The sequence below is a fragment of the Variovorax sp. TBS-050B genome (assembly GCF_029893635.1).
In the GTDB taxonomy this organism is placed as follows: domain Bacteria; phylum Pseudomonadota; class Gammaproteobacteria; order Burkholderiales; family Burkholderiaceae_C; genus Variovorax.
Genome location: NZ_JARXYR010000002.1, coordinates 1,291,576 through 1,347,429, shown reverse-complemented (window position 1 = coordinate 1,347,429; position 55,854 = coordinate 1,291,576). Strand labels below are relative to the sequence as shown.

Below are 55,854 nucleotides of genomic sequence, written 5' to 3'. Positions count from 1 at the left end.
GTGGGCCTCGATCCACGCCACGCCCATGTCGGGCGCGAAGGCGTAGAGCTTCTCGACGTGCGTGTCCTCGGCGCGGCGCAGCGTCGCCAGGTCGCGCACCGAGCGGAAGTCCGCCGGGTATGCGGTGCCGCTGTGCGGCGAGTCGAGCACCAGCGGCGTGGTCCCGGGCAGCGCGGTCACTTGCGCCGAGCCCTGGGTGCGGGTCTGGATCAGCTTGAGAACAGGATGCATAGGCAGGCTCAGTCCAATCGGATGCGGGCGAAGGCGGCGACCTTCTTCATCTTCTCGATCTCGCTGTCGATCTGCTTCGCGAACTCGGCCGGCGTCGTGCCCGAGGCATAGAGCCCCTGCAGCGCGAGCCGTTCGCGCACCGAGGCGTCCTTCAGCGCCGTGGCCACCGCCTGCTGCATGCGCAGCGCGATGTCGGCGGGCGTGCCGGCCGGCGCCACGAGGCCGAACCACGAGGGATCGTTGTTGGCGGCGTAGCCGAGTTCGCGGTAGGTCGGCACCTCGGGCAGCACGTCGAGCCGGCCGCTCCACGACACCGCCAGCGCCTTGAGCTTGCCCGCCTTCACGTGCGGCAGCGAGGAGGCGACCTGGTCGAAGTACACCGGCACCTCGCCCGCGAGCACGTCGTTGAGCGCCGGGCCCGCACCGCGGTAGGGGATGTGCACCATCGAGGTTCCGGTGCTGCTCTTGAACAGCTCGCCCCACATGTGGCCGATGGTGCCGTTGCCCGGCGAGGCGTACGACACCTTGCCCGGGTTGGCCTTCAGGTGCTTCACGAGTTCGGCGAAATTCTTCACCGGCAGCACCTGCGGGTTGATCACGACCACGCCCGGCGCCTTCACGAGTTCGGTCACCGCCACGAAGCCCTTGACCGGGTCGTAGGGCAGCTTCTGGTATACGGCCGGGTTCACGCCGTGCGTCGAGAGCGTGGCCACGCCGAAGGCGAGGCCGTCGGGTGCCGAGCGCGCCACTTCGGCCATGCCGATGGAGCCGCCGGCGCCGGCGCGGTTGTCGATGACCACGGGCTGCTGCAGGATCTTGGCCAGCGGCTCCGAAAGCACGCGCGCCGTGATGTCGGTGGCGCCGCCGGGCGGGAAGGGCACGATCATCCGGATCGGCTTGCCTTGGGCGAAAGACATTCCAGGAGCGACAGTGGCTGCCGCCAGCGCGGAAAGAAGAAGACGACGTTGCATGGGGGATTTTTCCAATGGAAGAGGAGGAACGAAGCAAAAAGTTGCCTGTTCATCCAAGCAAAGGATAGACCAGCTAACATTCTGATCTGGAATGTTTTGATGGACATCCCGCCATGTCGCTCCGCCGTCTCTCCCCGCCTCTGAACCTGCTGCGCGCCTTCTCGGCCGTGGTGCGCTTCGACAGCGTCTCGCGCGCCGCCGAGGCGCTGCACCTCACGCAGGGCGCCGTGAGCAAGCAGGTGCAGGAGCTCGAACGCTGGATCGGCGTGCCGCTGTTCGAGCGCAGCCGCAAGCGCCTCGCGCTCACGCCCGCGGGCGAACGCTACGAGAAGGCGGTGCGCGCGGTGCTCGCGCAGCTCGAGGCGGCCACGCTCGAGCTCATCACCAGCGGCGACGGCGGCGGCGCGCTGCACCTCTCGACGCTGCCGACCTTCGGTGCCAAGTGGCTGATTCCGCGGCTGCCCGACTTCCAGCGCCGCCATCCGCAGATCACGCTGCATTTCGTGCCCTTCGTGCACGGCTACGACTTCGAGCGGCCCGAGCTCGACTGCGCGATCCTGTTCGGCGACGGCCACTGGCCCGGCGCGCGCTCGCACTACCTCGCGGGGCAGGACGTGGCGCTGATCGCGCCGCGCGCGGAGCTGGCCGAGGTGCGCATCCGCGCCCCTCAGGACGTGGCGCGCTGCACGCTGCTGCGCCATGTGACGGTGCCGCAGTCGTGGCTGCAATGGAGCGAGGCGCACGGCGTGCGCGGCCTCGATCCGCTGGCCGGCCCGCAGTTCGACCAGTTCCAGACCATGATCCGCGCGGTCATGGTCGGCATGGGCGTGGCGCTGGTGCCGCGCTGCCTGGTGCAGGACGACATTGCCGCGGGGCTCGTCGACGAGCCGCTGCCCGAGGGCGGCTACCGCGGCAACGAGGGCTACTGGTTCTGCTACCCGGAAGGGCGCGGCCAGCTCGCCACGCTCGACCACTTCCGCCGCTGGCTGCTCGCGGACGTGGACCTGGGCGCGCAGGCGGCGACGCCTGCCTGAGCCGCGGCTGGCTACTCGGGCTTGGCGCCCGAGGCCTTGACCGCCTGGCCCCAGCGCTGGATCTCGCTCGCGACGAAGCGGTCGAACTCGGCGCCCGTGGTGGGCGCCGGCTCGGAGCCGCGGTCGCGGATGAAGCGCGCCATCTGCTCGGTCTTGAGGATCTCGGTCACTTCCCTGTTGAGCCGCTCCGTGACCTCGGCCGGCGTGCCGCGCGGCGCCATCAGGCCCAGCCAGCCCACGGCCTCGAAATCCTTGGTGCCGGCCACGCCGCTTTCGCGCACCGTCGGCACCTCGGGCAGCTGCGACGAGCGCTTCGCCGAGGTGACCGCCAGCGCCACCGCCTTGCCCGACTTGATGTGCGGCAGCGCCGCCGTGACCGAGTCGACCATCAGCGGCACCTGGTTGCCGAGGAAGTCCGCCTGCGCCGGACCGCTGCCGCGGTAGGGGATGTGGGTGATGAACACGCGCGCCGCCGACTTGAACATCTCGCCCGACAGGTGCTGCGTGCCGCCGATGCCGGCGCTCGCGTAGCTGAGCCGGCCCGGCTCGGCCTTGGCGCGCGCGACCAGCTCGGCCATGCTGCGGATGCCGCTTTCGGGCGTGGCAAGGAACACCAGCGGCACCGTCGCGATCAGCGAGATACCGACCAGGTCCTTGCGCGGGTCGAAGCCCGGCTTGGCGTAGAGCGTCTGATTCACCGCCATCGCGCTGCCGGCCACCACCAGCGTGTAGCCGTCGGCCGGCGCGCGCACCACGAACTCGGTGCCGATGTTGCTGCCCGCGCCGGCCTTGTTGTCGACGATCACGGGCTGCCCGAGCCGGCGGCCGAGCTGCTCGGCGAGCGCGCGCGCGAAGATGTCGGTGGCCTGCCCGGGCGGGAAGGGCACCACGAGCTTCACGGGCCTGTCAGGCCATGCGGCGGCCAGCGCCGGCACGGAAGCGCCCGCGAACGCGGCGGCGGCCACGGCCAGAACGAGCTGTCGGCGCTGCATGCTCATGGCGCCGACAGATGCTTGCCCACGATGCCCGCTAGCTCGAACATCGTCACCTGGTCCTTGCCGAACACCGGCTTGAGCTTGGCGTCGGCGTTGATGGCGCGCTTGTTCGTCGCGTCCTGCAGGCCGTTGGCCTTGATGTAGTCCCAGAGCTTCTTGATGACCTCGGTGCGCGCCACCGGCTCGGCGCCGATCACCGCGGCCAGCGAGTCGCTCGGCTTCAGGCCCGCGCCGGGCTTGCGCGGCGCGGCGGCCTTCTTCGCGGCCGGGGCCTTCTTGGCCGCGGGCGTCTTGGCTGCCGCCTTCTTCGCCGCCGCGGTCTTGCCCGCGGGCGCCGCCTTGCCGAAGGTCTTGCGCGGCGGGAACTTGCTGCCGCCTTCGCGCGGCGCGAACTCGAAGGTCACCTTGCCTTCCTCGGCGTTCCAGGTCAGGAAGGCCTTGAAGGCGCGGCGCGTGCGCATGCTCACGAACTTGTCGAGCAGGTCGGTCTTGCCGGTGGCGAGCAGCTTTTCCATCTGCGCGCGCTCCACCGGCTGCTGCAGGATGATCTTGCCGGTCTTGAAGGTGCAGCTCGGCGTGGGCTGCGCATTCGTGGGCACCGACTTCTCGCAGACGTAGTTGCTGCCGTGCTCGAACACCGGCGCGCCGCAGATGGGGCAGGGCCCGACCGTGTCCTGATCGCTGAAGTCGACGATCTCGCCGGTGTCGGCGTTCTTGTCGTCGCCGAAGTCGAACTCGAGCTTCCAGTTCTTCGCCTCCTCGTCGTACTTGAGCACGATCTCCGAGGTGAACGGCCAGCCCGCCTTCGAGCGGAAGCCCTCGAGCGGCCCGATGTGCTTGTCGGCCAGCAGCGCCTCGGCCTCGGCCACCTCGAAGGTACGCCCGGCCGGCGACTTGCCGAACGAGAAGCCGCAGGGCTCGCTGCCCGGCTTGCCGGTGCAGGCGTAGCGGCGGTAGTTCTCCTTCACCACGCCGCCGCAGTTGGGGCAGGGCGTGGAGAGGGTGGCGTAGTCGCCCGGCACGGTGTCGCGGTCGTACTCCTTCGCCTTCCGGACGATGTGCTCCGTCATCTGCGCGATCTCGCGCATGAAGGCGTCGCGGCTCAGCGCGCCTTTCTCCATCTGCGCGAGCTTGTATTCCCACTCGCCCGTGAGTTCGGCCTTGGAGAGCTCCTCCACGCCCAGGCCGCGCAGCAGCGTCATGAGCTGGAAGGCCTTCGCGGTCGGGATCAGCTCGCGGCCCTCGCGCACGATGTACTTCTCGGTGATCAGGCCTTCGATGGTGGCCGCGCGCGTGGCCGGGGTGCCGAGGCCCTTTTCCTGCATCGCCTCGCGCAGTTCGTCGTCGTCGATCGTCTTGCCGGCGCCTTCCATCGCGCCGAGCAGCGTGGCTTCGGAATAGCGCGCCGGCGGGCGGGTCTTCAGGCCCTTGGCGTCGGCCGCGAGCGTCTTCACCATCTCGCCGGGCTTCACCGGCACCAGGTTCTTGCCGTCCTTCTCGTCGTCGTCGTTCACGGCTTCCTTGCCGTAGATCGCGAGCCAGCCCGGCTTCACCAGCACCTTGCCGTCGGAGCGGAAGGCGTAGTTCCGGCCCTGGTGCGCCACCGTGCTGATGCGCGTGGTCACCTGGAACTCGGCGCTCGGGAAGAACACCGACAGGAAGCGCCGCACCACGAAGTCGTAGAGCTTCTGCTCGGCATCGCTGAGTCCGCTGGGCGCCTGCAGCGTGGGAATGATCGCGAAGTGGTCCGACACCTTGGCGTTGTCGAAGATGCGCTTGTTGGGCCTGACGTAGTTGCCGTCCACCGCCTGCTTCGCGAATGGTGCCAGGTGCTTCATGCCGCTCGTGGCGAGCATGCCCATGGTCTCCTTGACCACCGGCAGGTAGTCCTCGGGCAGCGCGCGCGAATCGGTCCGCGGATAGGTCAGCGCCTTGTGGCGCTCGTACAGGCTCTGGGCCAGCGCGAGCGTGGTCTTGGCGCTGAAGCCGAAGCGGCTGTTGGCCTCGCGCTGCAGCGAGGTCAGGTCGAACAGCATCGGCGAGGCCTGCGTGGTGGGCTTGCTCTCCTCGGTCACGCTCGCGGGCCTGCCGCGCGCGGCCTCGGCGATGGCGAGCGCGTCGCGCTCGTTCCAGACGCGGTCGGCGCGCTGCTCGGCATCGGGCTCGCCATTGGGCAGGAGCGGCGCGTTGGCCTTCTTCCACTGGGGGTCGAAATACTTGCCCGGGTATTCGCCGGCCTCTGCCTGGAAGGTGGCATGCACTTCCCAGTAGTCGCGCGAGACGAACTTGCGGATCTGCTCCTCGCGCTCCACCACCACCGACAGCGTGGGCGTCTGCACCCGGCCCACGGTGGTGAGGAAGAAGCCGCCGTCGCGCGAGTTGAAGGCCGTCATCGCGCGCGTGCCGTTGATGCCCACGAGCCAGTCGGCCTCGGAGCGCGAACGGGCGGCATCGGCCAGGCCCTGCATCTGCTTCTCGGTGCGCAGCGCCTCGAAGCCCTCGCGGATGGCCTGCGGCGTCATCGACTGCAGCCACAGGCGCTTGACGGGCTTGTTGAGGCCCGACTTGCCGCCCGCATACTGCTCGATCAGGCGGAAGATCAGCTCCCCCTCGCGGCCCGCGTCGCAGGCGTTGATGAGTTGCGTCACGTCCTTGCGCTTGGCCTGCTTGACCACCGCGTTCAGGCGCGTCTTGGTCTTGTCGACGGGCTTCAGGTCGAAGTGCGGCGGGATCACCGGCAGGTTCGCGAAGCTCCACTTGCCGCGCTTGACGTCGAATTCCTCGGGCGCCTGGATCTCGACCAGGTGGCCGACGGCGCTGGTCACGACGTAGCTTTCGTTCTCGAAATGCTCGTCGTGCTTTTCGAACTTGCCGGCGACCGGCGTGAGCGCCCGGACGATGTCCTGCGCCACCGACGGCTTTTCTGCGATTACCAAAGTCTTTGTCATCTAAGGGCTCTCTATACTCTGCGGCTTCCCGCGTGCGCATGCGCACGCGCGCATGTGTGCATATTCAACCTAACAGACTTCGGCGATGCCTTCCAAATCCACATCTTCCGGCGGCCGCCGAATCCAGACGCGGCGCTCCACCGTCCATGGCAACGGCGTCTTCGCCGTGCAGGACATTGCGGAAGGCGAGACGCTGATCGAATACAAGGGCGAAGTCATCAGCTGGAAGGAGGCGCTGCGCCGCCATCCGCACGACCCCGCCCAGCCGAACCACACCTTCTACTTCCACATCGACGACGGACGGGTGATCGACGGCAACGTCAACGGCAATGCCGCCCGCTGGATCAACCACTCCTGCGATCCGAACTGCGAAGCCGACGAGGTCGATGGGCGCGTTTATATCAAGGCACTGCGCAACATTGCTGCAGGAGAAGAACTCAACTACGACTACGGCCTGATCATCGACGAGCCCTACACGCCGAAGCTGCTGTCCGAGTTTCCGTGCTGGTGCGGTTCCGAGAACTGCCGCGGCACGCTGCTGACGCCGAAGGACGAGGACGAGGAAAAGAAGAAAAAGAAGTCCGCAAAGAAGGCCGAAAAGAAGAAGGCGGAAAAGAAGAAGGAAGCCCGCAAGGCCGAAAAGAAGGCTGAAAAGAAGGCCGAGAAGAAATCGGAAAAGAAGAAGAAAGCCCGCAAAGCCGAGGGCTGACCGGACACATGACGAGCGCCACGGCCGCCTCCTGGTTCGAAGACCGCATTGCCGCGGCGGTGGCGCCGCTGCTGCCGGGCTTCGCCGTCGAGGCCGTGGCCGAGATCGATTCGACCAATGCCGAGCTGATGCGCCGCGCGCGCGCCGGCCGCAGCGAGCCGGTGCTGCTCGTGGCCGAACACCAGACCGCCGGGCGCGGCCGGCTCGGGCGGCCCTGGCAGAGCGCGCAGCGCCGCGACGAGGCGGCGGCCGTGTCTTCGTCGCTCACCTTCTCGCTGGCGCTGCCGCTCGCACCGCGCGACTGGGCGGGCCTGTCGCTCGCCGTCGGCGTCGCCGTGGCCGAGAGCCTCGACCCCACGGGCGCGGCGGGGGTCGCGCTCAAGTGGCCGAACGACCTGTGGGTGGACGACCGCAAGCTCGCCGGCATCCTGATCGAGACCGCGGTGCCGCATGCGGCGCGCGCCGACGCCACGGCCGCCGCCGCGGCGCGCTACCTCGTGATCGGCATCGGCATCAACATCGGCCCGCGCGAGGCCGAGGGCATGCGCACCCCGCCGGCGTGGCTGCGCCAATGGCGGCCCGACGCACGCGCGCCCGAGGTGCTGGCCGAGCTGGCGGCGCCGCTGGTGCGCAGCGTGCAGGCCTTCGAGACGCGGGGCTTCGCGCCCTTCGCCGAACGCTTTGCCGCGCGCGATGCGCTGCGCGGCCGCGAGGTCCAGCTCAGCGACGGCACCGCCGGCCTGTGCGAAGGCGTGGCCTGGGGCGGCGAGCTGCAGGTGCGCACCGCCGAAGGGCTGCAGATGGTCTCGAGCGACGAAGTCAGCGTGCGCCCGCGCGGCATGGCGCTCTGAGACGCGGCCACCATGAAGCTGCGTCTCTTCCTCGTCCTCCTGCTGCTCGCCAATGCCGGCTACTGGCTGTGGTCGCGCGGCGATCTCGCCGGCTTCGGCCTCGCGCCCGCAAGCCTGAACGAGCGCGAGCCGCAGCGCCTCGGGCGCCAGGTGCATCCCGAGTGGCTGCAGATCCGCAAGGACGCCCGGGCCGCCCCCTGAGCGCCCGCCCGCCGGTCAGTCCGCCGCGGATTCGCCCTCGAAGCGCACCGTGAAGCGCGCCCCGGGCGGCTGCCGGCCCGGATGCGCATCCTCGAGCTTCACCTGCGCATGGTGCAGGTTGGCGATCTCGCGCACGATCGGCAGGCCCAGCCCCGAACCGTCGGCCTCGTTGCCGAGCACGCGGTAGAAGGGCTCGAACACCAGCTCGCGGTCGGCTTCGGCGATGCCCGGCCCGTTGTCCTCCACCTGCAGCAGCACCACGTGGCCGAAGGGATCGGCCAGCACGCGCGCCGTGATCACGCCCGGGCGCTCGTCGCTGGAAGGCGTGTAGTTGATCGCGTTGTCGACCAGGTTGCGGATCAGCTCCTTCAGCAGCGTGGCGTTGCCTTCGAGCACCACGCCCGGCGCGCCCGGCTGGGCGCCGTCGTAGCCCAGGTCCACGCGGCGCTCGATGGCCCGCGGCACCGCCTCGCGCACCACCTCGATCGTGAGCCGCGCCAGGTCGCAGGGCTGGCGCCCGGTGCCCGCGCCGGTGCTCTCCGCCCGCGCGAGCGAAAGCAGCTGGTTGACCGTGTGCGTGGCGCGCACGCTGGCGCGGCCGATCTGCTTGAGCGACTGCTTGAGCTCGTCGGCATTGGCGCCCTCGCGCTGCGCCAGGTCGGCCTGCATGCGCAGGCCCGCGAGCGGCGTCTTGAGCTGGTGCGCCGCATCAGCGAGGAAACGCTTCTGCGTGTGGATCGAATCGTTGAGCTTGTCGAGCAGCTCGTTCACCGACGAGACCAGCGGCACCACCTCTAGCGGTACGGAGGACTCGTCGAGCGGGCTCAGGTCCCCTGGGCGGCGCTCGCGGATGCGCGCTTCCACCACCGACAGCGGCTTGATCCCGCGCACCAGCGCGAGCCAGATCAGCAGCACCGCCAGCGGCAGGATCGCGAACTGCGGCAGCAGCACGCCCTTGATGATCTCGGTCGCGAGCACCGACTGCTTCTCGCGCGTTTCGGCCACCTGCAGCAGGGCCGGCGCCGCATCGTCCTGGCTGGCCAGCCAGAGCGAGGCCACGCGCACCGGCTTGCCGCGCATCTCGCCGTTGCGCAGCGTCACCACGCCGATCGCGGGGGGCTCGTCCTGATTGGGATGCGGCACGTCGGCCTCGCCGCTGACCAGCTTGCCGTGGCTGTCGAGCAGCTGGTAGTACACGCGGTCCGCATCGTCCGCGCGCAGGATCTCGCGCGCCGGCTGCGGCAGCACGAAGGTCGTCTGGCCCTGCTGCACCGTGACCAGCCGCGCCAGCGTCTGCACGTTGTACTCGAGCGCACGGTCGAACGGCGCATTGGCGATGCCCTGTGCCACCAGCCACGTGACGCCGATGCTCACCGGCACCAGCAGCAACAGCGGCGTGAGCATCCAGTCGAGGATCTCGCCGAACAGGGAGCGCTGCGCGCGCTGGAAGAGCTTCATGCCCGCTCCCGGCCTTCGCCCAGGCGCATCAGGACTGGATCTTCTCGAGGCAGTAGCCCAGCCCGCGCACCGTGGCGATGCGCACCGGTCCCTTCTCGATCTTCTTGCGCAGCCGGTGGATGTAGACCTCGATCGCGTTGAGGCTCACTTCCTCGCCCCATTCGCACAGCCGCTCCACCAGCTGGTCCTTGCTGACCAGCCGGCCGGCGCGCTGCAGCAGCACTTCGAGCAGGCCCAGCTCGCGGGCCGAGAGCTCGACCATTTTGCCGTCGATGGTGGCGACGCGGCCGGCCTGGTCGTACACCAGCGGGCCGTGGCGGATGGTGTTGCTGGTGGCGCCCATGCCGCGGCGCGTGAGTGCGCGCACGCGCGCCTCGAGCTCCTGCAGGCTGAAGGGCTTGGCCATGTAGTCGTCGGCGCCGTTGTCCAGGCCCTTGACGCGTTCCTCGACGCTGTCGGCCGCGGTGAGCACCAGCACGGGCAGCTGCGAGCCGCGGGCGCGCAGCCGCTTGAGGATCTCGATGCCGTGGAGGTTCGGCAGGCCGAGGTCGAGGATCAGCAGGTCGAACTCGCTGTGCGTCATGAGCGCGGTGTCGGCCTGCGAGCCGTTCGCCACATGGTCGACCGCCGCGCCCGAGGTGCGCAGGCTGCGCAGCAGGGCATCGGCGAGCACCTGGTCGTCCTCCGCAATCAGAATCCGCATGCGCCACCTCCGGCCGGTTGACGGCGCTGCAGGGGCGCCGCTCACATAGGTTGTCTCCTGGCCGAGTCTAGCCCGCCGTGTACGCTTCCAGACCGATGGTTACCACGGTGGCGACGTCGTGGCCGACGCTGTCGCGGAACTCGCGCTCGGCCTGGGTCACGGCGTGGCGGAAGGCGTCGAGCCAGGCCAGGCCGTCGGCCGTGAAGCGCACGCGGCGCGCGCGGGCGTCGAGCGGATCGGGGCCGCGCGTGACCAGCCCCCAGGCTTCGCACTGATCCACCAGCGCGCCCATGGCCTGCTTGGTCATGCCGGCGCGCTCGGCCAGGTCGGTGAGGCGCGAGCCCTCGCGCGCGAGATGCCGCGTGATGTGGATGTGCGCCGCGCTCACCTGCGCGCGGGCGGCGAGGTTGGAGAGCGCCAGCGGCACGTCCACGTCGTGCGCCATGAGTTCGAGCACGCGCTCGTCGAAGCGGCGCATGGCGTGGCCCAGCAGGCGGCCCAGGTGGATCTGCCGCCAGGCGTCGGCATCGAGCGGGAAAGCGGCATCGGCCATGGCCCGAATGGTAAAGCAAACTGACCAAAAAACGGGTTTACTCCGCCCAACGAGCCCCTACACTACTGTTCAAGCATCCAGCCTGTGATTAACAGCAGATGGATGAAACCAGACACAAACCGTTGATTTTCAAGGAGTTCCACATGGACGCAGTCGTCAAGGGCGCAAGCATCTCGGTCGCCAACAGTGAGAAGGCCAAGGCCCTGCAGGCCGCGCTGGCGCAGATTGAAAAGCAGTTCGGCAAGGGCACGATCATGCGGCTCGGCGAAGGCGAGGCGCTGGAAGACATCCAGGTGGTCTCCACCGGCTCGCTGGGCCTGGACATCGCGCTGGGCGTCGGGGGCCTGCCGCGCGGCCGCGTGATCGAGATCTACGGCCCGGAATCGTCGGGCAAGACCACGCTCACGCTGCAGGTCATCGCCGCCATGCAGAAGCAGGCCGGCACCTGCGCCTTCGTCGACGCCGAGCATGCGCTCGACGTGCAGTACGCCCAGAAGCTCGGCGTGAACCTGTCCGACCTGCTGATCAGCCAGCCCGACACCGGCGAGCAGGCGCTCGAGATCGTCGATTCGCTGGTGCGCTCGGGCGCGGTGGACCTGATCGTGGTCGACTCGGTCGCCGCGCTCACGCCCAAGGCCGAAATCGAAGGCGAGATGGGCGACTCGCTGCCCGGCCTGCAGGCCCGCCTGATGAGCCAGGCGCTGCGCAAGCTCACCGCCACGATCAAGAAGACCAACTGCATGGTCATCTTCATCAACCAGATCCGCATGAAGATCGGCGTGATGTTCGGCTCGCCCGAAACCACCACCGGCGGCAACGCGCTGAAGTTCTACGCCTCGGTGCGCCTGGACATCCGCCGCATCGGCACCATCAAGAAGGGCGACGAGGCGATCGGCAACGAGACCAAGGTCAAGGTGGTGAAGAACAAGGTGTCGCCGCCGTTCAAGACGGCGGAGTTCGACATCCTGTTCGGCGAGGGCATCAGCCGCGAGGGCGAGATCATCGACATGGGCGTGAACGCCAAGATCCTCGACAAGTCGGGCGCCTGGTACGCCTACAACGGCGAGAAGATCGGCCAGGGCCGCGACAACGCGCGCGAGTTCCTGCGCGAGAACCCCGAACTGGCGCGCGAGATCGAGAACAAGGTGCGCGAGTCGCTGGGCATTCCGCTGCTGGCGGCCGATGCCGACGCACCCGCGGCCGAAAAGGCCGAGAAGCCCGCGAAGGCGGCCAAGGCCGACAAGGCCGGCGAGTAAGTCCGGGGCGCACGGTCCTTTCGGGACCGTGCGGCGATGCGCATGGCTTTCGACGGTCCCTCTCTCAAAGGCCGCGCGCTGCGGCTCCTGAGCCAGCGCGAGCATTCGCGCGCGGAGCTGGAGCGCAAGCTGGCCAGGCATGAAGAAGAACCCGGCACGCTCGCGCGCGCGCTGGACGAACTGGCGGCCAAGGATTTCATCAGCGAGCCGCGGGTGGTGGCCTCGGTGCTGCACCAGCGGGCCGCTCGCGCGGGGGCTGCGCGGGTGCGGCAGGAGCTCCAGGCCAAGGGCATTGCGCCGGCCGCCATCGCGGAAGCGGTGGCCGGCCTGCAGGCCACGGAGCTCGAGCGCGCCACCGCGCTGTGGCGCCGCCGTTTCGAGGCGCCGCCCGCCGACGCCAAGGAGCGGGCGAAGCAGATGCGCTTTCTGCTCGCGCGCGGTTTTTCGGCCGCGGTGGCGGCCAAGGTGCTCAGGAGCGATTTCGATGACGACACCGAATGAAGAGGCTTCCCTGCAGTCCCGCGTGGTCACGCAGCGCGTGGCCTGCGACTGGCGCCGCGCCTACCGGCTTGCCGCCGATCCGGCCCGCCTGCCCGACTGGGCCAGCGGCCTGGCCAAGAGCGCGCTGGTGCCGCACGGCGATCACTGGACCGTGACCACGCCCGAAAGCGGCGAGGTGCGGATGCGCTTCGCGCCCGCCAACGACTTCGGCGTGCTCGACCACTGGGTCGCACCCGAAGGCGTGCCGGAGGTCTACCTGCCGTTCCGCGTGATCGGCGTGGCGCCCGACGCCTGCGAGCTGCAGTTCACGCTGCTGCGCCAGCCCCACATGGACGACGCGGCCTTCGAGCGCGATGCGGCCTGGATCGCGCGCGACCTGCAGACGCTGGCGCGGCTGCTCGAAGCCGAGGGCTGAAGCCGCCGCCGGGCGGCCGCGCCGCCTGATGCATCATCCGGGCCCCACAGCGACAACAACAACCGGAGGATTCCATGTCGTCTCTCGTCCGCACCGGCGCGAAGGCCGGGCTCGTGTTCGCCGGCTCGGCGCTCGGGGGCGTGCTGCTCGGCCTCGTGCTCGGCGGCGGCGTGTTCTTCTTCTACCTGGGCCAGCTGCAAGGCGCCGGCTATGCGGGGGCGCGCGCGGGTGGCGGCGGCGCGGCGCTCGCGCTGCTGAGTTCGCCGCCCTCGCTCGTGGCCGTGCTGTTGCTGCTGTTCGTGGTCGTCTACGCGATGCTGGGCGTGGCGCGGGGCCGCGCACGCGCGATGCAGCAGATCGTCGCGGCGCGCGGCGAGGCCGTGTCGCAGCGGCTCGCCGCCGCCATCGCCGGGCGCATCGAGGCCATGCCGCGCGCCCACGTCGCGCTGCAGCGCGCGGCCGACGGGCTCACCGTGGATGCGCTCGTGAAGCCGCTGGCGCCGGTGCTCGGCGAGGGCAGGGCGGTGCGCGCGGTGGTCGGCTGGCTCCTCGGCCGGCTGCCGCTCGCCGAGGTGCTGGCCGAGTGGCAGCAGACGCGCACCGCGCAGGGCGCGCCGGCGGCGGCAGGCGAGGGCGAGCCCGCGCAGGACCCGGCGCTGCGCGCGCTGCTCACGCGCCGCATCCACGACGCGCTGCAGGAAATCGCCGAGCCCTCGCGCCTGCCGCTTTGCATCGCGCTCGGCGCGCATGCGGTGCTGCTGGGCGTGGGGCTCTGGCTCGTGAACCGGTAAGTAAAAGAAAAAGAAGAACGCGGGCGCTCAGAGCGCCAGCATCAGCTTCAGGTTCTGCACCGCGGCGCCGCTCGCGCCCTTGCCGAGATTGTCGAGGCGCGCGATCACCACGGCATGGCGGTGGTCCTCGTTCGGGAACACGCGCAGCTCGAGCTGGTTGGTGTCGTTGAGCGCGAGCGCGTCGAGCTTGCCGTCGTCGGTGGGCGGCAGCACCTGGACGAACTGCTCGGGCGTGTTGCTCTTCGCGTAGTGCGAAGCGAGCGCGTCGTGCAGGTCGCCGGCCCGGGGCTTGCCGGGCAGCAGGTCGAGATGCAGCGGCAGCTGCACCAGCATGCCCTGCTTGAAGTTGCCGACCGAGGGAATGAAGACCGGCCGGCGCGTGAGGCCGGTGTACTTCATGATCTCGGGGATGTGCTTGTGCTTGAGGCCGAGCGCGTAGGTCTCGAACAGCGCGGCCTCGCCCTTCTCGTAGGCCTCGATCATCGCGCGGCCGCCGCCCGAGTAGCCGCTGACCGAGGGCAGCGAGATCGGAAAGTCCGCGGGCAGCAGGCCCGCGTCGACCAGCGGACGCACGATCGCGATGGCGCCCGTGGCGTAGCAGCCGGGGTTGCCCACGCGGTCGGCCGCGGCCACGGCCTGCCAGTGGCCGGCCACGAGCTCGGGAAAGCCGAACACCCAGCCCGGCGAGACGCGGTGCGCGGTGGAGGCATCGATGATCTTCGGCTTGCGGCCGGGCAGCTGGTCGATCAGCGCGACCGATTCGCGCGCCGCGTCGTCGTGCAGGCAGAGCACCACCAGGTCGACGCCGGCCATCAGCTCGCGCTTGGCGTTCGCGTCCTTTCGCAGCTCGGGCGCGATGCTCACGAGCTCGATCTGCGGCATCGTCTGGAGCCGCTCGCGAATCTGCAAGCCGGTGGTGCCGGCCTCGCCATCGATGAAAACCTTGGCCATGGTGGGTCCTGCCTGTAAGTACGTATTGACCGCAACCGCACGTCGAGTATTGGTGCGGCGCACCATGATACAGTCCGCGGTTGTTCGCCGCCCCCAGCCGCCAGGCTGCCGTCGCCCGCGAGCAACAGAGCAGAAACAGCCTCAGACGCCAGATCTCCCGTTCTCAACCCCCTCCTTCCGAGAGACATCCCTCATGAAGATCCACGAGTACCAGGGCAAGGAAATTCTTGCCAAGTTCGGCGTGCCGGTGCCGCGCGGCATTCCGGCCTATACGGTTCAGGAGGCGGTCGAGGCCGCCCAGAAGCTTGGAGGCCCGGTGTGGGTCGTCAAGGCCCAGATCCACGCGGGCGGCCGCGGCAAGGGCGGCGGCGTCAAGGTGGCCAAGTCGATCGAGGACGTCAAGAAGCTCGCCGGTGAGATCCTGGGCATGCAGCTCAAGACCCACCAGACCGGCCCCGAAGGCCAGAAGGTGCGCCGCCTGTACATCGAGGACGGTGCGGACATCCAGAAGGAATACTACGTCTCGGCCGTGACCGACCGCGCCACGCAGAAGGTGGCCTTCATCGCCTCGAGCGAAGGCGGCATGGACATCGAGGAAGTGGCCCACTCCTCGCCCGAGAAGATCATCACCGTGTTCGCCGACCCGCAGAAGGGTCTGACCGACGAACAGGCCAAGCAGATCGCCGACGGCATCGGCATCCCGGCCGATTCCACCGCGCAGGCCGTGGACATCTTCAAGAAGCTCTACACCTGCTACATGGAGACGGACGCCTCGCTGGTCGAGATCAACCCGCTCAACCGCGACAGCAAGGGCAACATCATCGCCCTCGACGCCAAGTTCAACTTCGACAGCAACGCGACTGTTCCGCCATCCCGAGATCGTCGCGCTGCGCGACCTCGACGAGGAAGACCCGGCCGAAGTCGAGGCCTCGAAGTTCGACCTCGCCTACATCTCGCTCGACGGCAACATCGGCTGCCTGGTGAACGGCGCCGGCCTGGCGATGGCCACCATGGACACCATCAAGCTGTTCGGCGGCGAGCCGGCCAACTTCCTCGACGTGGGCGGCGGCGCCACCCCCGAGAAGGTCACCGAGGCCTTCAAGATCATGCTGAAGAACAAGAACGTCGAGGCCATCCTCGTCAACATCTTCGGCGGCATCATGAAGTGCGACACCATCGCCACCGGCGTGATCGCGGCCTGCAAGGCCGTGAACCTGCAAGTGCCGCTGGTCGTGCGCATGAAGGGCACCAACGAAGCCGAAGGCAAGAAGCTGCTGGCCGATTCGGGTCTGCCGATCATCAGCGCCGACACCATGGCAGAAGCGGCCCAGAAGGTCGTGGCAGCAGTAGCGAAGTGACTTTGCGGGACAGACCGCAGGCCGCGCAGCGGACCAGCTCTGTCCCCAACTGATTAGGAACACACCATGTCGATCTACATCAACAAAGACACCAAAGTCATCACGCAGGGCATCACCGGCAAGACCGGCCAGTTCCACACCGAGAAGTGCCAGGAATACGCGAACGGCAAGAACGCCTTCGTGGCCGGCGTGAACCCGAAGAAGGCCGGCGAGTCGATCTTCAACATCCCGATCTTCGGTTCGGTGAAGGAAGCCGCCCAGCAGACCGGCGCCACCGTGTCGGTGATCTACGTGCCGCCGGCCGGCGCCGCGGCCGCCATCTGGGAAGCCGTCGAGGCCGACCTCGACATGGCGATCTGCATCACCGAAGGCATTCCCGTTCGCGACATGCTCGAAGTGCGCAACAAGATGAAGGCCAAGGAAGCCGCCGGCGGCAAGAAGACGCTGCTGCTCGGCCCGAACTGCCCCGGCCTGATCACGCCCGACGAGATCAAGATCGGCATCATGCCCGGCCACATCCACCGCAAGGGCCGCATCGGCGTGGTCTCGCGCTCGGGCACGCTCACGTACGAAGCCGTGGCACAGCTGACGGAAATCGGCCTCGGCCAGTCCTCGGCGGTCGGCATCGGCGGCGACCCGATCAACGGCCTCAAGCACATCGACGTGATGAAGGCCTTCAACGACGATCCCGACACCGACGCGGTCATCATGATCGGCGAGATCGGCGGCCCCGACGAAGCCGACGCGGCCCGCTGGTGCAAGGACAACATGAAGAAGCCGGTGGTCGGCTTCATCGCCGGGGTCACGGCGCCTCCGGGCAAGCGCATGGGCCACGCCGGCGCGCTGATCTCGGGCGGTGCCGACACGGCCGAAGCCAAGCTCGCCATCATGGAAGAGTGCGGCTTCACCGTCACGCGCAACTTCTCCGAGCTCGCAAAGCTGCTGAAGGCACAGCTCTGACACGCGTTCTGCAGCTCCCCGCGTGACCGCGCAAAAAGAAGAAGACGCCCGCACCTGCTGCGGGCGTTTTTTTCGCCGCAACACGACGGGACGAGAGACATGGCCTCGCCATCGGCATTCCGCTGGTGATTTTTGGCTGTACGCTCACGGTCCAGCTCATGGAACGCTTTCCGATCATCGTCACACCGGGTGCCGCCCTCATCGGCTGGGTCGGCGCGCAGCAGCGGAGCACTGAAGCCGTCGCACGTCGACGCTCTTCTTGAAAACAACATGGCGGGTGCCGGCGCGTCCTTCTTTCCCGTACGACCTCAGCTGGCCTGGGATTTCGCGGCGCTGACCGACGTCGGCCTCGCGCGCACCCACAACGAGGACGACCTGCTGGTCGATGCGGCGCTCGGCCTCGTCGTGCTGGCCGACGGCATGGGCGGCTACAAGGGCGGCGAGGTGGCGAGCGCCATGGCCGTGTCGCTGGTGCACGCCAGCTTCGCGCGCTGGTCCGCGCAGGGCGGCCTGCAGGCGCCCGTGCGCGTGGTGCGCCGCGCGCTGCAGGCGGCCACCGACGAGGCCAATTCGGCCATCCTCGGCGCCAGCATGAGCAATGCCGATCTGCGCGGCATGGGCACGACGATGGTGCTCGCCGCCTTCCGGCCGCAGCGCGTGCTGGTCGGCCACATCGGCGATTCGCGCTGCTATCGCCTGCGCAACAACAAGCTCGAGCAGCTCACGCGCGACCATTCGCTGCGCCAGCAGCAGCTCGACGCCGGCGCGATCACCGCCGAGGAAGCCCTGGTCTCGCCCCACCGCAACCTGGTGACGCGCGCGGTCGGCGTGGAGCCGCAGGTGGTGCTCGAGATGCACGAGCACACGGCGCGCCCCGACGACCTGTACATGCTCTGCTCCGACGGGCTCAGCGAGATGGTGCCCGACGCGCAGCTCTTCGCCGTGCTGGCCCGCGACCTCGGGCTGCAGCAAAAAGCCGAGCTCCTGGTGTCAGTGGCCAACGACAATGGCGGCCGGGATAACATTTCCGTTGTTCTGGCCAAGGCGCGCATCGGCGATGCGTCCGAAGCCGCATAGTCGCAGGCCGAAGCCACCGCCGGTGGTCGCGGTCCGCGGGTGACAAAAATTCAGCCATCGGGGACTCGGCGATGCCGAAAATGATCATCTCGATCGAGGGGGCCGTGGTCGGGCAGGTGACGCTCGCCAAGGACAGGACGACGCTCGGGCGCCGCGCCTACAACGACATCGTCGTCGACAACCCCGCGGTGAGCGGCGAGCATGCGCTGCTGCACATGAGCCCTGCCGGCGAGGTCGAGGTCGAAGACCTCCACAGCACCAACGGCACCTACATCAACGGCCACGTCGTCCAGCGGCGCAAGCTCAAGGACAACGACATCATCGACATCGGCGGCTGCCGCATCCATTTCCGTGCCCGCAGCAACAGCCGCAGCCCGGCCGCCGATGCCGCCCCTGCGCGCGGCGCTTCGTCGGAGAGCGACTTTTCGGACGCGATCTCCCTGTCTTCGGCCCCCACCGAAGCCGGCGCGCTGGTCGAGCTCGGTCAGCCCGTGCTGCGCGTGCTCTCGGGCACCGATGCGGGCCAGGAAGTCTCGCTGCAGAAGGTGGTCACCACGATCGGCAAGCCCGGGGTTGCCGTGGCGGTGGTCACGCGCCGCAGGCAGGGCTACGTGGCCGCGAGCGTCATGGGGGCCGTCACCCTCAATGGCGCGCCGCTCGGTACCGAAGCCGTCGGGCTGCACGAGCGCGACGTGCTGGAACTCGGTGGTGCCACGCGCATGGAGTTCGTGCGGGTCTGAGCGCTCTTTCCCGCACGGCCCGTGAGCGCCTGATGCCATGAATGCGCTGAGGCGACACTGGCCGCGCATCGCCATCACCCTGGTGCCGGTGCTGCTGGCGCTGGCGCATGCCGTCGGCATCTGGCACCTGAATGCGCTCGACCGGCTCGACCGTCTGATCTACGACACCCGCCTGCGCGCGACGATGGCGGGCACCTTCGATCCGCGGATCGTGATCGTCGACGTCGACGACGCGAGCCTTGCGCGGCAGGGGCAATGGCCCTGGGCGCGCGACAAGCTCGCCCGCCTCACCACCGAGCTCACCGACCGGCAGCAGGCGGCCGTGGTGGGCTTCGACGTGATGTTCGTGGAGCCGGACCGCAGCTCAGGCCTCGACAAGCTCCGCGGCATCGCCAGCGGACCGCTGCGCGATATGCCGGCGCTGGCGGTGGAGGTCGAACGCCTGGCACCGGTGCTCGACAACGACGCCACCTTCGCGCGCGCCCTCGAAGGGCGGCGCGTGGTGCTCGGCTACTACTTCACGCGCACCGAGAAGCCGAGTGCCAAGGGCGAGCTGCCGTCGGCCCCGCTGCTGGCGCCCGACGCCTTCCCGCCCGGCCGCGGCTATGCCACGGTCTGGAACGGCTTCGGCGCCAGCCTGCCCGTGCTGGCCGCTGCGGCGCCTGCCTCGGGTTTCCTCAACACGCTGCAGATGGCCAGCGACGACGGCGTCGTCCGTTCCGTGCCGCTCATCGCGCGCTACGAGGGCGATCGCGGGCGGCCGGGCTACTACGAATCGCTGGGGCTTTCGGTGTACCGGCTCGCCAGCGGGTCGCCGCCGGTGCTGCCGGCGTTCGTCGAAGCGGGCGGCACGTCGCGGCTGCATTCGCTGATCGTCGGCGGGTTGCGCGTGCCCGTGGACGCGGCCGCGCGCGTGCAGGTCCCGTTCCGCGGGCCCGGGGGGCCGGACGGCGGCTCGTTCCGCTACGTGTCGGCGACCGATGTGCTCGAGGGGCGGCTCGCGGCGGGCGAGTTCAGGGACCGCATCGTGCTCGTCGGCGCCACCGCGCCCGGCCTGCAGGACTTGCGCGCCACGCCCGTGAGTTCGGCGTTCCCCGGTGTCGAGGTGCATGCCAACCTCGTCTCGGCCATGCTCGACCGCCGCCTGCTCTCGGTGCCCGACTATGCGGCGGGTTACGAGGTCCTCAACATCCTTGCCGCGGGGCTCGTGCTCGCGCTAGGCCTGACACTGCTGCCCGCACCGCGTGCCGTGCTGCTCGGCATCGTCACCATCGCGCTGTCGGCGGGCGCGAACGCCTGGCTCTACCAGCGCCACCACCTCGTGCTGCCGCTGGCGTTGACGCTCGCCATGGCGGTGCTGGCCTTCGTCTTCAACATGGGCTGGGGCTACTTCATCGAGTCGCGCGCGCGGCGTGGCCTGGAGCGGCTGTTCGGCACCTACGTGCCGCGGCAGCTCGTCGACGAGATGCTGGTCACCCCCGACCGCTACAGCATGCGCGCCGAGAGCAAGCACATGACCGTGATGTTCTGCGACATGCGCGACTTCACGCGGATCTCGGAGCACATGCCGCCGGCCGAGGTACAGGCCTTCCTCAACACCCTGTTCAGCCGGCTCACCAACGTCATCAGCGCCCATCGCGGCACCGTCGACAAGTACATGGGCGACTGCGTCATGGCCTTCTGGGGCGCGCCCATCGACACCCCGGAGCACGCCACCCTGGCCGTGCGCGCCGCGCTCGACATGGCGCAGGCCGTGCACGACATCAACAATCATCGCCGCGCCGAGGGCCACCCCGAGATCTGCGTCGGCATCGGCATCAACAGCGGCGTGATGAGCGTCGGCGACATGGGCTCGGCCGCGCGGCGCAGCTACACCGTGGTGGGCGACGCCGTCAACCTCGCCGCCCGGCTCGAAGGCCTGAGCGCGTACTACGGCGTGGAGATCGTCGCGAGCGGTGCCACCCGCGAACTGGCGCCCGGCTTCATCTGGCAGGAGCTCGACAGCGTGCTCGTCAAGGGCAGGGCCCAGGCGGTGTCCGTTCTCACGCCGCTGGGGCCCTGCACCGACGCCCTCACCGACGCCGCGCGGCGGCAGTCCGCCCAGCTCGAACGGTGGGAACGGGTGCTCGCCGCCTACCGCCGCCAGGACTGGGCGGAGGGTCGGAAACTGCTCGACCCCTTGCTCGCCGAGGACGCGAAAAAAGTCCTTTACCAGCTCTATGCGCAGCGTTTAGCCTCGATGGCGTTGCGACCCCAGGACCCTGAATGGGACGGCGCAACCCGGGTCGAAACCAAATGACCGCGACGAATTCAAGCGAGGGGTCTTCAACGATGCAGGTTCGCGTGCTGGGTTGTTCGGGCGCCATTGCCAAAGACTGTCGCACCACCTCGTTCCTGGTCGACACCGACCTGCTCGTGGATGCAGGCACCGGCGTCGGCGACCTCACGCTCGACGAAATGGCCGGCATCGACGACGTCGTGCTCACGCACTGCCACCTCGACCACATCGCCGCTCTGCCCCTCTTGCTCGACGCCGTGGGCGGCCGCCGCACCCGGCCGCTGCGCGTGCATGCCCTGCGCGCCACCATCGAGGCGCTGCGCGCGCATGTGTTCAACAACGTCATCTGGCCCGATTTCGAGAGCATTCCCAGCCCCGGGGCACCGTTCGTGAGCTTTCACGACATCACCGTCGGCCAAACGCTCGCATTGGGCAGTGCCTTTCCCAAGCAGGTGGAGGTTCTGCCCGCCGTCCACACCGTGCCGGCCTGCGGCTTCGCCGTCTGCCGCGCCAACGGCGGCGCACACTGGGTGTTCAGCGGCGACACCGAGCGCAACCCCCCGTTCTGGGACCGCGTCAACGCCCTCGACGTGGCCGTGCTCGTCATCGAAACCGCCTTCGGCAATCGCGAGAAGGCACTGGCCGAGCGCAGCCTGCACCTCTCGCCGCTCGCGCTGGCCGACGAGCTGTCGCACATCGATCCCGGAAAGCACTACCCGATCTACATCACCCACACCAAGCCCGCGGAAACCGACGAGATCATGAGCCAGATCGAGTCGCTGGCGGCGCGCCAGGTGGGGGGGTTGGCGCATCGGGATGTGCGGTGGTTGAAAGCTAATGGCGTACTGACGTTTTAGCGCGCCCGCAGGCACGGATGACAAAACTGTTCGATGCAATTTGCAAAAGCCGAAGAATTGTCACTTAATGTAAATAAGTCCGGAGAAATAATTCACGAAATTTGAAGTAGACGCTGTAAAGGCGCGTGGCACAGATGCTGCGGTTGATTGATTTCCGGGTGTAAACCCGGGTTTACGTCAATCAACCGGGAGTATCAAAAATGTTTAATCAGTCCAGTGCGCGTGCCGTACAAAAGGGTTTTACGCTTATTGAATTGATGATCGTGGTAGCGATCATCGGTATTTTGGCCGCGATTGCGATTCCGCAATACCAGACCTATGTTGCGAAATCGCAGGTTGCTCGTGCGATGTCGGAGACTGGTGCTTTAAAGACAGCTTATGAAGACTGTCTTAACAATGGAAAAACCGACATTGGTGCATGTGATCTTGGTGCCACCAGCTCCAACATTTTGAGCTTTACTTCACCTCTCGCTTCGACTGCCGGCACGGCCCTGGCCGCTGATAAAACTACCAATACCGTTGCACTGAACACCACGGGCACCATTGCAGGGACTTTCGCCGGTGCGGCAGCGGAAACGTTGAAGGGAAAATCTGCGAAGACCATCATTTGGACCCGTACTGCCGAGGGGAGCTGGCTCTGCGAAACTACCGCTGATGCGAAATACGCCCCCGCTGGCTGCCCGCCCGCCAAGAAGCCGTAATAGCCTCTTTTCAGCCGGTAGGGCCGCCTTACGAAGACCCCTGAAGGCATGAGGGCGGTTATTTAGGGGTGCCAGAGTTATCGAACACCACCTCCACCCGGAAATTCGACTTTACCGGAGCGCCATTCAGTTGGCCTGGCGAGAAAAAAGCGCTTGCAAATGCATGCCTAGCAATCTCGCTCAATGAGGGAGGAAGGGACGTCCCATCCTCCCTCACGTGTTTCACGCGCCCGCTTTCATCGATAAAGACAGAGAGGATGCCGACAAAGCGCTCCGCAGGGACACTGTCTTCCGGCGCACCCAGGACAATGGGTGCCACGGGGGACGGCGCAACCGTGAGCAATCGCCGCGGAAGGTAGTCGCTGCCATCGAAGCCGTCCGTCGATGTGATCTGCGAGGTCTCGAAAGCAGCGGGGGGTTGCGGCATCGAAGTGGACGAGCTCGGCTCTGCGGGTTGCGGAAGCAAGCGGTCCGAAATGCGATGCAGTGGCACCTCGGAGACTGACGACCTTGGACTCGCCTCTCCGTCGCGCATCGCGGTGGTGTCAGAGCCTCCTTCGGCTGGAGCCGGGGTCACCATTTCGGGTTGGGGTGCGCTCGACGCTCCATGTCGCGCCTCGGCCGGCCTGACTTCGACGCGGAGGCGCACGACCTTCGACCCCGAGCCGTCGCTTTCACCGGAAGTTGCGTATTCAGCCGACGCCCGAGGCGGATCGGGTGGCGGCGGAACCCTGTACGCGAGCACCGCAGCATGCAGCGCCAGCGAGAGCCCGGCGCACAGCAGCAAAGGCCGCTGGCCGCGCTGCAGCCAGGAACGCCCTGCAGGCGCGGCACTGACCCCGCCCGGCGAGACCTTGGCGGCTTCCATCGCGCTCGCGGCCCCTTCGACCAGGATGCTCAGTCCGCCAATTCCCGCCACGAACTGCGAAGTGGATTGTTTCCCGAGCCCGGCGGGTTCCCTCCGGATTCACCCCGCAGGCGGCCATCTGTCGTCGGCCGGATCACGATCGTGCTGCCATCCTTGAGCTTGACCCAGCTCTGACCAGCGATCAATGAGCTGGCACTCCAGAGCTCCCCGGCGTTGAGAAGAGAACTCGAGCCGTCGCTTGCATTGAGGAAATAGCGCCAAGATGAGCCGCCCGAACTGCAGGCATCGCCGCTCGGGATGCCCGTTGCCACGGAAACAACGCCGAACTGGAGCGCCAGGTTGGTGAACACGCGTTCGCCGCTGTGTGGCAGGTCCGCCCACCATCCGTTGTTGCTGCTCCAATTGACCGGGTTCTTGCTGATGGTCGCGGTATTGCCCGACACAGTGAAGGTCTGACGCACCATGCTGTTGTTGTTGCGAACGTCACCCAGGCCGGTCTCCGTCAGTGAGTCCTTGACCGCATAGATGCTCTGCTGCGTCTTGTCCTCCACGTCCGCAGCGCCAAGATAGCGACCCGTGGCGACCAGGATCACCGGCTTGCCCGAGATCTCGACCGTTTCCGGACGCGTGGTGATGGGCTGCGGCGTTGTCCCATTGACCTGGAACTTCGCGAGCAACAGCGCGCCTTGGTTCGGCAACACCAGATTGTCGATGTCGAAGCGCCAGAGGTTGCCTTGCAGATCGCCGCCATAGAAGCGCTTGGAAGTGTTGTCGGACACATCGTCGATCCAGGCGTTGATCTTCGCGAGGCCGCTCGGATCGGTGGTCGTTCCCGCCGTGGTGGGGATGTCACCGCTGATGACCTTGGCGCCCGTGTTCGCGTTCAGCACGAAGAGGCGTCCCTTGCCGTCGCCGGTGTTGCCGTCGCTCGTGCCGTTGTTGTAGCCCGAAGCGAACACCACCACCCAGGTGCCGTCCTTCCGCTTGGTGATGATCGGATTGCCGAAAGTCAGACCCAGGTTCGGATCGGTGAACTCCCAAAGGGGCTTGGGATCTTCAGGGTTGGTGATGTCGAGCGCGTAGTAGCTGCGCCCGCCTTTGTTCAGTCCGCCGACGAGGATGGTCTTCCATTCGGAGCCGACCTTGATGTCGCCGATGACCGGCGCGCCATCGACGAAGTAGCGGTGCCGCGATTCGTACGCGGTGTCCGCGAGCCTGTACATCTCCGGCATCACCGCGCTGGGCACATAAGCCCAGCGCTCGGTGCCGGCGTCGGTGCCGCTGGCCGAGAAGGCGTGCAGCATGCCGTCGTTGGCGCCGACATAGACCATCGGCTTGCGGTCCTTGTTGGCGATCACGAAATTCGTGTAACCGGCGTCGCTGTAAGTGAAGGGCGGCTTGCCGACATAGGCGGGAGCGCCGTTGATGATGTCACCCAGCACGCCGCCGGCGCGGGGCCGGTACAGCGCGCGGGTGGTACCGTTGGCCGTGCTGGCTGCTTCGAAGGTGCGGTCGCCGCGAAGGAACTTGACGAGGTTGTCACCGCTGTTGATCTTGGTCTTCTCGGCATCGGTCGCGTTGTCCAGGCACTGAGCGGCCACCAGAGCCCGCGTGCACAGGTTGCTGAAGTAGCTGCCGTAGCCGTCTGCATTCAGACTGGTCCAATCGAAAGCCTGCCGCACGGTGGTGTTGGGCTTGCGGTAATAGATCTTGCGATCGGCGTAGGGCGTGGCATCGAGCTTTGCCTTGGCGGACCAGACCGCCGTGGTGCCGATCGCGCCGGTATCGCCATTGAGCGTGAAGGCCTCGACATCGCCGCTCCACTTCTTGGTGGTGTAGCTGGCCTTGTAGACCTGGTTGTTGTCGCCTGCGACCAGTTCCAGCGCGCTCGTGGAGGCGGCCGACGAAGTGCCCGAGACTTCCTGGATGGTGTTGACCACACCGCTGATGGCTTCGGCCAGGGCGCTGGCATTGAGTGCCGAGTAGTACTGGCCGCGGCCGTTGACGGCGGCGTGCCAGAGGTCGTCGATGTTGGTGGCGTTGCCGCCGTTAGTCGTTGCTGCCGGTGTGGGCCATTCGGCCGTTCCGTTGGTCAGGTTCACATAGGAGCCCGAGGTCTGGGTCAGATAGTTCCGGTCGTAGTCCAGCGTGCCGTTCACACCGAGGCCGATGGTGAACGTCGTCATGTGCTGCGAGGTGGCGGTGTCTCGCCCTGCGGGCACGATGTTGTTGGAGCACACGTCCTGCTCGGAACCGGAGGTCGAAGATTTGCAATTTCCGAGATCGGCGGTCCGCAGGTCGGTCTTGTAGTAATAGGCCGCCACGTCGGCCAGCGTGTCGCTGGCACCGTTGTCTTTCATCGGCCGAGGGTCGGCACCGTCCTGCTGCCCCACAGTGGTCGCGCCGTCCAATTGAAACGCCTTGTAGGTAGTGCCTTCGCTGCCCGTGTTCCAGTAGCCGTCCGTCGAGAGCAATGCATAGTTCCGCTGGCAGGAATACTGCATCGGATCGTAGGTCTGGCCGCTCATCTTCTTCGCGAAATAGCGGCCCGCCTTGGAGAGTGCGCCGCGCAACGGCGTCGTGGAATTGCCCGTTGCCGCGTAGAGCTTCGTATAGAACGCCTGCTTGTGGGTTCCCCCGAAATCGTCGACGTCGAGGAAGCCCGCATTCGCTTGCACGCCTGTCTCGCTGATCGTGGTGAATCCCACGCGGTAACCCGCGTCGAGTCCCAGCATGGCCTTGCCGGTGGCGGTGCGCATGAGCAGGCGGCGTGTTCGGTAATACGAATACCAATTGGCGTAGTTCTGGGCCTCAGCGGACGTGTCGATCAACTGGACGGTATCGAACAGGGCCTTCCCGGCTGAGGAACTCGTTCCATACGTGCACTCCTTGTAGAAGGTCGTCGTCGTGTCAACGCCGCTGCTGCTGTACTTCCACGCCATCTTCGGCTGGCTGCCCTTGTAGACGTAATACGTGCTGAAAGTCGTGCGGGTGATTGCCCAGGTACTGGCGCTGCCACTCCCGGAAGAGGACGTGACGTTGACCGTGAGCGTCCTGGTCCCTCTGCTCCAGCTGCTGGTCGAATTCTTCCATTCCGTCACGACGCCGGTCATGATCTTGGCACTGCTGCCAGAGCCCGAGACCAATTGCACGATATCGCCAACGCTGAACGTGTCAGCCGCATAGCTGTCCGTGAATAGAAACGATTTGCTCCCGCTAGAAACCGTGACGGCCGAACTGGTGGTGATGGAGGCGAGCTGTGTTGTGCCTCCCAGGTCTTCGGAACCCGACTGATCGAACCCGTCGGTCCACGCCGCTCGGAAGGACGCATTGGGGAAGGGCGTTCCTGCGTAACTCACGGGGGGGGAATAAGTCACCGATGGGTCGTACGCGACGCCGTTGCACTGCGCACTGCGGTAGCCGAAGGTTCCGGAGTTGCTCATGTCATCGGGCATGTACGCATTCGCCATACTTCCCGAGTTGTCCAAGATGAAGAGCAAGTTGGGCTTCGCCTTGACATTCGGCCGCGTGGCAAGCGGCTCGTCGAGGATGAGCGTGTCTGCCGCGGTCGAAAGGCCTGGCACGACGCATGCCAGTACACCCATGCTCAATGACAAGATGCCAAGCGCGGTGCGCGCCGAGCGCGAGTCGGCACGCCACCGGCGGCGGATGGAACTGTGGGACATAAGACGGACTCCTCGTGTCGCGAACCCGCGCACTTGCTAGTAGAAATTGACGATGGTTTCGGTAAAGCCGACCGTGTTGCGCGCACCGAGCACGCGCACGACGATGCGGTAGTACGGGCCGCCGGTCGTGCTGAAGCGCGGCGTCGCATAGTCGATGAGACCGCGCCCTGACGCCGACGTATTGCTGGCCAACGGTTGAGCGCAACTGTTGTTGATGTCGTCGTTCGCACTGCCTTCCGCAGCGCACAACCGGAAGATCACGTAGCGGGCCTTGTTGCCCCCGGTGACCGCAGCGGCGTTGACCGACTTGAGTTCGCATGAGCCGAACGAGCCTGCTGCGGCGTACGGGCATTTCTTGTCCTGCTCGTCGCTCCAGTCCACCAGCTTCCGGTTTGCGACCGCCTGCTGTTGCTGGCCGGTCACGTCGACAGGCGCATCCTTGGTCTTGTCCGCCTTCAGCTCCTTGGTGCTCGCGTAATAGCCGGCGGCCGGAGCGTCGTTGTTGAGGCTGGCGGCATTGGCCTTCAGCCATGCAATGGCTTCTCGCGTCGCCTGGTCACCCGCAACGGTGGCGTCTTGCTTGAAGCCGATGTTGCCCAGCACCAGTGCGCCGGTGTCGACCGAGCGCACCAGCGCGAGTGTGGCGAGCGAGAGGGCGACCAGCGCGAGCAGTGCGAAGAGCAGCGAGACGCCACGCTGTGCGCGAAAGGAGATTTGAGGTTTCATGGCGTGGCTGCCGAGTTCCAGAGCATGTTGCGCAACGGCACGATCGTGTCGTAGACCTTGTAGCGGTAGTGCTCCCACTCGGGCACGTGGCTGATCTTGAGCGGGACGCATTTGCTGGTGCCGCAGTCCGTCGCGCCCGTCAGGGTGCTGTTCGCGCCGACGTCCCACAGCGGTGCGGACTTCGTGACGGACTCCCTCTCGTACTGGGTGCTTCGCGCCACCACTGCGATGCGGATCGCCAGAACCTTCTTCCAGTCAGCGGATGTGAGCGGTGTCACCGCGTCGTAGGCGCCGACCTGGCCCGGCGTGACCGTCTCCTTGCCGTAGAGCGCTTGCAAGTTGACGATCTGGGGATAGAGCGCCTCCGTGCTCGAGGCGGCCTCGGCCGTACGGGCGGTGACTTCGAGGTTTTGCGTGCCCGTATTGACCGTGTACGTGTTGAACGACAGGCTTCCCATGTTCAGGAGATAGCTCTTTTCGAGGTACCCGCCGGCCGGAAAGACATCGCTGGTGTTCCACTTGCTTTTGCTGGTTCCGCCTGCAACGTGAGGAACACGGCGCCAGTCGAGGGTGGTGTCGGTGGGCGTGGCCGCGCCGTCGTCGGTCACGCTGAAGACGGCGCACCAGTTGTCTGCATCCCATTTGCCATCGGCAGGAACGGCGATCATCAAATCGCCCACCGCGACACCGAACGCGGATTTCACGGTGAATGAGTTGCCTGTCTTCGCGTGATTCTTGGTCACGAGCAGGGGCGCGGAAAAGTTGGCTTTCCGGCTCTGCAGCACCGTGATTTCGTCGGGGGCTCCATTGGCACCGTCCTTGATGACCACCGGCGCCAGCGTCGGCTCGAACTTGAGCGCCACGGTACCCGCCGGGGCATCTGGATCCTTGAAGCTGCCCTTGACCGCGCAGCCCAGCGCCTCGAGATTTCCCACGGCGCCGTACCCTGCCATCTGGATATCGCGCTGCATCGTGTAGAGCGACAACGCGCCGTTCACCTGGGCGTCGCTGCCGGAGGAAACCGTCCGCTTCTTGCCCTCCGCGAGCGAGGTGACTTCGGTGATGACGATCACCGTGAGCATGCCCAGCACGAGCCCGACCATGAGTTCGACGAGGGTGAAGCCGCGGGCCGAGCGGAAGCTCCGCCGGCGCATATGGAGAGGGGGATGGATGTGCTTCATGGTCAGCTCGCCGTCCTGAGCGCGATGGTGCTGCGGGTCACGTACTTGTGGGTTTCGCCGCCAGGCATCGTCCATGAGACCGTCACCGCGACGTCGCCGCTGGCCGCGACAGTGATCACGGCGCTCCCGCTTGGCAACACGGTGGCCACCTTGGCGCGCCATTCGAGGCAGCTAGGGGCGGTGCAGGTGGTGGTGCCCTGGTAGCCGGACAGATTGGCGATGTCGACCCACATGCGGCCGATGACTTCGCTGGCGAGGTTGGATGCGTCTGCGCGCAGCTTGGAGTCGGTCTGCGTGCGCGTCATGGTGCTTTGCAGGCCGACAAGGCCCAGCACGCCGAGCATGAAGATCAGCATCGCGACCAGCACCTCGATCAGGGCGATGCCGCGATGGCGAGGGGGTGCGGAGGCCCGGCGTGACCGGGCTTTGAGTGGTGCGTGCATGTCTGTCTTACCTCGATTCGGCCGCGCACAGGCGGGGATCGGTGGTGGCAGTGCTGGGAACGTTCGGGTCGCACATCCGCACCGCGCCGGACGGCGTCACGTTCACCCGCAGGTTGCGGTAGTGGGTGCCGTCCTTGACCCCGGTCACTTCGACCTGGGTCAGTGAGGCGCCCGCGGCGGAGACGACCCGGCCAAAGCTGTTGAAGGTGACCATGCTGTTGTCCGCAGTCACTTTCACCCCGCCGCCGCCATCCCGGACCGTGCGGCGATCAACGATCATGGGTGCGTCGGTCGTCGAGGGTGCGCTGGCGCACTTGCCCGCCGGCGAACTGACGCTGATCACCCAGGAGCCGCTTTCCGTCGAAAGCGCGCAGGTGTTGTCCATGGTGCCAGCGTCGTTCAACGTCACGAGAAAGAAGGAAACGTTCTGGTTTCGCCGAATGGCTTCGGTGCGCGCCGCGAGCAGGCCGTTCTGCAGCGCCTCGGTGGTATTCCGAATGCGGGTGTTGTCCATCCATGTCCCGATGCTCGGCATGGCGAGCGCGAGGATGAGCGCCAGCACGGCGATCGTGACGACGAGCTCGATGATGGTGAGGCCACGTTGCTTCATCACGGACCCGGTTCTCAACACGCGGCGCTTGTGGTGAGCCAGCACTCCTGGTCCACGGTGGCGTTCTTGAACTTCGTCGTCTTGCGCAGACCGGTCTCGTTGATCGTGTAGACATGTCCGGCGGCGGTTCCGCTGCCCGTCGCGGTGATCACGTAGCTCTGGAACGCGGCACCGCTGGCCGTGCAACTGAACGAAAAATGCTTCGTGGCGGCAAAGTTGTTCCAATTCGCCGCGGTCGCGTCAGCCGCGCATTTGGCGGCGGTTCCGTAGTTGCGGTTGTCCTGGTAGTACTGCTCCATCTTCGAGCGGAAGTCGGACAGCGCATTGAAGGCTTCCGGCAGCGTCCCGCGACGAACGTAGTCGTTGTACGAGGGAACTGCGATGGCCGCGAGGATGGCGATGATCGCCACCACGATCATGACTTCGATCAGTGTGAAACCGGGCAGGACACGGCGCGAGATAACAAGGCGGCGCAGGCGAGTTGTGCGTTTCTTCAAGAGAGACCTTTCGGCACCGGACGGGAGCTCTCGCCCGTCGGCAACAGTTGGGGACATTTGTTAAAGAATGTCTCGATTGGTGTTTTTTTGCAAAACCGCTCGTCTCCGTTGCATAGCCACTCGTCGGCTCGCCACCCGGCACAATCGCGCCGATGACCTCCCGCGCAGCGCCTCTCGAAGCCGCCGCTCTTTCCCCAAAAGCCGTCGGAGCTTTGCACGCGGCCTTGGTCGCTTTCCCGTTCCTCTGTCCGCTGGTGGGCGGGCCCTCGGTTCAGGCGTGGCAACTCCTCGCGACTTGGACGTCCGTCGCGGCGATGCTGCTCGCCATGCCTCCCCATCGGCCGTCGCGCGCCGTGTGGGCCTGGTTGGCGGGCGGCGCGGGCGCGATCCTGCTGTCCTGTTTGGCGGTTTCCTCTCGAGGCATGGTCGCGCTTTGGCTGCCCCCGCTGGTGGTGCTCGGTACGGTGACGGCGGCGACCTGCGTCGGTGCGGGCATCGCGCGCCGGGGGGCCGCAGTGCTTGCCGCCGGCCTCCTCACCGCCGGCCTCCTCAGCGCCCTCCTCGGCCTGCTCCAGTACTACGGCCTCGCCGAGCCCCTGGTCCCCTGGACCACCGCCCCGGCCCTGGGCCAGGCCTACGGCAACCTGCGTCAGCGCAACCAGTTCGCCACGCTGATCAGCATGGCGCTCGTGGCTGCGCTGTGGATCCACGCCACGCAGCCGGCGGTGCGCACGCGCCGCTGGCTGGTGGGCGCGACGCTGCTCCTGCTGCTGGCCGCGGCCGCGTCGACCTCGCGGACGGGCCTGCTCCAGTTGCTGTCGATCGTGGGGGTGGCGAGCTGGATCGCCTGGCAGGAGCGCCGCGCGCCGGTTGCGGACCGCGCCGCCGGCGGGCACTTCCGTCTGCCGCCGCCCCTGGTGCTGCTGGCGATGGTGCCGATCTATTTCGCCTTCGCCTGGCTGCTGCCGCAACTGGCCGCTGGCGAGGTGGAAGGCATGATGCGCCGCCTGCAGGAAGGCGCGCCCGGCGACCACACGCGGCTGGTGCTCTGGCACAACGTGCTGTCGTTGATCGCCGAGCGTCCGCTCACGGGCTGGGGCTGGGGTGAACTCGCCCATGCGCACTACAGCACGCTGTACGGGGGGGCGCGCTTCCCCGAAATCCTCGACAACGCGCACAACCTGCCGCTTCACCTGGCCGTGGAGCTCGGCCTGCCGGCGTCGATCCTGATCTGCGGCGCCTTCGCTTGGATGGTGCTGGCGGCACGGCCGTGGCGCGAGCGCGATCCGGACCGGCTGATGGCCTGGGGCGTGCTGGGCGCGGTCGCGCTGCACAGCCTGCTCGAATACCCGCTGTGGTACGGGCCGTTCCAGCTGGTGTTCGGGCTCTGCCTCGGCATGCTCTGGCCGGCGCCGCCCGCCCGGCCGCGCCCCGGGCGGCGGTGGCGCGAGGCATCGGTGCTGGCGCCGGTGGCGGCCGCGGTGCTGATGACGGTGGTCGGCTACGCGACCTGGGACTACATCCGCATCAGCCAGATCTATCTGCCGCGCGACGAGCGCCTGCCGGCTTATGAGAACGACACGCTCGCCAAGGCGAAGCGGTCCTGGCTCTTCGCGAGGCAGGTGGACTTCGCCGAGTTGACGCTGACGGCGGTGACACCCGCCAATGCCGCCGCGATGCATGCGCTGGCCGAGCGCACGCTGCATTTCTCGCCCGAGCCGCGCGTGATCGTCAAGCTGATCGAAAGCGCCGAGCTGCTGGGGCGGCACGAAGAGGCGCGCGCGCAGGCCGAGCGCTTCCGCATCGCCTTTCCGGAGGCCTATGCGCGCTGGATCGCCGGCGAGCCGGTGGAAGGCCGGGCGCCGTCCTAGTCAGTCGGCGGGCGCTGGCCGCGCTTCAGCCGGCGACGTAGCTCCCCGACTTTCCGCCGTGCTTCTCGACCACGTGCACGTCGGTGATCCGCATGCCGCGGTCGACCGCCTTGCACATGTCGTAGATGGTGAGCAGCGCCACCTGCACGGCGGTCAGCGCTTCCATCTCGACGCCCGTGGGACCGACGGTCTCGACCGTCGCGGTGCAGGCCACCTGCGGCGTCTGGCTGTTTTCGGCCAGCGCGAAGGCCACCGCCACGCGCGTGAGCGCGAGCGGATGGCACAGCGGGATCAGGTCGCTGGTCTTCTTGGCCGCCTGGATGCCGGCGATGCGCGCGATGCCGAGCACGTCGCCCTTCCTGGCGGTGCCCGATTCGATCAATGCCAGCGTGGCGGGCTGCATTTCGATGCGGCCGGTGGCGACGGCAACGCGGTGCGTGGCGGGCTTGGCCGCCACGTCGACCATGTGGGCCTGGCCCTGGGCGTCGAAGTGGGTGAGCGGACTGTGGCTACTCATGTGTGAACATTCGGTGCGGAGATGCATCATACGAGCCCATGCCATCGACGAGAGGAATGCCGCGCTTGACTCTTCCTGCCAAGACCCCAGGTTCTGCCGTGCCCGCGCTGCGCTCGCTCTGCGCCGCGGTTCTGATCGCGTGCCAGGTGCTGCTGCCGGTGCCGGCCGGCGCGCAGATGCAGGTGCTGCCCGGCATGGGCGACGGCGGCGAGATGACCGCGAGCGCCGAGCGCCAGCTGGGCGACCAGATCGCGCGCGAGCTCTACCGCGACACCGACTACATCGATGACCCCGTGGTCGCCGCCTACGTGCAGGACATCTGGCAGCGGTTGCTCGCCGCGGCCCGCCTGCGCGGCGAACTCACGCCCGAGCTCGACGAGCGCTTCGCCTGGACCATCCTTCTCGGGCGCGACCGCAGCATCAACGCCTTCGCACTGCCGGGCGGCTACCTCGGCCTCCACATGGGCCTGATCGCGGCGGTGGGCAGCCGCGACGAGCTGGCCACCGTGCTCGGCCACGAGCTCTCCCACGTCACGCAGCGCCACATCTCGCGCATCATGAGCAGGCAGGGCCGGCAGATGCCGTTGATGATCGCGGGCCTGATCCTCGGCATGATCGCGGCCAGCAAGAGCCGCAACGCCGACGCGGGCCAGGCGGTCATCATGGGCAGCCAGGCGCTCTTCATGCAGAACCAGCTGAGCTTCTCGCGCGACATGGAGCGCGAGGCCGACCGCGTGGGCTTCGGCGTGATGACGCAGGCCGGGTTCGCGCCGCAGGGTGCGGCGACGATGTTCGAGAAGCTGCAGCATGCCTCGCGGCTCAACGACAACGGCTCCTATCCGTACCTGCGCAGCCATCCGCTCAACTCCGAGCGCATTTCCGACATGCAGGGCCGCTTCCAGTTCCGCATGGATGCGGTCGAGCCGCTGCCGCTCGCGATGGACCACGCCATGATCGCGGCACGGGCCCGCGTGCTCACGCGGCCCGGCGTCGACGTGCTGCGGCTGTGGGTCAACGCCGCCTCGACCGGCGAGTTCGCGAGAAGCAGCCCCGCCCAGCAGGCCGGCACGCTCTATGCGGCCGCGCTCTCGGCCAAGGAACTGCGCGATCACAAGGCGGCGCGCGCGCTGGCCGAGCGCCTTGCGGCACGCACCGCCGACGATGCCGCCGCAGCCAAGCTCGCGCGCTGGCTCGACGCCGAGATCGAACTGGCCGCCGGCGGCGCGGCGCGGGCCGCCACGCTGGTCGACCTCAAGTCGAAGGAGCGCCCCGAGATGCTGCTCGCGGCCGACGCCGCGGTCGCCACGCGCCAGCCCGCGCCCATGGTGCCGGTGCTGCGCGACTGGGTGGCCACCCATCCGCGCGACGCGACCGCCTGGCGTGCACTCGCCAACCTGTATGGCGCGCAGAACGACACCGTGCGCGCGGTGCGGGCCGAGGCCGAAGCCAACGTCGCCATCCTCGACTACCCGGCCGCGCGCGACCGTCTCAAGGCGGCGCAGGAGCTCATGCGCAGGCCCGATGCGCCGGTCGACCACTATGAGGCGTCGATCATCGACAGCCGCGCGCGGGCCGTCGAAGCCTTGGTGAAGCGGCAGGCCGAGGAGCCGCCGCTGAAGTGAGGGGGATCAGCGCTTCGGGAGCAGCCCGCCGAGCGCGGCCTCGATGATCACGCCGAGCAGCGAATAGATCAGCGAGCCGATCAGCGCCGCCAGGAAACCGCTGACCTGAAAGCCCCCGAGCAGGCCCGACGCGGCCCAGAACAGCAGCGCGTTGATCACGAACAGGAACAGCCCGAGCGTCACGATGGTGACCGGCAGCGTCAGCACCACGAGCACCGGCCGAACGATCATGTTGAGCAGGCCGATGACGGCCGCGGCAATCAGCGCCGAGCCGAAGCTGTTGACGTGCACGCCGCTGTAGAGGTAGGCCACGGCAAGCAGCGCGACGGCACTGAGCAGCCATTTGATGATGATGCGCATGCCGGCAGGATACCGCAGGGCCTCCAAAAAACAACGAGCCCCGGGCGTTGCCGCACCGGGGCTCGTCGAAGGAGGCGGCCGCGCCTATTCGGCCAGTTCGTTGGCGAGCACCAGCAACGCGCCCATGCCCATCACGGCGCCGGGAAAGGCCCAGCCCGACTGGCGCGGCGGCGTCTGGTCGAGCGTGACGGGTTCGAGGTCCACGCCGATCTTCGGGCGCCGCGCATCGACCACGTGCGTGGCCGAATGCTCGCGCTTGAGCTGCTGCGTCAGTTCGGTGAGCGGCCCCTTGGCGAGCACCGGCGTCACCTGCCCGCCATTGCGCTCGAGCAGCGGCAGCAATTGCGCCTGCACCTTGCTGAACCACTTGGCGCGCCAGTTCTCCCGTGCGCTGTGGCTCACCCACTTGCTGATGCGATGCGTCATGCGCGGTGCGCAGGCCACCAGCACCCAGTGGCGCGCCACCACGCTGTCGGCGTCCGGAGCGAGTTCGGCGAACTGCTCGGCGGCATAGCTGGCGTCGTCGACATAGAGAATGATCTTTTCCATGGTCCGCTCCTGATCAAGTAGTTGGAGTGACAGAGACTGGTCGATAGCGCGAGCGCATTTTTTTGCCGGGGCCTGCAGCAGCGGCTCAGCTGCTGCTCGTGGCGGCTTCGGCCGGGCGCTGGCGCGCCTGGCGTGCAGCCACCCACTTGCCAATGACCAGCACCAGCAGCGCGCCGATGACGCCGGCGGCATAACGGATCGTGTCGGTCTGAGGCACCTTCGGCACCCAGTTCCAGGCCGCGGTGTTCGCCAGCGCGGGATCGGACACGGCCATCGTGCCGGCGATCCAGCCCAGCAGCATGCCGCCGGCCGTGATGATGATCGGGAAGCGGTCCATCAGCTTGATGACCAGCTGGCTGCCCCAGACGATGATCGGAATGCTCACCAGCAGGCCGAAGATCACGAGCGGCATCTGGTGCGCCTGACCGGCACCCTGCGCGGCACCCGCGATGGCGATCACGTTGTCCACGCTCATCACCAGGTCGGCGATGATCACGGTCTTGACCGCGCCCCAGAGCTTGTCGCTCGCGGCGATGTTGCCGTGCGCATCGTCATGCTCGGGTGCGAGCAGCTTCACGCCGATCCACAGCAGCAGCACGGCGCCGGCGAGCTTCAGGAACGGAATGGCCAGCAGCGTGAGCGCGAAGAAGATCAGGATCACCCGCAGCGCAATGGCGCCGGCGGTGCCCCACAGGATGCCCTGGGTGCGCTGGGCGGGCGGCAGCTTGCGGCAGGCCAGGGCGATGACGACGGCGTTGTCGCCACCGAGCAGGATGTCGATCATGATGATCTGACCGACCGCGACCCAGAACTCCGGGGTCATGAACTGTTCCATAGATTCCTCTCGTCTTCGTGTGCCGGCTGCCTCTGGCTGGGAGGGCGACAGTCCGGCGCATGCGTTGCGTTTCGATTCATCCCGCGTGGGGATGGCCGGAGCGATGACGAAGACCAGTCGTGATGACCGGGAGTCCAGTGAACGCTTCGACCAAACCTGCGCAGGTTCAAATCGAAGGTCTTGCTCGACAGCGCGCATCCCGCGGGACACGCGTCGTCCGACAGGCCGGAAGTGTTGTGCTTCGTATTGACGACCTGGCGATGCCCGCCATCGTGGATGGCAGTCGGGAGCTACTCCCCTTCGTGGGGGGATTAGAGCATCGCGCCCCCCGATCTGGCAACCAAAAGTTTTCGGGAATTTTGAGCATACCTCCCGAAACGCTAGCAACCGCGCCGAATGATGCTCCGATTTTCATAGTGCCTATACCCTTCGGCCGCCGCGGGGAATTGCCGGACTATGATCGCCGCTCGCTGCTTTTTCCCGCCCATGGCCGCCATTCACATCACCGACATCGAGGCCGCCATCAACCACTGGCGCGCCAAGCGTCCGTCGCCCGACGGCGTCACGCTCGCGCCCGAGCTGCGCGCGCTGGCCGAGGTCTATGCGCTGATGGTGTTCCACCACGAGGACGAGGTCGCCGAAGAGGGTTTCCCCGCCGCGGCCTGGGCCGCCTGGCTCGACTGGTACCACAGCACGCCCGACACGCCCTGCATCGCCATCTGCTCCACCAGCCAGGGCGACGACGAGTGCAAGGGCTGCGGCCGCAGTTTCGACGAGGTGCAGCACTGGCCCGCCATGACGCCCGCCGAGAAGCGCGCGACCTGGCGCCGCATCACCATGGAAGACTCGGCGTGGCGCTTCAACCGCTATGCGGAACGCGCGCGCGAGGCCGAGCCTCCGCCATGGCCGGACGACGGTCCCAACGATCCCGCGGCGCCCCTCGGCCCGGACGACACGCCCTGAGCACTCTCATGCGCCGTCTGGCCCAGGCCCCCAATCTCGCGATCGCCACCTTGTGGGTGCATGCCTTGCGCGAGGAAGGCATCGGGGCCAGCGTGCAGCGTGAATTCCTCGGTGCAGTGATGGGCCAATTGCCGCCCGACCAGTGCCTGCCCGAGATCTGGATCGACGACGACGGCCAGTTGGAGCGCGCCCAGCAGGTGCTGCATGCGGCGCAGCACCGGCCGCAGCGCGACTGGCATTGCGCCTGCGGCGAGCGCATCGAAGGCGGCTTCGAGCAGTGCTGGCACTGCGGCCGCATGATGCCCGCGCTTCCTTCGTGAAGCACCGCAGAACGGCTTTGCCGGGCCGCTGGTGTTTCCCCCGGCAGGGGTTGGCGCAGCGACACGAAGTGCGCGGAGACTGGGGGCGAGCCTTATTTCCAGCGCTGCAGTTCCACGTCGATGCTGCGGTTGCCGTCGCCCAGCGTCAGCGTGTTTTCCTGGATCGTCGCCTGCAGCTGCATGCTGCGCTGCGCCAGCAAAGCCAGCGCCTGCGAGGCCTCGGTCGGCACCCGGTGCACCTGCAGGTTCTGCGGCCGCGTGAGCTTGCCCTCGATGCCGCGCCACCAGATCTCGGCCGCATGGTTGAAGCAGTAGACGATCACCTCGTCGGCCTTGCCGCAGGCCTTGATGATCGGCTTGTCCTCGGGCTGGCCGACCTCGATCCAGAGCTTGGTCTCGCCCGTGAAATCGCGCAGCCACACATCGGGTTCGTCGACGTTCGACAGGCCCGCGCCGAAGGCCAGCGTGCCGTCGCCGTTGCACACGTCCTGCAGCTTGTGCGCGTTGAGCGCGAGCGCGACGAGCCGGATCATCATGCGCTCGTCGGTCTCGCTCGGATGGCGCGCCAGCGTCAGCGCATGGTCGGCGTAGTAGCCGTGGTCGATGTCGGCCACCGCGAGGGTGGCCTTGAAGATGGTGGATTTGAGGGCCATGGGTGCGCGAGTGTATGCGCCCCCACGGACTCAGAACGCCACCGAAGCCTGCAGGTAGAGCGTGCGCGGCTGGCCCACGTACTTGCCGCCGTTGTTGTCGACCGAGCGGTTGAAGTAGCGGCGGTCGAACAGGTTCTTGATGCCGACGGCCAGCTTGAGGTGGCTCATCGAAGGGCCGAAGTCGTAGGCCGCGCGCAGGTTCATCGTGGCGTAGCCCGGGATGTTGCCGAGCCGGCCGGTGGAATCCTCGATCGTCACGTACTTCCCGCCGTCGTCGGGCGAGCCCGGCGAGCGCTGCTTCGACTGCGCATACACGTCGGCATTGAAGGTCCACGGCCCGCGCTCGTAGCGTGCGCCGAGCGTCGCCACCTGGCGCGAGTAGAACGGCAGGTCGCGCCCGGCGAAGGCGCCGGCCTTCGAGGTCGCCTGCGTGTAGGTGTAGGTCGCCGACACCGAGAGCCCCTTGAGCGAATCGCTCAGGCTGCCGAGCTGGTAGCGCAGCGCCGACTCCACGCCACGGTGCCGGGTCGCGCCGAGGTCGGTCCACTGGCCCACGTCGCCGGTGATCGAGCGCGCCAGCAGCAGTTCCTTGTCGAAGTTGATGTTGAACAGCGTCAGCTCGCCGCTCCAGCTCTCGCCCTTGTAGTGCGTGCCGATCTCGTAGGTCTTGGCCTTCTCGGGATGCAGACCCGTGGTCGACTGCGCGAGCTGCGCGTACTGCTGCGGCCCGAAGGAAACGCCCGCATTCGCGAACACCGACCAGCGGTCGCTCATGCGGTAGAGCACCGAGAGCGTCGGCAGCACCTCGTTGGAATCGATCTTGGGGTAGATCGCGTTCGTCACGCGGTTGTTCGAGAGCGTGAACACGTCGTTGTGCGAGCGGATCGACTCGTAGCGCACGCCGGGCGTGATGGTCCAGTTGCCGAAGTCGATGCGGTCGTCGATGTAGACCGCATGCGCGGTGGTGCCGCCCTTGCTCGACTGGTAGGCGGGCCGGGCCAGCGCATAGGCGTCGAAGCCCGGCCGCGGCGTGTAGTAGGCGCTGCGCGTCGCGACCTCCGAGGCCTCTTCCTTCAGGTAGCGCATGCCCACGCTGATCTCCTGCACCACGCTGCCGGAGTCGATCAGGCGCGAGTAGCGGGGCTCGATGGCAAAGGTCTTGTAGTCGCGCGGCGCGGTCGTCAGCCGGCGCCGGCCGTTGTTGGCACCGGTGCCCTCCTGCTCGAGGAAGCTGCCGCGGAAGGAGTCGATGTAGTAGCCCAGCATCTCGAACTTGTTCACGCCGTCGTTGTGCGTGTACTTGATCGAGCCGTCGGTGCGCCGGCCCGCGAACTCGTCGAAGGCGCGGTCCGACTGGAAGGGGTTGGCCGCGAACTGCGCCGTCGTCAGGCCACCCGGCATGCGGCCGCGGCCTTCGAAGTGATGCAGCGACACCGCGATGTCGTCGGTCTTCGAGAGGCGGTAGGCACCCTTGAGCATCAGGTCGTCGATGCGCGTGTGGTCGTTGCTTTCGCGGAAGCCGTCGCCATGCGTGCCCGAATAGAGCAGCGCGAGGCCCAGGCCGTTCTCGTTCGTGCCGCCGACGAAGAGGCTCGGCGTGGTCTTGAGGCCGCCGCCGCGCGTGGCGCCCTCGACGCCCACGCCCACTTCGCCCGCGAACTGCTTCGGAATCGAGCGCGTCACGAAGTTGATGATGCCGCCCACGTTCTGCGGACCGTAGCGCACCGAGCCCGCACCGCGCACCACGTCGACCGCTTCCAGGCTCCCGAGGGAGACGGGGGCCAGCGACAGCTGCGGCTGGCCGTACGGCGCATAGGCGAGCGGCACGCCGTCGAGCAGGATGGTGGAGCGCGGCGACAGCCGCGAGGTCAGGCCGCGCACGCCCACGTTGAGCGAGATGTCGCTGCCGCCGGTGCCGTTGCTCTCCTGCACCTGCACGCCCGGCACCTGGCGCAGCACGTCGCGCACGCTGGAGGCGCCGCTTTCCTGGATCTGCGGGCGCTCGACGATGCTGCGCGCGCCGGGGTGCTCGAGCACCCTGGTCTCGCTGGGCGAGCCGAGCCAGTCGCCAGTGACGGTGATCGCCTCGAGCGACTTCGGTCCGCCGGCGGGCTCGGGCTCGGCCGCGAAGCTCTGGAAACTGACGGGAAACAGCGCCATCACGAGCGCGGCGCACTTCTTCTGCTTGAACACGGATCCTCCTTGGGGTGCTGAAAAAAGTCGGTCGACGCTGAACGCGTCTTTTGTCATGACATCGTGCGGTTGACGGGCATGGCGTTCTGCCGGGCTGCCGCGGCCACCGCGCGGCGCCGCCACCAGAGCCAGACGCCGCTCAGGCCCAGGCCCGCGAGCGCGAGTCCGAGCAGCGCCGTGACCGCCTCGTGCGCCGACCCGCCGAGCGCGCCGGTGTGCAGCGGGTAGATCACCGCGACCGCGCCGCTGCCCGCGTCGAGTTCCTGCCAGCGGCGCACCGCGAGCACTTCGCCCGTGCGCGGATCCAGCCACACCGAGCCGATGCCGTTCGGATGCGGATCGTCGGGCAGCCGGAAGCGCACCCGCAGCGGCCGGCTCGGCTTGGCCGGGACATGGGCATAGCCGATGGGCTGGCCCGGAAACACCTGCTGCGCGCGTGCGAGCAGTTCGTCCAGCGACGGCTTCGGGCCGGTCGCCGGTCCCCTGGGCACGACCGGCGGCTTGAACTGCGGCTGGCCGATCGCGGCCGAGATGAAGCCGCCGAGCGGCCGCCAGGCCATGTAGGCGCCGGTGAACACCGACACCGCAATCAGCAGCCCGAGCACGGCGCCGCCGGTGCGATGCAGGTCGAACAGCCCGCGCAGCAGGCCCCGGTCGAGCACGATCCGCAGCGACGGCGGCCAGCGCACCGGCCACCAGAGCACGAGGCCGGTCACGAGCAGGAACAGATAGGCCAGCGCGGCGAAGGCCAGGATGCCCTTGCCGGTGTCCTCCAGCAGCAGGCTGCTGTGCAGTTCGAACAGCAGGTTGTAGGCGCCCTCGTGCGTGCCGCGGCGGCCTTGCTCGGCGCCCGTGGCGGGATCGAGGTAGAGCGTGCCTTCCCAGGCGCCGCGGACCCGCACCCAGAGCGTTTCGCCGGGCTGGCGCGGCGGGCGCAGGGTCAGGTCGGTGTCGGGGCCGAATTCAGCCAGCAGGCGCTGGCGCAGCGGCTCCAGCGCCAGCGGTGCGGAGCCGGGCGTCGCCCCGCTGCGCGCCACGAAGAAGTCGGGATGCGCCTGGCGGTCGATCGGCAGCGCGACCACCAGCACCGCGCCGAGCAGCGCGGTGAGTGCCAGCAGGGGGCCGAGCGAGAGGCCGATCCAGCGATGGAGCTTGAGCCAGAGACGTCGCAAAGGGGCGCGCAGCATGTATCGCGGGGCCTGGAAAAGCCCGTTGGGGTTGTTGGCTGGAGCGCCGGTCGCGGCGCGTGGCTGAAGGTGGAACCGGTCTGCCGCACGAAGCAAACAGCCGCCCTCGGGCGGCTGTTTGCTTCCGGGCAGGAGGCCTCAGATTCTACTGGCGAGCTCCGCGGCCTTGCCGACGTAGCTCGCAGGCGTCATCGCGAGCAGGCGCGTCTTCTCGGCCTCGGGGATGTCGAGCGAGCGGATCAGGCCGTGCAGCGCCTCGGCCGTCACGGTCTTGCCGCGCGTCACTTCCTTCAGCTGCTCGTAGGCGCCCTGCACGCCATAGCGGCGCATCACCGTCTGGATCGGCTCGGCCAGCACTTCCCACGAGGCCTCGAGGTCCTCCGCGAGCGCCTCCTCGTTGATCTCGAGCTTGCCCAGGCCGGTCGCGAGGCTCGCGTAAGCCAGCGTCGCATAGCCGAAGGCCACGCCGATGTTGCGCAGCACCGTGCTGTCGGTCAGGTCGCGCTGCCAGCGGCTGATCGGCAGCTTCTCGCTCAGGTGGCGCAGCAGCGCGTTCGCGAGCCCGAGGTTGCCTTCGGCGTTCTCGAAGTCGATCGGGTTGACCTTGTGCGGCATCGTCGAGGAGCCGATCTCGCCCTTCTTGAGCCGCTGCTTGAAGTAGCCCAGGCTCACGTAGCCCCAGATGTCGCGCGAGAAGTCGACCAGGATGGTGTTGAGGCGCGCCACCGCATCGAACAGCTCGGCCATGTAGTCGTGCGGCTCGATCTGGATGCTGTACGGTTGGAAGCTCAGGCCCAGGCCCAGCGGCGCGGGCGTCTCGACGACCTTGCGGCTGAAGGCCTCCCAGTCGAAGTCCGGCCAGGCCGCGAGGTGGGCGTTGTAGTTGCCCACCGCGCCATTCATCTTGCCGAGCAGCTGCACCGCGGCGATCTGCGCGCGGGCCTTCGCCAGGCGCACCGCCACGTTGGCGATTTCCTTGCCGACCGTGGTCGGGCTCGCCGTCTGCCCGTGCGTGCGCGAGAGCATCGACACGCCCGCGAACTGGTGCGCCATCTCGCGCAGCTTGGTGATCAGCCCGTCGATCGCGGGCAGCAGCACCTTCTCGCGCGCCGCCTGGATCTGCAGCGCATGGCTGGTGTTGTTGATGTCCTCGCTGGTGCAGGCGAAGTGCACGAACTCGGCAGCGGCCAGCAGCTCGGGCCGCGCCTCGAACTTCGACTTGATCCAGTATTCGACCGCCTTCACGTCGTGGTTGGTGGTCTTTTCGATCTCCTTGATGGCCAGTGCATCGGCCTCGGAAAAGTGCGACACCAGGCCCAGCAGGTACTTGCGCGCGCCGCCCGTGAGCGGCTTGAATTCGGCGAAGCCGCAGTCGGAGAGGGCGATGAACCATGCCACTTCGACCTGCACGCGCCGGTGCATGTAGCCCTGTTCGCTCATCAGCGGACGCAATGCCGCGAGTTTGGCCGCATAGCGGCCGTCCAATGGGGAGAGGGCGGAAACGGTGGAGAAGCTCATGCCCGAATTTTAGGCGGGCGGCGGGCACGCGGTTTGCAGTGCTCGGCGGCCGCACCTTCGGGCGTCCTCTAAAATGGTTCCCACAAACGTTACCAATCCCGAGGGAGAGAGCTTTCATGAAACTGATCGGATCGGCCGCCAGCCCCTATGTGCGCAAGGTGCGCGTGGTGCTGGCCGAGAAGCGGCTCGACTACCAGTTCGTGATCGAGGACGTCTGGGCTGCCGACACCACCATCGCCCATTCCAACCCGCTCGGGAAGGTGCCCTGCCTCATCATGGAAGGCGGCGAGGCGGTGTTCGACTCGCGCGTGATCGTCGAGTACCTCGACACGCTGTCCCCCGTCGGCAAGCTCATTCCCCAGCAGGGCCGGGAGCGCGCGGAGGTCAAGACCTGGGAGGCGCTGGCCGATGGCGTCATGGATGCGGGCGTGCTCTGGCGCCTCGAAGCCACCTGGAGCGGCCGCAGCGACGGCGAGCGCAGCACCACCTGGATCGAACGCCAGCGTGCCAAGGTCCAGGACGGCGTGGCCGCGATGGCCAAGGGCCTGGGCGACAAGCCCTTCTGCAGCGGCATCCACCTGAGCCTGTCGGACATTGCCGTGGGCTGCGCGCTGGGCTGGCTGGGCTTTCGCTTTCCCGAGATCGACTGGCGCAACGACCATCCCAACCTCGCCAGGCTGTACGACAAGCTGATGCTGCGGCCCAGCTTCATCGACACCCAACCATGAAAAAAGGCGCCTCAGGCGCCTTTTTTCATTTCGCGGCCCGCCGATCCGGCGGGAAATACAAAAATGCTGCGAGGCGCCCCGACGCGAAGGAGGGAGGGAGGGAGGAGGAGAAGAATCACCTCGGGATTTCAACCAGACAGGACGCCTGGAAGACCTCGCAACATGAAAACCGGAGGGCATTCGCTGCCCACGCTCGTTATGAGCAGAGTGTGCCAGCCCGGTTCCCCCTCCAGTGGTAAACGTTTGTGACGATCCGTAGCGCCAGGTCAGGTGTGTCAGTTGATTGCCAACTGGCTCTCGATGACCTTCACGAACGCCGCTTCGTCAGGCGCCGTCATGCTCGACCACGACTGCACCACCTTGCCGTCGCGGCCGATCAGGTACTTGTAGAAATTCCATTTCGGCGTGGTACCCGAGGCCAGCGCCAGCTGCTTGAAGAGCGGGTTGGCATTGGCGCCCCGTACCGAGGACTTCGCGAACATCGGAAACTTCACGCCGAAGGTGCTTTCGCAGAAATCCGCGATCTCCTTGTTGGAGCCGGTTTCCTGCGAGAAATCGTTCGAGGGAAAGCCCAGCACCACGAGGCCGCGGCCGCGGTACTTGGCGTCGAGCGCCTCCAGCCCCTTGTACTGCGGGGTGAAGCCGCAGAAGCTCGCGGTGTTCACCACCAGGACCACCTTGCCGGAATACTGGCACAGAGACTGGGGTTTCTCGTCCTGCAGCCGCGGGAAGGTGTGCTGCAGCAATGCGGGACAGGCCGCGCCCGCGCCGTCGGCCGGGGCTGCGGCGGCCGGCGGGGTCGCCGGGCCGGAAGGCGCTTGTGCACTCGCTGAACCGGCGGCCAGCAGGCATGCAGACAGTGCGGCGGCCGGCCATCGGAAGGGGGTTCGCATAGGGGCTCCTGATACAAAAAATGCATGAATCCACGCCGTCGGATCATGCGTAAGTACGCATCATGCGCGTCTGTCACAGGCGCGCCAAGCCGGCCCGACTAAAATCGGCGGCCTTAGAAAGATTTTGATGCTTTATCCGGAACTCTTCAGACAACTCGAATCCGTCCGTTGGGACATGGACAAGGACATCCCCTGGCAGTCCTTCGATGCTTCGTTGCTGTCCGAAGAACAGGCGCAAACCATCAAGATGAATGCCATCACCGAGTGGGCGGCGCTGCCGGCCACCGAGATGTTCCTGCGCGACAACCGGCACGATAGCGACTTTTCGGCTTTCATGTCGATCTGGTTCTTCGAGGAGCAGAAGCACTCGCTGGTGCTCATGGAGTACCTCAAGCGCTTCAGCCCGCAGCATGCACCCACCGAGCAGGAACTGCACGAGGTGCGCTTCGACTTCGATCCCGCGCCGCCGCTCGAAACCCTCATGCTGCATTTCTGCGGCGAGATCCGCCTCAACCACTGGTACCGCCGCGCGGCCCAGTGGCACACCGAGCCGGTCATCAAGCACATCTACACCACGCTGAGCCAGGACGAGGCGCGCCACGGCGGCGCCTACCTGCGCTACATGAAGCGCGCGATGGAGAAGTTCGGCGACGAGGCCCGCGCCGCCTTCACCAAGGTCGGCGTGCTGATGGCCAGCGCGCGCCGCACCGCTCAGGCGCTGCACCCGACCAACCTGCACGTCAACAAGGCGCTGTTCCCGAACGACACCATCCAGAGCCGCATGCCCGATCCGGACTGGCTCGAGCACTGGCTCGACAAGCAGATCAAGTTCGACGCCGTCTGGGAAAGCAAGGTCGGCGAGCGCATCCTGCACAACCTGAGCCTGCTGATGAACCGCAGCTTCAAGACCGTGCAGGAGCTCAACCGCTACCGCAAGGAACTGGCCGCGAACCTCGCGCCCCAGGCCGAGTACCAGGGCGCCTGATCCCGCGGCCGTCGGCGCCTGTCACAAACCCGGCGGCCCGCCCGTCTTGTGGCCATGGACGATCCGACCCGCAGCTTCGACAGCCACCGCCGCCGCCTCCAGGGCATCGCCTACCGCATGCTCGGTTCGGTCGCGGAGGCCGAAGAGGTGGTGCAGGACGCCTGGCTGCGCTGGCACGAGGCCGACAAGTCCGCCCTCGACAGCGCCGAGGCCTGGCTCGTCACCGTCGTCACCCGTCTTTCGATCGACCGGCTGCGCGCGGCCAAGGTCCAGCGCGAGCACTACATCGGCGCCTGGATGCCCGAGCCCACGCTCACCGAGGAGCCGGCCACGCCCGAGGCGCTGCTCGAACGCGCCGACGACATCTCGATCGCCTTCCTGGCCGTGCTCGAGCGCCTGGCGCCCGAGGCGCGTGCCGCCTTCCTGCTGCGCGAGGTGTTCGACGCCGATTACGACGAGATCGCCCGCACCCTCGGCAAGAGCGAGGCCGCCTGCCGCCAGCTGGTGCACCGCGCCCGGGCGCAGGTGCAGGAGGCGCGCCCGCGCTTCCATGTCCCGCGCGAAACCCATGAGCGGCTGCTGCGCGCCTTCGCCGATGCCGCCGCCAGAGGCAGCCTGCACGACCTCAAGGCGCTGATGGCCGAAGACGCCGAGCTCATCGGCGACGGCGGCGGCAAGGTCCAGACCTTCAGCAAGGTGCTGCGCGGCAACTGGCGTCTCGCGCAGCTCTACTTCGCGCTCTGGCGCCGCATGGGGCCGTTGGTGCGCATGGAACTGGTCGAGATCAACGGCGAGCCGGGGCTGCTGCGCTTCATCGACGGCGCGCTCGAATCGGCCCAGACCTTCGAGATCGCGCACGAGCGCATCGTGCGCATCCGCGTCCAGCGCAACCCCGACAAGCTGGCGCACATCGCGCGCCTGTATTCGTCTTCTTCGGCCGCGACGTAGATTTTTTCGCGCGGCGTGTCACAGGGCGGCGGGCCGGCACGTCTTCAGGGGGTAGGCAGATCCATTCCTTCATCAACCCACCCACTGGACTCATCACCATGAACACCACCCCCCGCCTCAACTGGTACAAGGTCGTCCCCAAGGCTTTCCAGGCCATGCTCGGCGTGAACGGCGCCTACGAGGGCAGCACCCTCGGCAAGACATTGCTCGACCTCGTCTACGCCCGCGTCTCGCAGATCAACGGCTGCGCCTACTGCCTCGACATGCACGTGCGCGACCTGCGCCAGCAGGGCGAGGACTGGCAGCGCATCAACAGCCTGGCCACCTGGCGCGAAGTCAGCTTCTTCAACGCGCGCGAGCGCGCCGCCCTGGCCTGGGCCGAGACCCTGACCCGGCTGGCCGACCACCACAGCGACCGGGATGCCGAGTTCGAGGCGCTCAAGGCGCAGTTCAGCGAGGTCGAGATCGGCGAACTCTCGGTGGCGATCGCGCAGATCAACGCCTGGAACCGCATGGGCGTGGGCATGCAGATGCCGGTGCCCGTCAAGGCCATGCCCTGAGGCGCCCGGCGCCGGCGTTCAGCGGCGCTCGACCACCATCGGCGCGATGCGCAGGCTCTCGCGCAGCTGCGTCACGGCTTCGCCGGCCGCCTCGCGCGAGGCGAAGGGGCCGGCCTGCAGCCGGTGCGTGCCGGCCTCGCTGAACACGCGCAGCTGCGGCGCCAGCGTCGGCAGGCCGCGTGCGGCCTGGCTCAGCAGCGTCTGCGCCCCGTCGCGCTCGCGAAAGGCGCCGAGCTGCACCCAGTAGCCGGCGACGGCGGCCGAGGAGGGCGCCGCAGCCGGCGGCGGCGCCGGCGCGGCGATCGGCGCCAGCGGCGCGAGGTCGGTCACCACCATCGGCGCCCGCGGCGGCGCCACGGCGCCGTCCGGTTCGGCTGGCGCCGGCGAGGGCGCGGATGCGACCGATGGCTGCGGCGCCACCGGCATCGTGCTCGCCTCGACCGCGCTCGCCGCGACCGGCGTCACCCACGCCGACGGCACCGCCACCGAAGCGCCTGCCGCCGCGCGTGGCGCCGGTGCGGGTGCCGCGGCGGCATAGGCCGTGCCGGCATCGCGCCGCCATGCGCCGGTCCGGATGTCCTCGTTGGTGATGCGCTCGATCTCCACCGGCGCCACGCCGCGCAGCAGGTCGAGCTTCAGCGCCGCCGTGTAGCTCAGGTCGATCACGCGGCCGTCGACGAAGGGGCCGCGGTCGTTCACGCGCACGATCACCTCGCGCCCGTTGGCGGGGTTGCGCACGCGCACGTAGCTCGGCAGCGGCAGCGTCTTGTGCGCGGCCGTCATCGCGTACATGTCGTAGGGCTCGCCGCTCGCGGTCGATGCGCTGTGGAACTTGCGGCCGTACCACGACGCGATGCCCGATTCGCGGAACGGCCGGTCGTCGGTGATCGGCTGATACGAGCGGCCGAGCACGGTGTAGGGCTTGCTCGTGCCGCCGCTGTTGCGGATGGGCTCGATGCGGGGCTCGGCGTCGGGCACGCGGTCGAGGTCGGGCGGGATGTTCGTGCCCGGGCCGTCGCGGCCGCTCGCCACGCCGCTGCGCGGGCCGCTGGCGCAGCCCGCCAGGAGCACCGCGACCGCCACTGCGCAGAGCGCCGCGGTCCGGCCCGCGGCGGGCCAGGCGGCGGCCGCCGGTATGGCGTCGGGCACGGGGAGGGCGGCTGCGCGCCTCATCCGCCGAACACCGCCTTCCAGAGCGCCAGCATCGCCTCGCGCTCCGCGGCCAGCGCGGGCGGGGTGACCTGGGTCGGCTCCTCGTTGAGCCGCGCGCGGTGCTGCACGCGCCGCAGTTCGCGGTAGGCCGCCGCGGCGGCGCGGCCGATGCCCGGCGGCAGCAGGCCGGCGTCCTCGGCGCGCAGCAGCAGCGCGATGTTGCCGACGTTCGGAATCAGCTCGCGGTGCGCGCCCGCGGCCGAGAGCACGAGGAACTGCACCGCGAACTCCGCGTCCACCATGCCGCCCGGGCTGTGCTTCACGTCGAAGCGGCCGGCCTTCACGGGCCGCGCGCCGCGCACCTTGTCGCGCATCGCGATGATCTCGGCCTTCAGCGCCTCGCGATCGCGCGGCGCCACGATCACCGCCTCGCGCACCGCGTCGAAGCGCGCGCCCAGTTCGGCGCTGCCGAGCACGAAGCGCGCACGCGTCATCGCCTGGTGCTCCCAGGTCCATGCCGTGTTGCTGCCGCGGCCCAGCTGGTAGCGCTCGTAGGCTTCGAAGCTGGTCGTGAGCAGCCCCGAATTGCCGTTCGGCCGCAGCGCGGTGTCGATCTCGAACAGGTCGCCCTCGCGCGTCTTGACGGTGAGCCAGTTGATCAGCTTGCGCACGTAGGCGGCGTAGACCTCGCCGGCGCGCTCGTCGTCGTCGTCGTAGACGAACACGATGTCGAGGTCGCTGCCGTAGCCCAGCTCCTTTCCGCCGAGCTTGCCGTAGCCGATGATCGCGAACTGCGGTTCCTCGCGGTGCCGGTTGCGCAGGTGCGGCCAGCACCAGCGCGCGGTCACGCGCAGCGTGGCGTCGGCCAGCGCACTCAGGTCGTCGGCCACCTGCTCGACCGTGAGGCGGCCGTCCACGTCGCGCGCGAGGGTGCGGAACACCTCGGCGTGGTGCGCATGGCGCAGCAGGTTCAGCAGGCGCTCCTCGTCGGCCTCGCCGGTGCGCGTGAGCGCGGCATGGCGGGCCTCGAGTTCGCGCTCGAACTCGGCCGCGACGAAGCGGCCCGAAAGCATCTCGTCGCTCGCGAGCTCGTCGATCACGCCCGGGTGCTGCAGCAGGTAGCGCGCGGGCCACTTGGCGGCGCCGAGCAGCCGCAGCAGCCGCTCCTGCACCGCGGGCCGCTCGACCAGCAGCGCCAGATAGCTTTCGCGCCGCAGCAGCGGCTCGATCCAGTCGGCCCAGCGCAGCGCGGCGTCCACGTGGCGCGGCGTCTGGCCCGGCCCGTCGCCGTCGGGTTCCCGGAGCCACTGCCCGGTGCGCTGCACCAGCTGCCGCAGCCGCGCGCGCGTTTCCTCGCGCAGCGCCATCACGCGCGGCTGCTCGCACCAGTTGCGGATGCGCTCGGCGAAGGCGGGCGGCAGTTCGTCGAGCAGGTCGGCCAGGTCGGCCGGCGCGGCGGCCTTCTTGCCGCTGCACTTGCCGTTGCAGGGCTTGTCGCCGCCCAGCAGCTTGTCGAACTCCTGCGCGACGAATTCGCGGTGCGTGTCGAGCTGCTCGAGGAAGGGGCAGCAGCTCGCGTAGCCCATGGTCTGCGCGATCCAGCGCAGGTCGTCGTCGGCCACCGGCAGCATGTGCGTCTGCTGGTCGTCGAGGTACTGGATGCGGTGCTCCACGCGGCGCAGGAATTCGTAGGCCGCGGCCAGCGTGTCGGCGGTCTCCTGCGGCATCAGGCCGGCGCGCGCGAGCCGCTGCAGCGCATCGAGCGTGGGCCGGGTGCGCAGTTCGGGGAACTGGCCGCCGCGCACCACCTGCAGCAGCTGCACGGTGAATTCGATCTCGCGGATGCCGCCACGCGAGAGCTTGACGTCGTTGGCGCGCTCGGGCCGGCCCGCGCTGCGCCGCGCCGACTGCTCGCGGATCTGCCGGTGCAGCGTGCGCAGCGAATCGAACACGCTGTAGTCGAGGTAGCGGCGGAACACGAAGGGCAGCACCGTGGCGCGCAGGCCCTGCGCATGCCCGCCGGTCACGACGGCACTCGGCGCGACCACCCGGCTCTTCATCCAGGCGAAGCGCTCCCATTCGCGGCCCTGCACCTGGAAATATTCTTCCAGCGCATCGAGCGAGACCACGCTCGGCCCCGAATTGCCGTTGGGCCGGAGCGCCAGGTCGACGCGGAACACGAAGCCGTGCTCGGTGGTGTCGCCCACGAGCGCGTAGATGCGCTTGACGGCGCGCCCGAAGTACTCGTGGTTGGACAGCCGGCCGCGGCCGTCGGCGTCGCCCTCGGTCTCGCCGTCGAAGTCGTAGAGGTAGATCAGGTCGATGTCGCTCGACACGTTGAGCTCGCGTGCGCCGAGCTTGCCCATGCCCACGACCCAGAGCTGCGCGCGCTGTCCCTCGGGGCCGCGCGGCGCGCCGTGCTGCGCGTCGAGTTCCTGGCAGGCGTCGCGGCAGGCGACGTCGAGCGCGAATTCGGCGAGTTCGGTGACCGCCGTGGTCACCACCGCGAGCGGCGCCTGGCTGTCGCAGTCGAGCGTGACGAGCCGTTCCATCACGAGCTGCCGCACGATCCGCAGCGCGTCGCCCACGGCCTCGCCGCGCGCGCGCAGCGCCTCGTAGGCCTGGTCCATCGAGGCACGCCGCGGCGCCCCGGGCGCGAGCAGCGCGAGCTCGCCCGCGTACCGGCGGCGCAGGCGCTGGACGAAGCGGGAGTAGGCGGAGAGCGCACCCTCGGTCGCTGCGGATGTGGTGGATGGCAACTGGTTCACACTGTTGTCGGCTTCCGAGGAACCGGTCTGTATGCGGGCGGTCATAATTCCAGACACAGCGCGATCCTCAATGAACGACACGGCGTCTCCCCCTTCACGTCTGCTCAAGATCACCGCTGCGACGGCGCGCTGGCTGCTGGGTTTACTGATCGCTGCATGGCTTCTGCTGGCGCTGTCAGTGGTTGTCCTACACGCGTGGATTGTGCCGCGAATCGGCGACTACCGTGGCGCGCTCGAGGCGCAAGCCAGCAAGGCCATCGGGGTACCCGTGCGTATCGGTTCGATCACCGCGCGGTCCGACAGCCTGTTTCCGGTCTTCGAACTGCGCGACGTGGTCCTGCATGATGCCCAGCAGCGAGAAGCCCTGCGGCTTGTGCGGATCGTCGCGAGCGTGTCGCCGCGTTCGCTCTGGCGCCTCAACTTCGAGCAGCTCTACATCGAGGGCCCGCAGGTCGACGTGCGCCGCGACGCGATGGGCAAGCTGCACGTGGCCGGCCTGCACATGTCGAACGACACCACCGGAGAGACCCGCGCCGCCGACTGGTTTTTCGCGCAGCGCGAACTGGTGGTCGAGGGCGGCACCGTGCGCTGGACCGACGAGCAGCGCCAGGCCGAGCCGCTGCTCCTGAGCGACGTGCGCTTCGTCGCGCGCAACGGCGGCCGGCGCCACGGCCTGCGGCTCGACGCCACCCCGCCGGCCGGCTGGGGCGAGCGCTTCACCTTGCGCGGCCAGTTCCGCCAGCCGCTGCTGTCGGTGCGCTCGGGCCGCTGGCAGACCTGGGACGGCCAGCTCTATGCCGACCTGCCCTACATGGACGTCACCCGCCTCGGCCGCTACGTGTCGATCGATGCGCGCATCCGCGAGGGCAGCGGCGCGCTGCGCCTCTGGGCCGACGTGAAGGACGGCCGGATCGTAGGCGGCGCGGCCGACCTCGGACTCCAGCGCGTCGATGCCTCGCTCGGCCGCGGCCTCCAGCCGCTGGTGCTGCGCTCGGTCACCGGCCGGCTCGCGGGCCAGCTCAGCGAGGACTTCCTCGAGTTCTCGACCGCCGCGCTGCAGTTCGACACCGCCGACGGCATGCGCTGGCCGGGCGGCAACCTCTGGCTGCAGCATTCGCCCTCGCGCGGCCGCACGCCCGAGCACGGGGCGCTGCGCGCCGACCGGCTCGACCTTGCCGCGCTGGCGCTCATCGCCGACCGCCTGCCGCTCGGCGAGGCCACGCACCGCGTGCTCGACGCCTATGCGCCGCGCGGGCTGGTCGAGCGCATCGAGCTGAACTGGCAGGGCTCGCTCGGCGCGCCCGAGCGCTACCAGGCGAAGGGGCGGGTGCGCGGCCTGCGCGTGGCCTCGCAGCCGGCCGAGACGCCGCCCGCCGCTTCCGGTGCCGGCGCCGCCGCGCCCCACGTGCACGCCGGCTCGCCCGGCCTGAGCGGCGCCACGGTCGAATTCGACGCCACCCAGACCGGCGGCACCGCGGCCCTCACGCTGGCGCAGGGCACGCTCGAATTCCCCGGCGTGTTCGAGGAGCCCGTCATCCCGGTGGACCGGCTCTCGGCCCAGCTGCAGTGGAAGCTCGACAACGGCCGCGCCCAGCTGCAGGTGTCCCGGCTGCGCTTCGCCAATGCCGACGCCGAAGGCGAGGCCGAGGCCAGCTGGCGCACCAGCGATCCCGCCGTGTCGGCCGGCCGCTCGCGCTACCCCGGCGTGCTCGACCTGCAGGGCAAGCTCACACGGGCCGACGGCACGCGGGTGTTTCCGCTACCTGCCGCTCGACATTCCCCAGCACACGCGCGACTACGTGCGCAGCGCCGTCACCAAGGGCGTGGCGAGCAGCGTCGACTTTCGCGTGCGCGGCGACCTGCACGACATGCCCTTCATGGACCCGAAGCAGGGCGAGTTCCGCATCGTGGCCAAGGTCGCGGACGTCGACTACGCCTACGTGCCGCCGGCCTCGGCCCTCGCATCGACCACCGCCGCGAAAGCGGCCGCGGCCCCGGCGCGCGCAGGCGCGGCCGCGCGGGCGCCGGAGCCGGTCTGGCCGGCGCTCACCGGCCTCTCCGGCGAGCTGGTGTTCGAGCGCGCGGGCATGCTGGTGCGCAATGCGCGCGGCAAGCTGGCCGGCACCGCCGGCCTCGAAGTGACCAAGGCCGAGGCGCAGATCGCCGACATGTCGCACCATGCCTCGCTGCTGCGCGTCGACGCCCAGGCCAAGGGCCCGCTCGGCGAGCTGCTGCGCGTGGGCGGTCCGCTCGCGGGCGGCGAGACCGGCGAGGCCCTCGCCCGCGTGCGCGCGACGGGCAACGCCGACTACCGGCTGCACCTGGAGCTTCCGCTCGCCGCGCTCGACAACGCCAAGGTGCAGGCCAGCATCGCGCTCGCCGGCAACGAGCTGCAGCTCGCGCCCGAGGCGCCTTCGTTCACGCAGGCCAAGGGCACGGTCGGCTTCACCGAGACGGGTTTTTCGCTCGCCGGCATGCAGGCGAGGCTGCTCGGCGGCGACATCCGCATCGAGGGCCGCGGCCGCTTCGCCGGACCGAACCGCGAGGTCGCGCTCAAGGCCCAGGGCACGGCCTCCGCCGAGGGCCTGCGCGGCACGCGCGAGGCCGAATGGCTCACGCGCATCGCCGCCAAGGCGAGCGGCAGCACGCCCTATGCGGCCACCTTCTCGATGCGCGACGGCGTCCCGGAGTTCTCGCTCTCCAGCACGCTGCAGGGCCTGGCGCTCAACCTGCCCGCGCCGCTCGTGAAAACGGCCGACGAGCAGATGCCGCTGCGCATCGAGAAGAAGGTGCTGCAGCGCGAGACCCGCAACGCGACCGCCGTCGCGGTGCAGGACCAGCTCTCGATGGCGCTTGGCCGCATCGGCGCGGCGCAGTACGTGCGCGAGATCTCCGGCGGGGAGGCGCGCGTGCTGCGCGGCAGCATCGGCATCGGCCTGGCCGAAGGCGAGACCGCGAGCGTCCCCGAGCGCGGCGTGCTCGCCAACGTCAACGTCGCCAAGCTCGACATGCCGGCCTGGCAGGCGCTGCTCGGCGATGCGGCGGGCGGTGGCTCGGCCGAACCGGCCGGCGGCGCCGAGGAGGCCTCGTCCGGCTACCTCCCCACGCGCATCGCCGTGCGCGCCCAGGAGCTCGGCATCGCGGGCCGCACGCTGCACAACGTGGTGCTCGGCGGCACGCGCGACGGTTCGCTCTGGCGCGCCAACATCGACGCGGCCGAGCTCAGCGGCTATGCCGAATACCGCCACACGCAGGCCGGGCGGCTCTATGCGCGGCTCGCGCGGCTCAAGATCGCGCCGACCGAGGCGAAGCAGGTCGAGACCCTGCTCGACGAGCAGCCCGACACGCTGCCCGCGCTCGACATCGTCATCGACGACTTCGAGCTCCTCGGCAAGCGCCTCGGCCGCGCCGAGATCGATGCGGTCAACCGCGGCGGCGCCGGCCGCGAATGGCTGCTCAACAAGCTGAGCTTCACCGTGCCCGAGGCCAGCTTCTCGGCCAAGGGCACCTGGGCCGCCGCGGGCGGCACCCCGTCCGGGCGCACCGAGCAGCGCCGCACCGCCATGACCTTCCGGCTCGAGATCGCCGATGCGGGCGACCTGCTCGCGCGCTTCGGCATGCCCGGCGTATTGCGGCGCGGCAGCGGCCGGCTCGAGGGCGAGGTGAACTGGCGCGGCTCGCCGTTCTCGCTCGACTATCCGAGCCTGGGCGGGCAGCTGCAGGTCAACGTCGGCGCGGGGCAGTTCCTCAAGGCCGACCCGGGCCTCGCCAAGCTGCTCGGCGTGCTGAGCCTGCAGGCGCTGCCGCGCCGGCTCACGCTCGATTTCCGCGACGTGTTCAGCCAGGGCTTCGCCTTCGACTTCATCCGCGGCGACGCGAAGATCCACAACGGCATCGCGAGCACCAACAACCTCCAGATGAAGGGCGTCAACGCCGCGGCGCTGATGGACGGCTCGGCCGACATCGTGCGCGAGACGCAGGATCTGCGCGTGGTGGTGGTGCCCGAGATCAACGCCGGCACCGCGGCGCTGGTGGCGACCGCGATCAACCCCGCGATCGGCCTCGGCACCTTCCTGGCGCAATGGGTGCTGAGCAAGCCGCTCGCCACCGCCGCCACGCAGGAGTTCCACATCGAAGGCACCTGGGCCGACCCGAAAATCGCCAAGGTGCCAAGATCGATCCTGCCCGACCCGCAGATCACCCTTCCGGTGCCGGGTCTCGGCGGCGGCCGGTAGGCCGCAAGAACGGAGATGCCCCATGAAAGTCGCAGCCATCCAGATGGTCTCGGCCATCGCCCGCGAAGCCAACCTCGCACGCGCACGCGAGCTGCTCGCGCAGGCCGCCGCGGCCGGCGCCGAGCTGGCGGTGCTGCCCGAGTATTTCTGCATGATGGGCGCGCGCGACACCGACAAGCTCGGCCTGCGCGAGACCGCCGGCGCCGGCACGGTGCAGGGCTTTCTTGCCGATGCGGCGCGCGAACTGGGACTCTGGATCGTCGGTGGCACGCTGCCGCTCGAAAGCCCCGAGGCCGAGCGCGTGTTCAACAGCTCGCTCGCCTTCTCGCCCGCGGGCGAATGCGTGGCGCGCTACGACAAGATCCACCTCTTCTGCTTCGACAACGGCACCGAGCGCTACGACGAGCGCCGCGTGATCGCGCCGGGCGCCACGCCGGTGGTGTTCGA

General features: G+C 68.3%; 51 protein-coding genes and 2 pseudogenes (2 of these 53 cut by a window edge). 26 read left to right on the top strand and 27 right to left on the bottom strand.

Translation table 11 applies throughout. From position 1 onward, the window contains the following. Both M2165_RS09440 and M2165_RS09435 read right to left on the bottom strand, forming a co-directional pair. Positions 1 to 231: the 5' end (the start) of an N-formylglutamate amidohydrolase gene (locus tag M2165_RS09440; RefSeq protein ID WP_280814388.1), read on the bottom strand. It extends 654 nt beyond the left edge of the window; only the first 231 of its 885 coding nucleotides appear in the window; it begins with the start codon at positions 229 to 231; the stop codon falls past the left edge of the window. Between the two features lie 8 nt (positions 232 to 239). Then, a complete protein-coding gene (locus M2165_RS09435) occupies positions 240 to 1,202 on the bottom strand; it encodes a tripartite tricarboxylate transporter substrate binding protein BugE (RefSeq protein WP_280814387.1) in 963 nt (320 codons plus the stop codon). A 113-nt stretch (positions 1,203 to 1,315) separates the two neighbouring features. Here M2165_RS09435 and M2165_RS09430 point away from each other — a divergent pair, with 113 nt between their 5' ends. Continuing rightward, positions 1,316 to 2,236 (top strand): LysR substrate-binding domain-containing protein, encoded by a 921-nt coding sequence (locus M2165_RS09430; protein WP_280814386.1) that lies wholly within the window; start codon positions 1,316 to 1,318, stop codon positions 2,234 to 2,236. An 11-nt stretch (positions 2,237 to 2,247) separates the two neighbouring features. Here M2165_RS09430 and M2165_RS09425 read toward each other — a convergent pair whose 3' ends face one another. Then, positions 2,248 to 3,228, bottom strand: a complete 981-nt coding sequence (locus M2165_RS09425; RefSeq protein WP_280817505.1) for a tripartite tricarboxylate transporter substrate binding protein — start codon at positions 3,226 to 3,228, stop codon at positions 2,248 to 2,250. Positions 3,229 to 3,230: 2 nt separating this feature from the next. Next, complete coding sequence (locus M2165_RS09420) at positions 3,231 to 6,179, bottom strand: DNA topoisomerase III (protein ID WP_280814385.1); 2,949 nt, start codon at positions 6,177 to 6,179, stop codon at positions 3,231 to 3,233. 85 nt (positions 6,180 to 6,264) lie between these two features. Between M2165_RS09420 and M2165_RS09415 the strand changes: the two genes are divergently transcribed. The 3 genes from M2165_RS09415 to M2165_RS09405 are packed head-to-tail and all read left to right on the top strand — an operon-like array spanning position 6,265 to position 7,940. Continuing rightward, positions 6,265 to 6,888, top strand: coding sequence for an SET domain-containing protein-lysine N-methyltransferase (locus tag M2165_RS09415; protein WP_280814384.1), 624 nt, complete (start codon positions 6,265 to 6,267; stop codon positions 6,886 to 6,888). An 8-nt stretch (positions 6,889 to 6,896) separates the two neighbouring features. Next, on the top strand, positions 6,897 to 7,739 hold the full coding sequence (locus M2165_RS09410; protein WP_280814383.1) for a biotin--[acetyl-CoA-carboxylase] ligase: 843 nt from the start codon (positions 6,897 to 6,899) through the stop codon (positions 7,737 to 7,739). 12 nt (positions 7,740 to 7,751) lie between these two features. Then, entirely contained in the window at positions 7,752 to 7,940 is a 189-nt protein-coding gene (locus tag M2165_RS09405) for a sporulation protein (RefSeq protein ID WP_280814382.1), read from the top strand. A gap of 15 nt (positions 7,941 to 7,955) precedes the next feature. Here the strand turns inward: M2165_RS09405 and M2165_RS09400 are convergent, their stop codons facing one another. The 3 genes from M2165_RS09400 to M2165_RS09390 form a co-directional block, all read right to left on the bottom strand. Further along, positions 7,956 to 9,398, bottom strand: coding sequence for a sensor histidine kinase (locus M2165_RS09400; RefSeq protein WP_280814381.1), 1,443 nt, complete (start codon positions 9,396 to 9,398; stop codon positions 7,956 to 7,958). Positions 9,399 to 9,426: 28 nt separating this feature from the next. Then, positions 9,427 to 10,101 (bottom strand): response regulator transcription factor, encoded by a 675-nt coding sequence (locus M2165_RS09395; protein ID WP_280814380.1) that lies wholly within the window; start codon positions 10,099 to 10,101, stop codon positions 9,427 to 9,429. A gap of 67 nt (positions 10,102 to 10,168) precedes the next feature. Beyond that, entirely contained in the window at positions 10,169 to 10,654 is a 486-nt protein-coding gene (locus M2165_RS09390; RefSeq protein ID WP_280814379.1) for a MarR family winged helix-turn-helix transcriptional regulator, read from the bottom strand. A 143-nt stretch (positions 10,655 to 10,797) separates the two neighbouring features. Between M2165_RS09390 and recA the strand changes: the two genes are divergently transcribed. The 4 genes from recA (at position 10,798) to M2165_RS09370 (ending at position 13,617) form a co-directional block, all read left to right on the top strand. After that, positions 10,798 to 11,910: a recombinase RecA gene (gene recA, locus M2165_RS09385; protein WP_280814378.1), complete on the top strand. Its 1,113-nt coding sequence runs from the start codon at positions 10,798 to 10,800 to the stop codon at positions 11,908 to 11,910. Positions 11,911 to 11,952: 42 nt separating this feature from the next. Next, complete coding sequence (gene recX, locus M2165_RS09380; protein WP_280814377.1) at positions 11,953 to 12,411, top strand: recombination regulator RecX; 459 nt, start codon at positions 11,953 to 11,955, stop codon at positions 12,409 to 12,411. Continuing rightward, positions 12,395 to 12,826, top strand: coding sequence for an SRPBCC family protein (locus M2165_RS09375; protein ID WP_280814376.1), 432 nt, complete (start codon positions 12,395 to 12,397; stop codon positions 12,824 to 12,826). The genes recX and M2165_RS09375 overlap by 17 nt, the downstream gene beginning before the upstream one ends. 74 nt (positions 12,827 to 12,900) lie before the next feature. Continuing rightward, positions 12,901 to 13,617, top strand: a complete 717-nt coding sequence (locus tag M2165_RS09370) for a hypothetical protein (RefSeq protein WP_280814375.1) — start codon at positions 12,901 to 12,903, stop codon at positions 13,615 to 13,617. Between the two features lie 27 nt (positions 13,618 to 13,644). Here M2165_RS09370 and argC read toward each other — a convergent pair whose 3' ends face one another. Beyond that, complete coding sequence (argC, locus tag M2165_RS09365) at positions 13,645 to 14,568, bottom strand: N-acetyl-gamma-glutamyl-phosphate reductase (RefSeq protein ID WP_280814374.1); 924 nt, start codon at positions 14,566 to 14,568, stop codon at positions 13,645 to 13,647. Between the two features lie 193 nt (positions 14,569 to 14,761). Between argC and sucC the strand changes: the two are divergent. The 8 genes and pseudogenes from sucC to M2165_RS09325 all read left to right on the top strand — a co-directional run bounded on the left by sucC (position 14,762) and on the right by M2165_RS09325 (position 22,539). Beyond that, a pseudogene (sucC, locus tag M2165_RS09360) lies at positions 14,762 to 15,926 on the top strand (ADP-forming succinate--CoA ligase subunit beta). Positions 15,927 to 15,992: 66 nt separating this feature from the next. After that, positions 15,993 to 16,886: a succinate--CoA ligase subunit alpha gene (gene sucD / locus M2165_RS09355; RefSeq protein WP_280814373.1), complete on the top strand. Its 894-nt coding sequence runs from the start codon at positions 15,993 to 15,995 to the stop codon at positions 16,884 to 16,886. 101 nt (positions 16,887 to 16,987) lie between these two features. Beyond that, a pseudogene (locus tag M2165_RS09350) lies at positions 16,988 to 17,107 on the top strand (TerC family protein); the annotation flags it as partial. A gap of 49 nt (positions 17,108 to 17,156) precedes the next feature. Continuing rightward, positions 17,157 to 17,963, top strand: coding sequence for a Stp1/IreP family PP2C-type Ser/Thr phosphatase (locus M2165_RS09345; RefSeq protein WP_280814372.1), 807 nt, complete (start codon positions 17,157 to 17,159; stop codon positions 17,961 to 17,963). Positions 17,964 to 18,034: 71 nt separating this feature from the next. After that, positions 18,035 to 18,703: an FHA domain-containing protein gene (locus M2165_RS09340; RefSeq protein ID WP_280814371.1), complete on the top strand. Its 669-nt coding sequence runs from the start codon at positions 18,035 to 18,037 to the stop codon at positions 18,701 to 18,703. Between the two features lie 37 nt (positions 18,704 to 18,740). Continuing rightward, positions 18,741 to 21,002, top strand: a complete 2,262-nt coding sequence (locus M2165_RS09335) for an adenylate/guanylate cyclase domain-containing protein (RefSeq protein WP_280814370.1) — start codon at positions 18,741 to 18,743, stop codon at positions 21,000 to 21,002. A gap of 32 nt (positions 21,003 to 21,034) precedes the next feature. After that, positions 21,035 to 21,838, top strand: a complete 804-nt coding sequence (locus M2165_RS09330) for a 3',5'-cyclic-nucleotide phosphodiesterase (RefSeq protein WP_280817504.1) — start codon at positions 21,035 to 21,037, stop codon at positions 21,836 to 21,838. Between the two features lie 200 nt (positions 21,839 to 22,038). Next, complete coding sequence (locus tag M2165_RS09325; protein WP_280814369.1) at positions 22,039 to 22,539, top strand: pilin; 501 nt, start codon at positions 22,039 to 22,041, stop codon at positions 22,537 to 22,539. An 897-nt stretch (positions 22,540 to 23,436) separates the two neighbouring features. Here M2165_RS09325 and M2165_RS09320 read toward each other — a convergent pair. Genes M2165_RS09320 through M2165_RS09295 form a run of 6 tightly spaced genes read right to left on the bottom strand, consistent with a single transcriptional unit; the run spans position 23,437 to position 30,550 of the window. Further along, complete coding sequence (locus M2165_RS09320; RefSeq protein WP_280814368.1) at positions 23,437 to 27,093, bottom strand: PilC/PilY family type IV pilus protein; 3,657 nt, start codon at positions 27,091 to 27,093, stop codon at positions 23,437 to 23,439. A 36-nt stretch (positions 27,094 to 27,129) separates the two neighbouring features. Continuing rightward, the gene (locus M2165_RS09315) at positions 27,130 to 27,819 is read right to left on the bottom strand and encodes a pilus assembly protein PilX (protein ID WP_280814367.1); all 690 of its coding nucleotides are present in this window, start codon (positions 27,817 to 27,819) and stop codon (positions 27,130 to 27,132) included. Continuing rightward, a complete protein-coding gene (locus M2165_RS09310) occupies positions 27,816 to 29,000 on the bottom strand; it encodes a PilW family protein (RefSeq protein ID WP_280814366.1) in 1,185 nt (394 codons plus the stop codon). Before M2165_RS09310 ends, M2165_RS09315 begins: the two co-directional genes overlap by 4 nt. A 2-nt stretch (positions 29,001 to 29,002) precedes the next feature. Next, positions 29,003 to 29,443 carry a prepilin-type N-terminal cleavage/methylation domain-containing protein gene (locus tag M2165_RS09305; protein WP_280814365.1) on the bottom strand — a complete coding sequence of 147 codons (441 nt, stop codon included), beginning with the start codon at positions 29,441 to 29,443 and terminating at the stop codon, positions 29,003 to 29,005. Between the two features lie 7 nt (positions 29,444 to 29,450). Next, on the bottom strand, positions 29,451 to 30,053 hold the full coding sequence (locus tag M2165_RS09300; protein ID WP_280817503.1) for a GspH/FimT family pseudopilin: 603 nt from the start codon (positions 30,051 to 30,053) through the stop codon (positions 29,451 to 29,453). 14 nt (positions 30,054 to 30,067) lie between these two features. Further along, complete coding sequence (locus tag M2165_RS09295) at positions 30,068 to 30,550, bottom strand: type IV pilin protein (RefSeq protein WP_280814364.1); 483 nt, start codon at positions 30,548 to 30,550, stop codon at positions 30,068 to 30,070. 422 nt (positions 30,551 to 30,972) lie between these two features. Here M2165_RS09295 and M2165_RS09290 point away from each other — a divergent pair, with 422 nt between their 5' ends. Further along, complete coding sequence (locus M2165_RS09290; RefSeq protein WP_280814363.1) at positions 30,973 to 32,421, top strand: Wzy polymerase domain-containing protein; 1,449 nt, start codon at positions 30,973 to 30,975, stop codon at positions 32,419 to 32,421. A 25-nt stretch (positions 32,422 to 32,446) separates the two neighbouring features. Here M2165_RS09290 and moaC read toward each other — a convergent pair whose 3' ends face one another. Beyond that, the gene (gene moaC / locus M2165_RS09285) at positions 32,447 to 32,938 is read right to left on the bottom strand and encodes a cyclic pyranopterin monophosphate synthase MoaC (protein ID WP_280814362.1); all 492 of its coding nucleotides are present in this window, start codon (positions 32,936 to 32,938) and stop codon (positions 32,447 to 32,449) included. Positions 32,939 to 32,994: 56 nt separating this feature from the next. On the opposite strand from moaC, the gene M2165_RS09280 reads away from it, so the two are divergent. After that, positions 32,995 to 34,560, top strand: a complete 1,566-nt coding sequence (locus M2165_RS09280) for a M48 family metalloprotease (RefSeq protein ID WP_280814361.1) — start codon at positions 32,995 to 32,997, stop codon at positions 34,558 to 34,560. A gap of 6 nt (positions 34,561 to 34,566) precedes the next feature. Here the strand turns inward: M2165_RS09280 and M2165_RS09275 are convergent, their stop codons facing one another. The 3 genes from M2165_RS09275 to M2165_RS09265 all read right to left on the bottom strand — a co-directional run bounded on the left by M2165_RS09275 (position 34,567) and on the right by M2165_RS09265 (position 36,304). Further along, complete coding sequence (locus tag M2165_RS09275) at positions 34,567 to 34,920, bottom strand: phage holin family protein (RefSeq protein ID WP_280814360.1); 354 nt, start codon at positions 34,918 to 34,920, stop codon at positions 34,567 to 34,569. 84 nt (positions 34,921 to 35,004) lie between these two features. Next, complete coding sequence (locus tag M2165_RS09270) at positions 35,005 to 35,469, bottom strand: hypothetical protein (RefSeq protein WP_280814359.1); 465 nt, start codon at positions 35,467 to 35,469, stop codon at positions 35,005 to 35,007. Positions 35,470 to 35,554: 85 nt separating this feature from the next. Continuing rightward, positions 35,555 to 36,304 carry a TerC family protein gene (locus M2165_RS09265; protein ID WP_280814358.1) on the bottom strand — a complete coding sequence of 250 codons (750 nt, stop codon included), beginning with the start codon at positions 36,302 to 36,304 and terminating at the stop codon, positions 35,555 to 35,557. Positions 36,305 to 36,790: 486 nt separating this feature from the next. Between M2165_RS09265 and M2165_RS09260 the strand changes: the two genes are divergently transcribed. After that, positions 36,791 to 37,267: a DUF3717 domain-containing protein gene (locus tag M2165_RS09260; RefSeq protein WP_280814357.1), complete on the top strand. Its 477-nt coding sequence runs from the start codon at positions 36,791 to 36,793 to the stop codon at positions 37,265 to 37,267. Between the two features lie 8 nt (positions 37,268 to 37,275). Next, positions 37,276 to 37,587, top strand: coding sequence for a DUF2007 domain-containing protein (locus M2165_RS09255; protein WP_280814356.1), 312 nt, complete (start codon positions 37,276 to 37,278; stop codon positions 37,585 to 37,587). 92 nt (positions 37,588 to 37,679) lie between these two features. Here M2165_RS09255 and M2165_RS09250 read toward each other — a convergent pair whose 3' ends face one another. The 4 genes from M2165_RS09250 to purB form a co-directional block, all read right to left on the bottom strand. Then, a complete protein-coding gene (locus tag M2165_RS09250) occupies positions 37,680 to 38,240 on the bottom strand; it encodes a YaeQ family protein (protein ID WP_280814355.1) in 561 nt (186 codons plus the stop codon). A 30-nt stretch (positions 38,241 to 38,270) separates the two neighbouring features. Next, a complete protein-coding gene (locus M2165_RS09245) occupies positions 38,271 to 40,400 on the bottom strand; it encodes a TonB-dependent siderophore receptor (RefSeq protein ID WP_280817502.1) in 2,130 nt (709 codons plus the stop codon). 86 nt (positions 40,401 to 40,486) lie between these two features. Next, on the bottom strand, positions 40,487 to 41,620 hold the full coding sequence (locus tag M2165_RS09240; protein ID WP_280814354.1) for a PepSY-associated TM helix domain-containing protein: 1,134 nt from the start codon (positions 41,618 to 41,620) through the stop codon (positions 40,487 to 40,489). A 138-nt stretch (positions 41,621 to 41,758) separates the two neighbouring features. Next, positions 41,759 to 43,138, bottom strand: coding sequence for an adenylosuccinate lyase (gene purB / locus M2165_RS09235; protein ID WP_280814353.1), 1,380 nt, complete (start codon positions 43,136 to 43,138; stop codon positions 41,759 to 41,761). A gap of 116 nt (positions 43,139 to 43,254) precedes the next feature. Between purB and M2165_RS09230 the strand changes: the two genes are divergently transcribed. After that, positions 43,255 to 43,866, top strand: coding sequence for a glutathione S-transferase N-terminal domain-containing protein (locus tag M2165_RS09230; protein ID WP_280814352.1), 612 nt, complete (start codon positions 43,255 to 43,257; stop codon positions 43,864 to 43,866). A gap of 275 nt (positions 43,867 to 44,141) precedes the next feature. Here the strand turns inward: M2165_RS09230 and M2165_RS09225 are convergent, their stop codons facing one another. Then, positions 44,142 to 44,759, bottom strand: a complete 618-nt coding sequence (locus tag M2165_RS09225; RefSeq protein WP_280814351.1) for a glutathione peroxidase — start codon at positions 44,757 to 44,759, stop codon at positions 44,142 to 44,144. A gap of 127 nt (positions 44,760 to 44,886) precedes the next feature. Here M2165_RS09225 and M2165_RS09220 point away from each other — a divergent pair, with 127 nt between their 5' ends. From M2165_RS09220 to M2165_RS09210, 3 genes are all read left to right on the top strand, one after another. Beyond that, positions 44,887 to 45,744 carry a ferritin-like domain-containing protein gene (locus tag M2165_RS09220; RefSeq protein WP_280814350.1) on the top strand — a complete coding sequence of 286 codons (858 nt, stop codon included), beginning with the start codon at positions 44,887 to 44,889 and terminating at the stop codon, positions 45,742 to 45,744. 54 nt (positions 45,745 to 45,798) lie between these two features. Beyond that, positions 45,799 to 46,692, top strand: a complete 894-nt coding sequence (locus M2165_RS09215; RefSeq protein WP_280814349.1) for an RNA polymerase sigma-70 factor — start codon at positions 45,799 to 45,801, stop codon at positions 46,690 to 46,692. Positions 46,693 to 46,790: 98 nt separating this feature from the next. After that, complete coding sequence (locus tag M2165_RS09210) at positions 46,791 to 47,252, top strand: carboxymuconolactone decarboxylase family protein (RefSeq protein ID WP_280814348.1); 462 nt, start codon at positions 46,791 to 46,793, stop codon at positions 47,250 to 47,252. An 18-nt stretch (positions 47,253 to 47,270) separates the two neighbouring features. Here the strand turns inward: M2165_RS09210 and M2165_RS09205 are convergent, their stop codons facing one another. From M2165_RS09205 to M2165_RS09190, 4 genes are all read right to left on the bottom strand, one after another. After that, a complete protein-coding gene (locus M2165_RS09205; protein ID WP_280814347.1) occupies positions 47,271 to 48,401 on the bottom strand; it encodes a septal ring lytic transglycosylase RlpA family protein in 1,131 nt (376 codons plus the stop codon). Between the two features lie 20 nt (positions 48,402 to 48,421). After that, a complete protein-coding gene (glnE, locus tag M2165_RS09200) occupies positions 48,422 to 51,217 on the bottom strand; it encodes a bifunctional [glutamate--ammonia ligase]-adenylyl-L-tyrosine phosphorylase/[glutamate--ammonia-ligase] adenylyltransferase (protein WP_280814346.1) in 2,796 nt (931 codons plus the stop codon). 142 nt (positions 51,218 to 51,359) lie between these two features. Then, a complete protein-coding gene (locus M2165_RS09195; RefSeq protein WP_280814345.1) occupies positions 51,360 to 52,397 on the bottom strand; it encodes a hypothetical protein in 1,038 nt (345 codons plus the stop codon). A gap of 83 nt (positions 52,398 to 52,480) precedes the next feature. Continuing rightward, positions 52,481 to 52,834, bottom strand: coding sequence for a hypothetical protein (locus tag M2165_RS09190; protein WP_280814344.1), 354 nt, complete (start codon positions 52,832 to 52,834; stop codon positions 52,481 to 52,483). Between the two features lie 137 nt (positions 52,835 to 52,971). On the opposite strand from M2165_RS09190, the gene M2165_RS09185 reads away from it, so the two are divergent. Next, on the top strand, positions 52,972 to 55,407 hold the full coding sequence (locus tag M2165_RS09185; protein WP_280814343.1) for a YhdP family protein: 2,436 nt from the start codon (positions 52,972 to 52,974) through the stop codon (positions 55,405 to 55,407). Positions 55,408 to 55,429: 22 nt separating this feature from the next. After that, positions 55,430 to 55,854: the 5' portion of a carbon-nitrogen hydrolase family protein gene (locus M2165_RS09180; RefSeq protein ID WP_280814342.1), read on the top strand. The gene runs 391 nt beyond the window's last position; 425 of the gene's 816 nt are visible here — the first part of the coding sequence; its start codon is at positions 55,430 to 55,432; its stop codon lies off the right edge, out of view.

Coding starts and splice junctions, on each gene's coding strand:
- M2165_RS09435 (WP_280814387.1), bottom strand. CDS start 1,202: ATGCAACGTCGTCTTCTTCTTTCCGCGCTGGCGGCAGCCACTGTCGCT.
- M2165_RS09430 (WP_280814386.1), top strand. CDS start 1,316: ATGTCGCTCCGCCGTCTCTCCCCGCCTCTGAACCTGCTGCGCGCCTTC.
- M2165_RS09425 (WP_280817505.1), bottom strand. CDS start 3,228: ATGCAGCGCCGACAGCTCGTTCTGGCCGTGGCCGCCGCCGCGTTCGCG.
- M2165_RS09420 (WP_280814385.1), bottom strand. CDS start 6,179: ATGACAAAGACTTTGGTAATCGCAGAAAAGCCGTCGGTGGCGCAGGAC.
- M2165_RS09415 (WP_280814384.1), top strand. CDS start 6,265: ATGCCTTCCAAATCCACATCTTCCGGCGGCCGCCGAATCCAGACGCGG.
- M2165_RS09410 (WP_280814383.1), top strand. CDS start 6,897: ATGACGAGCGCCACGGCCGCCTCCTGGTTCGAAGACCGCATTGCCGCG.
- M2165_RS09405 (WP_280814382.1), top strand. CDS start 7,752: ATGAAGCTGCGTCTCTTCCTCGTCCTCCTGCTGCTCGCCAATGCCGGC.
- M2165_RS09400 (WP_280814381.1), bottom strand. CDS start 9,398: ATGAAGCTCTTCCAGCGCGCGCAGCGCTCCCTGTTCGGCGAGATCCTC.
- M2165_RS09395 (WP_280814380.1), bottom strand. CDS start 10,101: ATGCGGATTCTGATTGCGGAGGACGACCAGGTGCTCGCCGATGCCCTG.
- M2165_RS09390 (WP_280814379.1), bottom strand. CDS start 10,654: ATGGCCGATGCCGCTTTCCCGCTCGATGCCGACGCCTGGCGGCAGATC.
- recA (WP_280814378.1), top strand. CDS start 10,798: ATGGACGCAGTCGTCAAGGGCGCAAGCATCTCGGTCGCCAACAGTGAG.
- recX (WP_280814377.1), top strand. CDS start 11,953: ATGGCTTTCGACGGTCCCTCTCTCAAAGGCCGCGCGCTGCGGCTCCTG.
- M2165_RS09375 (WP_280814376.1), top strand. CDS start 12,395: ATGACGACACCGAATGAAGAGGCTTCCCTGCAGTCCCGCGTGGTCACG.
- M2165_RS09370 (WP_280814375.1), top strand. CDS start 12,901: ATGTCGTCTCTCGTCCGCACCGGCGCGAAGGCCGGGCTCGTGTTCGCC.
- argC (WP_280814374.1), bottom strand. CDS start 14,568: ATGGCCAAGGTTTTCATCGATGGCGAGGCCGGCACCACCGGCTTGCAG.
- sucD (WP_280814373.1), top strand. CDS start 15,993: ATGTCGATCTACATCAACAAAGACACCAAAGTCATCACGCAGGGCATC.
- M2165_RS09345 (WP_280814372.1), top strand. CDS start 17,157: ATGGCGGGTGCCGGCGCGTCCTTCTTTCCCGTACGACCTCAGCTGGCC.
- M2165_RS09340 (WP_280814371.1), top strand. CDS start 18,035: ATGCCGAAAATGATCATCTCGATCGAGGGGGCCGTGGTCGGGCAGGTG.
- M2165_RS09335 (WP_280814370.1), top strand. CDS start 18,741: ATGAATGCGCTGAGGCGACACTGGCCGCGCATCGCCATCACCCTGGTG.
- M2165_RS09330 (WP_280817504.1), top strand. CDS start 21,035: ATGCAGGTTCGCGTGCTGGGTTGTTCGGGCGCCATTGCCAAAGACTGT.
- M2165_RS09325 (WP_280814369.1), top strand. CDS start 22,039: ATGTTTAATCAGTCCAGTGCGCGTGCCGTACAAAAGGGTTTTACGCTT.
- M2165_RS09320 (WP_280814368.1), bottom strand. CDS start 27,093: ATGTCCCACAGTTCCATCCGCCGCCGGTGGCGTGCCGACTCGCGCTCG.
- M2165_RS09315 (WP_280814367.1), bottom strand. CDS start 27,819: ATGAAACCTCAAATCTCCTTTCGCGCACAGCGTGGCGTCTCGCTGCTC.
- M2165_RS09310 (WP_280814366.1), bottom strand. CDS start 29,000: ATGAAGCACATCCATCCCCCTCTCCATATGCGCCGGCGGAGCTTCCGC.
- M2165_RS09305 (WP_280814365.1), bottom strand. CDS start 29,443: ATGCACGCACCACTCAAAGCCCGGTCACGCCGGGCCTCCGCACCCCCT.
- M2165_RS09300 (WP_280817503.1), bottom strand. CDS start 30,053: ATGAAGCAACGTGGCCTCACCATCATCGAGCTCGTCGTCACGATCGCC.
- M2165_RS09290 (WP_280814363.1), top strand. CDS start 30,973: ATGGTCGCGCTTTGGCTGCCCCCGCTGGTGGTGCTCGGTACGGTGACG.
- moaC (WP_280814362.1), bottom strand. CDS start 32,938: ATGAGTAGCCACAGTCCGCTCACCCACTTCGACGCCCAGGGCCAGGCC.
- M2165_RS09280 (WP_280814361.1), top strand. CDS start 32,995: ATGCCGCGCTTGACTCTTCCTGCCAAGACCCCAGGTTCTGCCGTGCCC.
- M2165_RS09275 (WP_280814360.1), bottom strand. CDS start 34,920: ATGCGCATCATCATCAAATGGCTGCTCAGTGCCGTCGCGCTGCTTGCC.
- M2165_RS09270 (WP_280814359.1), bottom strand. CDS start 35,469: ATGGAAAAGATCATTCTCTATGTCGACGACGCCAGCTATGCCGCCGAG.
- M2165_RS09265 (WP_280814358.1), bottom strand. CDS start 36,304: ATGGAACAGTTCATGACCCCGGAGTTCTGGGTCGCGGTCGGTCAGATC.
- M2165_RS09260 (WP_280814357.1), top strand. CDS start 36,791: ATGGCCGCCATTCACATCACCGACATCGAGGCCGCCATCAACCACTGG.
- M2165_RS09255 (WP_280814356.1), top strand. CDS start 37,276: ATGCGCCGTCTGGCCCAGGCCCCCAATCTCGCGATCGCCACCTTGTGG.
- M2165_RS09250 (WP_280814355.1), bottom strand. CDS start 38,240: ATGGCCCTCAAATCCACCATCTTCAAGGCCACCCTCGCGGTGGCCGAC.
- M2165_RS09245 (WP_280817502.1), bottom strand. CDS start 40,400: ATGGCGCTGTTTCCCGTCAGTTTCCAGAGCTTCGCGGCCGAGCCCGAG.
- M2165_RS09240 (WP_280814354.1), bottom strand. CDS start 41,620: ATGCTGCGCGCCCCTTTGCGACGTCTCTGGCTCAAGCTCCATCGCTGG.
- purB (WP_280814353.1), bottom strand. CDS start 43,138: ATGAGCTTCTCCACCGTTTCCGCCCTCTCCCCATTGGACGGCCGCTAT.
- M2165_RS09230 (WP_280814352.1), top strand. CDS start 43,255: ATGAAACTGATCGGATCGGCCGCCAGCCCCTATGTGCGCAAGGTGCGC.
- M2165_RS09225 (WP_280814351.1), bottom strand. CDS start 44,759: ATGCGAACCCCCTTCCGATGGCCGGCCGCCGCACTGTCTGCATGCCTG.
- M2165_RS09220 (WP_280814350.1), top strand. CDS start 44,887: ATGCTTTATCCGGAACTCTTCAGACAACTCGAATCCGTCCGTTGGGAC.
- M2165_RS09215 (WP_280814349.1), top strand. CDS start 45,799: ATGGACGATCCGACCCGCAGCTTCGACAGCCACCGCCGCCGCCTCCAG.
- M2165_RS09210 (WP_280814348.1), top strand. CDS start 46,791: ATGAACACCACCCCCCGCCTCAACTGGTACAAGGTCGTCCCCAAGGCT.
- glnE (WP_280814346.1), bottom strand. CDS start 51,217: ATGACCGCCCGCATACAGACCGGTTCCTCGGAAGCCGACAACAGTGTG.